Here is a 55,399-nt window from a genome sequence, read left to right as displayed (position 1 = left end):
GGGCTGGGGCTGCGCCGGCTCGCCCCGACCGTGCTGGCCGCGCAGGCCGATCCGGCCGGGCTCCTGGAAGGCCTGCGGGCGATGGGGTTCGCGCCGGCCGCCGAGTCCGCCGAGGGCGATGTGCTGATCACCCGCGCCCTGGCCCACCGCACCCCGCCGCGCACCGCGCCCGAGCCGGTCCCGGACGGCCCGCCGGTCCCCGACGACACCCTCCTCGCGGCCGCGCTGCGCGCCATCCGGGCCGGCGACCTCGCCTCCACCACCCCGCGCAAGCCCGGCGCGGCCCCGGCGGCCAACGGCGAGCTGCCCCGCACCGGTGCGGCCGAGACCCTCGCCACCATGCAGGCCGCCGTCCTCACCGGCGAGGCCCTGTGGATCGGCTACGTCAACGCCGAGGGCGCCGCCAGCCAGCGGGTCATCGCGCCGATCCGCGTCGAGGGCGGCTTCGTCACGGCGTACGACCACACCGCGGACGAGGTCCGCACGTATCCGCTGCACCGGATCACCGGGGTCGCGGAGCTCGCCGACGACGCGGGCTGACGACCGGCAGCTCCCGAGCCCCCTCTCACGACCGCTCCCGCCCCCCTCTCACGACCGCTCTGGCGACGGCTCGCGGGCCGTCACCCGTTCGGGTGCAGGCGGGCGTTCATGCACGCCACGCCGGGGATTTCCCACGCACGGGCGACCTTCCCGGGCGTGCCGCATCACGCCGTGCGCGTGGGGGCAGCCACCCGGTGTCCTGTGAGCTCCGCCGAAAGGAAGTCCGCGCATGCGCACTGTCCGCCGAGTCGCCGCCGTCCTCGCCACCGCCGCCCTGATGACGTTCGGGGGGCTCGCCACTCCGGCCTCCGCGGTGAGCATCGACGTCGCCGGTCTCGTCCTCGAGACACCGCAGATCTGATCCGCTCCCGCGCACCCATCGGGCCGGCCCAGGCGTCCCGGGCCGGCCCGTGGTGCGGGGTCCGTCGTCCGTCAGCCCGTGAAAGGCCCCTCCACCGTGGAAGGCCTCACCGCCCGTGAAGGCCTCACCGCCCGTGAAGGCTTCCCAGCCCGTGAAGGCTTCCCAGCCCGTGAAGGCCTCACAGCCCGTGAAGGCCTCCCAGCCCGTGAAGGCCTCCCAGCCCGTGAAGGCTTCCCAGCCCGTGAAGGCCTCACAGCCCGTGAAGGCCTCACAGCCCGTGAAGGCCTCACAGCCCGTGAAGGCCTCACAGCCCGTGAAGGCCTCACAGCCCGTGAAGGCCTCACCGCCCGTGAAAGGCACTGCCACTCTCATGCGTGAGAACCTGCCCGCCGCCGCTCTCTGTGCCGTCGCGCTCGTGGGGGCCCTCGCGCCCTCCGCCGCCGCGGCCCCCGCGCTGCCGCTGCCCCTGCCGGCCGCCGCCGTGGAGCCGCTGATCACCGAGGGGGTCACCGTCGAAGGGCCGCTGGTCCAGAACGTCAGTCTGCCCACGCTGAAGTAGCGCGGCGCGTCCGGTAGCTGTCGCCGTCCAGCCGCACGAGGTCGGCGTGATGGGCGAGCCGGTCCGTCAGCGCCGGGGCGGACGGGCCGAAGACCTCGTCCCAGCGGCCCAGCGGCCGGTCGCTGGTCACGATCAGCGAGGCCCGCTCGTAGCGGTGGGCGACGAGCTGGAAGAACAGGCCGGCCGTCGCCGGGTCGAGGGGCGTGTAGCCGACTTCGTCGACGATCAGGAGGGGGTGATCGTCGAGCGCTGTCAGCTCCGCGTCGAGCCGGCCGGCGGCCCGGGCGTCCGCGAGCCGGGCGGCCCACTCGGCAGCGGTCGCGAACAGCACCCGGTGCCCGGCGTGGCACGCGCGGACGCCCAGGGCCACGGCCAGGTGGGTCTTGCCGGTGCCGGGCGGGCCGACGAAGACGACGTTGCGCCGGGCGGTGACGAAGTCGGCCTTGCCGAGCCTCGCCACGGCCTCCCGGTCGAAGCCCCGGGGGTGCTGCTCGTCGAAGTCCTCCAGCAGCTTGCGCGCGGGGAACCCGGCGGCGCGGATCCGGGCCTCGGCGTCGGCGGCCGGGTCGGTCTGCCGTGGGAGGGCGGGCGCGACGGCCGGGGTCTCGGGATCCGGCTTCTCCTGCGGCCGCTCCTGCTCCTGTGGGCGGGCGGCCTGGGCCGCCGGTGTGGCGGGTGAACGGTCGGCGTGCGCGCGGTCCGTGTGGGCGACCATCGGCCCGGACATGTAGGCGAGGATCGCCGCCGACGCGATGAACGCCATGTGGATCACCGTCCCCCACAGCAGGGCGTGCTGGGAGGTGTGGTGGACGTCCACGAACATCTGGAGCAGGTGCACGGAGGAGATGCCCACGATCGCCGTGGCGAGCTTGACCTTCAGTACGTTGGAGTTGACGTGTGAGAGCCATTCGGGCTGGTCACGGTGGCCCTGGAGGCCGATGCGCGAGACGAACGTCTCGTAGCCGCCGACGATCACCATGATCAGCAGGTTGGCGATCATGACGACGTCGACCAGCTTGAGCACCGCGAGCATCACGTACGTCTCTGTGGCGTGCCCGCTCACGCACATCAGGATTAAGGTCCACAGCTCCTTGAAGAACTTGTAGACGTAGACGCCTTGGGCGGCCACCAGCCCGAAGTACAGCGGGGCTTGGAGCCAGCGGGTGGCGAACAGGGCGTATCCGAGTGTGGTGGTCGTCGGGTTCTGCACCTTCGCCATTCTTCGGGGCCGCGATGGAAAAACTGAATTCACACCACACGTTGGGATGAATAGGCATTCAGTACGATCGGACGCGCGGATCACACCACCCGCCCCGGTCGATCAGGCACACTGGACGTTTGGCCGAGGCGTCGCGCTGTCGAGCCGTCCGAGTCCTTTGGCCACAGAAAGGGTGCCGCGCGTGAATGGTCCGCTGATCGTCCAGTCCGACAAGACCCTGCTCCTGGAAGTCGACCACGAGCAGGCCGACGACTGCCGCCGGTCCATCGCCCCGTTCGCGGAACTGGAGCGGGCGCCGGAGCACATCCACACCTACCGCGTGACCCCGCTGGGCCTGTGGAACGCCCGCGCGGCGGGTCATGACGCCGAGCAGGTGGTGGACGCGCTCGTGCAGTACAGCCGCTACCCCGTGCCGCACGCGCTGCTCGTCGACATCGCCGAGACGATGGACCGCTACGGACGTCTCACGCTGTCCAAGCACCCGGCGCACGGGCTGGTGCTGACCACCACCGACCGCCCGGTGCTGGAGGAGATCCTCCGGTCGAAGCGGATCACGCCTCTGGTGGGCGCCCGCATCGACCCGGACACGGTCGTGGTGCACCCCTCCGAGCGCGGGCAGATCAAGCAGACGCTGCTGAAGCTGGGCTGGCCGGCCGAGGACCTCGCCGGGTACGTCGACGGCGAGGCGCACGAGATCGAGCTGGCCGAGGACGGCTGGGCGCTTCGGCCGTACCAGAAGCAGGCCGTGGAGAACTTCTGGCACGGCGGGTCGGGCGTCGTCGTCCTGCCCTGCGGCGCCGGGAAGACGCTGGTCGGGGCCGGGTCGATGGCCCAGGCGAAGTCGACCACCCTCATCCTCGTCACGAACACCGTCTCCGCCCGGCAGTGGAAGCACGAGCTGGTGAAGCGGACCTCGCTCACCGAGGAGGAGATCGGCGAGTACAGCGGGACGAAGAAGGAGATCCGGCCCGTCACGATCGCCACGTACCAGGTGCTGACGACCCGGCGGAAGGGCGTCTACCCGCACCTGGAGCTGTTCGACTCGCGGGACTGGGGGCTGATCGTCTACGACGAGGTGCACCTGCTGCCCGCGCCGGTCTTCAAGTTCACCGCCGACCTCCAGGCGCGCCGACGGCTCGGCCTGACCGCCACGCTGGTGCGTGAGGACGGCCGGGAGTCGGACGTGTTCTCCCTGATCGGCCCCAAGCGGTTCGACGCGCCGTGGAAGGAGATCGAGGCGCAGGGCTACATCGCGCCCGCCGACTGCGTCGAGGTCCGGGTCAATCTGACGGACTCCGAGCGGCTCGCGTACGCCACGGCCGAGACGGAGGAGAAGTACCGCTTCTGCGCGACGACCGCGACCAAGCGGAAGGTCACGGAGGCCATCGTCCGCCGCTTCGCCGGACAGCAGATCCTCGTCATCGGGCAGTACATCGACCAGCTCGACGAGCTCGGGGAACATCTGGGCGCGCCCGTGATCAAGGGCGAGACGTCGAACGCGCAGCGGGAGAAGCTCTTCGACGCCTTCCGGGAGGGCGAGATCAGCGTGCTCGTCGTGTCCAAGGTCGCGAACTTCTCGATCGACCTGCCGGAGGCGACGGTCGCCATCCAGGTCTCGGGCACCTTCGGCTCCCGGCAGGAGGAGGCCCAGCGTCTCGGCCGGGTCCTGCGCCCCAAGGCCGACGGCCACCAGGCGCACTTCTACTCGGTGGTCGCCCGGGACACGATCGACCAGGACTTCGCCGCCCACCGCCAGCGGTTCCTGGCGGAGCAGGGGTACGCGTACCGGATCATGGACGCGGACGAGCTGCTGGCGGAGAGCTGACGGTGGGGGCCGGTCCGCCCGCTCGCGGCGGACCGGCTCTTCTCACGCGCGGCGGGCCACGCCTTCTCACTTGCGGCGGACCACGCCGACTTCCTCTCCGTACTGACCGAGTACGACCACGTCGAAGGCGGCGCCCACGAAGACCTTGACGGCGCGCAGGGCATCGCCGAGGCGGTGGCTGTGACTGCCGGCCACGGCGGTGGCGCCGGGCGGGCGGCCCGGTGCCGGGGCGGGGTGGATGGTTGCTGCGCTCATGTCTCCATGGTGCGTTTTCGACCGTAAAGACTGCGTCGGTCTCCGGACCGAACTGTGCGGCGGTCCGCGTACGCCTGTGGGGCGACCCGGTCCCCTCAGGGGGGAGGGCCCTGTCCCCTAGGGGATGAGGGAGCGAGGAGGGCCGAGAAAACCGTTCGCGGCCGGTGCCCCCGCTCCTCTAAGATCTCCGCTCTTGCCCGCCTCCCTAACGGAGTGCCGCCGACCGGACGGAAACCGGCCGGCATCTCACCGCCCACTCTCAGCAGGTCCCTCCGGAGGCACCCCCTTGTCCACGCCCGTCGACGATCCGCTCTCGCGTGAGCGCTCCCACCTCTCCGCGTCCCGTTCCGCCCTGCGTGCCATGCGCGAGGACGTCGAGGCCCTCGACATCACCGACGTCACCGCGAACTGGGTCAACGCCGAGGTGCTGGCCCGGCAGATCGAGGAGCGCGTCAAGGCGCTCGCGGACCTCAGCGACACCCCGCTGTTCTTCGGCCGGCTCGACTACCTGCACGCGCCGGGCGCCGAGCAGGCCGAGGGGGCGGACGGGGAGCGCCCGCAGCCGGAGGCTGCTTATCAGACACTGCACATCGGTCGCCGGCACGTGCACGACCACGACGGCGACCCCATGGTCATCGACTGGCGCGCTCCGGTCTCGCAGCCGTTCTACCGGGCCTCCAAGAAGGACCCGATGGACGTCGCGCTGCGCCGCCGCTTCGGCTACACCCGCGGCGACATCACGGCCTACGAGGACGAGCACCTGTCGGACCCGGCCGAGGCCTCCCGGACCAGCAAGCTGCTCCAGCAGGAGATCGAACGGCCGCGTGTCGGCCCGATGCGGGACATCGTCGCGACGATCCAGCCCGAGCAGGACGAGATCGTCCGCTCCGGCCTGTCCGGCACGGTGTGCGTGCAAGGGGGCCCCGGCACCGGGAAGACCGCCGTCGGCCTGCACCGGGTCGCCTACCTCCTCTACGCCCACCGCGAGCGGCTCGCCCGCACCGGCACGCTGGTCATCGGGCCGAACCGGTCCTTCCTGCACTACATCGAGCAAGTGCTGCCCGCGCTGGGTGAGCTGGCCGTGCAGCAGGCGACCGTCGACGATCTCGTCGCCCACGTCGAGATCAAGGGCACGGACGACGCGACGGCCGCCGTCGTCAAGGGCGACGCGCGGCTGGCGCGGGTGCTGCGCCGGGCCCTCTACGCGCACGTCACGATGCCCACCGAGCCGGTCGTGGTCGTGCGCGGCTCCCGCCGCTGGCGGATCCCGGCGTACGCACTGGAGGAGCTCGTCCGCGAGTTGCTCGACCGGGACATCCGCTACGGCGCCGCCCGCGAGGCCCTGCCGCAGCGCATCGCGCACGCCGTGCTGGTGCAGATGGAGCGGTCGGGTGAGGCGCCGGACGACCGGGTGCAGGACGCGGTGGCCCGCAACAGCGCGGTCAAGGCGGCGGTGAAGGCGGTCTGGCCGGCGGTCGACCCGGCGAAGCTGGTGCTGCGGCTGCTGTCGGACGCGGAGTTCCTCGCGGTCCACGCCGAGGGGATCCTCGACGAGGACGAGCAGAAGGCGATCCTCTGGGCGAAGCCGGCGCGCAGCGTGAAGTCGGCCGCGTGGTCGGCGGCGGACGCCGTGCTGATCGACGAGGCCACGGATCTGATCCAGCGCACGCACTCCCTCGGGCACGTGGTCCTCGACGAGGCGCAGGACCTCTCCCCCATGCAGTACCGGGCGGTCGGCCGCCGCTGCACCACCGGCAGCGCGACGGTCCTCGGCGACCTGGCGCAGGGCACAACGCCGTGGGCGACCCGGGGCTGGCAGGAGGCGCTGACGCACCTGGGCAAGCCGGAGGCGCTGGTGGAGGAGCTGACGGCCGGTTTCCGTGTTCCGACGGACGTCATCACCTACGCCTCCCGGCTGCTCCCGCACATCGCCCCGGGCCTCACCCCGGTGGTGTCGATCCGCGAGAACCCCGGCCACTTCGAGGTCCGGCCGGTCTCCGGCCCGAAGGACGTGGTCGAGGCGTGCCGCGAGCTGCTGCGCCACGAGGGCTCGACGGGCCTGATCGCGGCGGACACCCGCGTCCCGGAGCTGGCCGAGGCCCTCGGGCAGGCCGGGATCCCGTACCTCGGCCCCGGCGAGGAGACAACCGTGGACACCCGCCTGACCCTGGTCCCGGCGTCCCTCGCGAAGGGCCTGGAGTACGACTACGTGGTCCTGGACGAACCCCGGGCGGTGGTCGACGGCGAACCGGACGAACGCACAGGCCTGCGACGTCTGTATGTGGCGCTGACGCGAGCTGTGTCGGGCCTGATCGTCACCCACGCGGCCGGGCTGCCGTCGCAGTTGGCGTGAACCACCCTTCACCGAAGCGTCGGGCCTGGTCCACGGGCATCACCGGCGGTGATGCCCGTGGACGTCGCTCATCGGCGCCGGGCAGTCGGCTCCGCGCTCAGGTCGCGACCAGGCCGCCGTCGGCGGTGAGCACCGCGCCGGTGATGTAGCCGGCCCTGTCGGAGGCCAGGAACACCACGGCGTCGGCGATCTCCTCGGGCTCGCCGGCGCGGCCGAGCGGTGTGGACTGGCTGAACGCCTCGAACATCTCGCCCACCGTGTCGACGGCCGTGTCGGTCCGGATCGGGCCGGGCGCCACGGAGTTGACGCGCACGCCCGCCGCGCCGAACTCGACGGCCCACGACCGGGTCAGCGCGTCCATCGCGGCCTTGGAGGCGTTGTAGACGGAGCCGACGGGGGTGCCGATCTGCGCGGCGACCGAGGACACGTTGACGATCGCGCCCTTCTTCCTGGTCACCATGGCGGGCGCGAGCGCGGCCGTCAGGAAGTAGGACGCACGCACGTTGATGTCGAAGACCTGCTGGTAACTGTCCAGTGACTGCTCGGGGGTCGACGAGAACGGGAAGATGCCCGCGTTGTTCACCAGGATGTCCACCTCGCCGACCTCCTCGGCGAGCTTGCGGACGTCGTCGATGTTCGCGACGTCCGCGACGACGAAGTGGCCCGTCCCGCCCGCCTGCTCGATCAGCTCGACGGTCTCCTTGCCGAGCTCGGCCCTGCGCCCCGTCACGTAGACGGTGGCACCCGCCTCCGCGAGCTTGACCGCGATCGCGCGGCCGATACCCGAGGTGGCGCCGGTGACGAGTGCCTTCTTGTCCTGCAGTTCGTTGGTTGCCATGTCTGCAAACGTGGCGGTGCCAGATCGTCAATGCATAATTTCCGGATATACGGCCTGGTCAGGCCGCGCGGACACCGAAATGAATCAGGCGGTCAGGGCCGCTGTGCGCCGGCCGAAGTAGAGGCGCACGAAGTGCGGCAGCCGGTAGCGGCCGAGTACGAGCGGCTCGATCAGGTGCACGCCCGTGAGCGACTCCAGCACCATCTCGATCTCGCCGGCGTCGGCCCCGGACATCTCCGCGGCATGGTGGCTGTCGATCACCTCGGCATCCTGGCGCGCGAAGCACATGAGCATGTGCCGTTCCGTATCGCTCAGCTGCTCCTCGGCCGCGATCAACGGGGCGAACATCGCGGCGCAGTCGGAGGGGATCACGCCGTCGAGCTTGCTCTCCCGCTCCATTTGCAGCAGGACCATCCCGATCGTCCAGTGCGGGCGCGAGCTGAGCTTGCCGCCCATCACCCTGATCGGGCCCGGCAGCCGCGAGAGGCGTTCCAGCAGCACCTCGGCCTGCCCCGGTTCCGCGTCCGCGCGCACCGGGCCGAGGACCTTGCGGAAGAAGTCCCGTGCCTCCCGCTCGGCCAGACCGGCGGTCTTCAGCCAGGTCACCCCCGGCAGCTCGTTCAACCGGCGGACGCTCGTGAGAATCATCGCCGAGCCGGGCGTGGCGAGATCGCGTACGGCCGCCGCGTCCTGCACGTCGTCGACCACGACGAGGTAGCGCTTGCCGCGTGCCTTCTCCCGCCACAGTGCGGCTTTGTCGCCGGCGGGGTTCTCCACGCCGACCGCGCGCAACAGCTCGCCGGCGACGTCCCCGCCCCTGACGAAGAGCTGCCCGTCCGGGAAGCGGCCCTTGACGAGGTGGCCGATCCGGGTGGCCAGCGCGGTCTTGCCGCTGCCCCGCATACCGGTGATGCCCACGGTGCCCGGCAACGTCCGCAGAGCCTGCGCGATCTCCTCGGCACGGCCGGTGAAGTCGGTCAGATCCGGCAGCAGTTGCTCCGGTCTGCGCGGCGGGATGAGGTCGCCGTTGAGGATCCGCGCGTGGACCTCGCGCAGCTCCGGCCCTGGTTCGAGGCCGAGTTCCTCGTTGAGGAGTGCGCGCGCCCGGTGGAAGTGGTCGAGTGCTTCGCCCTGCCTGCCCTCCAGGTAGAGCGCGCGCATCAGCAGAGCGCGCGGGCGTTCCCTGAGCGGGAAGGCGGCGACGTGCTTCTGCAGCTCCAGCACGTCGGGTTCACGTTCGAGGCAGTCCTCCCGCGCCTTGAGCCGGTAGTCGCCGAGCCGCACCCGTTGCGCGTCGAAGTAGGCACTCCGGAGGCCTTCCAAGGGCTCTCCGCGGCAGTCGTCGACGATCTCCGCGCGGACCGTGTACCCCCCGTCCCTGGACGTCAGGTTCAGCTCCGGAAGGGTCTTGCGGATCTTGTACACGTACGTCCGCAACGCCATCACCGCGCTCGGCGTCGGGTTGTCCCAGACCATGTTGACCAACTGGTCGTTGCTCAGCCGGATGCCGTTGTTCAGCAGCAACGCCGCCAGCACCGCCCGCTGCTGGCGCGGCCCCAGTTCGATCTCCTCGTCGTCGTCCCAGGCTCGTACCGGACCCATCAGTGAGAAGCGCAAGCTCATGCAACGGCACAACGCCGGGGCACGTCCCCTGCTTCCCCGCAGGGAGTCCACGACCCGGTGGTGGCGGACACCACCGCACGCGGGGTCGCAGTCACCCCGGGGTGAGGGCCGGGGACGTTCACACGGCGTCCAGGGCGGCCCGCCACCGCGCGACGGCATCCGCCGACACCGGTGCCTGCCAGCCCTCCGGCCGAGCCGCCCCGCCGATGTGGAAGCCGTCGATCCCGGCCGTCAGCAGCGTCGGCACGTGATCGAGCCGGAGCCCGCCCCCCACCAGGAGATGCTGCTCGTACCCCGGCTGTCCCTGCCAGGCCGCCTCCGCGAGCAGCACGCAAAGCCCGTCGTCGACCCCGTCCGCCGACCCGGCCGTCAGATACGTGTCCAACCCCGGCATCCCGTCCAGCTGTTTGCGCAGGGCGTCCCGGTCCGCGGCCCGGTCGATGGCCCGGTGGAAGGTCCAGGGGCAACCGTCCAGGACGGCCACCACCCGCTCCACGGCCGCCAGATCGACCACACCCCCGGCATCGAGGAACCCCAGCACGAACTCCTGCGCCCCGGCCTCCCGCAGCTCACCGGCCACCCGCACGAGCCGGTCGACGTCCCCGGCCGCGAACCCGTCCGCCGGACGGATCATCACCCGCAGGGAGATGTCGACCGCCCGCCGGACCCCGGCGACGGTGGCGGCCGACGGAGTGAGCCCGTCGGCCGCCATGTCGCTGACCAGCTCGAGGCGGTCCGCGCCTCCCGCCTGGGCGGCGACCGCGTCCTCGACGCCGAGGGCGATCACCTCCAGGACTGCACGTTTGCTCATGGGGCCCCTTCGTCGGCACGGCGTCGGCGTACGGACGCCTGACGGTTGCGACAGGTCTAGTCCAATCAAGACTACGCTGCCCGCTCCCGCCGGATCCCAAGCCCCCGGGCCCCTTCGCCCGCGTCAGCCGAAGATGTCCAGCTCCTTCGCCTCCACCCCGGCCAGCTCGAACGCCGGGGCCCCGTCGACCGGCCGCCCCGTGTACAGCCGTACGAGCGTCGGCCCGTCCCCGATGAAGCGGCCCGGGGGCCGCTCCCCGCCGCTCTCCCCCAGCCGCAGCGGTTCGTCCAGGTCGTCGAGGTCGGCGTGCAGCGCCACATGCCCCCGCTCGCGGGTGATCCGCGCGAGCAGGGCGAGCGCGTCCGGCAGCCCGGCCCCGCCGTACGCCCCCGGCTCCCCGAGGGCCTCGCGCACGTCACCGGCGTGCACCCACTCCCCGAGGGCGAGAGCGTCCAGCTTCCCGCCGGCCCCGGCGATCACGGGCCCGGCCGCGCCCATGCCCCGCTCCAGCTCGTCGACGACCTGCGCGTCGCTCCAGCCGGCCCGCTCGGCGATGTCCCGGTCGTTGCACTCGGGCGAGAACACGCCCTCCTCGAACCTGCCCTCCACCGCCCGCGTCAGCGCGGCCGAGCAGTGCGCCAGCACGTCCCGCACCGTCCAGCCCGGACACGCGGCGACGGGCCGCGCGAAGTCCTCCCCGGCCCGGTCCCGCAGCAGCGGGATCAGCGCCTCACGCTCGATCGTCAGCAGCCGCCCGGGCTGCTCGGGGTCCCGTACGTCAGGAACATCAGCAGGAGTCGTCATGACCCCACGCTAGGTGCCCGACCCCGCCCAGCGGGAGAATGCCCCCATGTCCGACCTCGACTCCCTGCGCACCCGCTTCGCCCGCACCCTGGAAGCGGCCCGGGGCCCGGCCGGCGGCCCGGACCCGGCGCCGTACGCCGACGCCCTGCTCACCCGCTGGCAGGAGCCGCAGCGCCGCTACCACACGGTCGAGCACCTCACGGCGGTCCTGGACCGCGTCGACGAACTGGAGCGGTACGCGCGCGACCCGGACGTGGTCCGGCTGGCCGCCTGGTTCCATGACGCGGTCTACCTGCCCGACCGCTCCGAGAACGAGGAGCGCTCGGCCCGCCTCGCCGAACGCGCCCTCGCGGAAGCCGGTGTCCCGGACGCGAAGACCGCCGAGGTGGCCCGCCTGGTCCGCCTCACCGTCACCCACGACCCGGCCGACGACGACCCCGACGGCCAGGTCCTGTGCGACGCCGACCTGGCGATCCTCGCCTCACCCCCGTCGGCGTACGCCGCCTACACCACGGCCGTCCGCGAGGAGTACCACTTCGTCCCCAGCGACGCCTTCCGCGAGGGCCGCGCCGCGATCCTGCGTCAACTCCTGTACCTCTCAAGCCTGTTCAGAACGCCGCACGGCGCAGCGGAGTGGGAGGCCACGGCCCGCTACAACCTCGCAGCCGAGCTGGAAATGCTGTCGCCCCCACCCCACGACGCCTCGTAGCCTGCCCCCTGTGTGGACAACGGGTGCGGAACAGGTGGAGCAGGCCGTCGCCGAGTGCGTGGGGCTGTTGGGGGCGGTCGCCGAGCGGGACTGGGAAGGGGTGCGGGCCGGGCGGCTGGAGTGGGACTGCCGGCGGACGGCGGTGCACATCGCCGAGGACCTCATCGCGTACGCGGGGCAGCTGGCGGGGCGGGAGCAGGACCGGTACGCGCCGTTCGAGCTGTCGATGGAGGAGGACTCGGGCAACGCGGACGTGCTGCGGGTGATCGGCACGACGGGTGCCCTGCTCGCGGCCGCGATCCGTACCGCCCCGCGGCACGTACGGGCCTTCCATCCGTATCCGTTCCGCAGCGCGGACCGTGAGGGGTTCGCCGCGATGGGCGTGGTCGAGGTGCTGCTGCACACGCACGACATCGCCGAGGGGCTGGGCGTGCCGTACGAACCGGCGCCCGAGCTGTGCGACTTCGTGCTCGGCCGGATCTTCCCGCACGTCCGGCCCGGCCCCACCCCGTGGCCGACCCTGCTGTGGGCCACCGGCCGCGGGGAGCTGGCCGGCCGCGCCCCGCTCACCGAGTGGCGCTGGAACAACAACCTGGTGATCGACGCCGAGCGGCTCACCCTCCAGGGCGTCACCCCGGCCGCGGCCACCGATCTGTCCACGGTCGGCGACGGCGGCCACGAGTGGATCGAGGGCGGCCCGATCGAGGGCACCCGGGTCGGCGCCGGGCTGGTGTACAAGCAGTACGAGGACGGGGTCCACCGCCCGGAGTGGGGCATGTACGTGCTGGTCCGGCGCGAGGACGAGCACGCGATCGGCGCCATGGGCTTCCACGGCGTCCCGGACGAGGCGGGCCGGGTCGAGGTCGGTTACGACCTGGTCGACGGCGCCCGTGGCCACGGCTACGCCACCGAGGCGCTGCGCGCGCTGTCGTCCTGGGCGCTGGGCCGGCCGGAGGTGCGGACCGTGGTCGCGAACGTCGAGCGGGACAACCTGCCCTCGCAGAACGTGCTCGCGCGGGCCGGTTTCACCCAGGTCGCCGAGGACCCCGAGCACCTGACCTACGAGCTGCGCGAACCCGGCGACGGATAGCGCCCCTTGGGCCGCCGCAGCCCCGCCGCGTACAGCAGCCGCACCACCTCGCGGCTGCTGACCTCCACGGCCCCGGCCCGCACCGCGTCGGCGTACCGCGGGTCGGGGATGTCGTAGTGGTCGCGTTCGAAGGCCCGGCGGGGGACGCCGAGGCCGGCGGCGAAGGTGTGCAGTTCCTCGTAGGAGACGTCGCTGACGAGGTGGGACCACAGGCGGCCGTGGCCGGGCCAGGTCGGCGGGTCGATGTAGATCGTCACACGGGCCTCACGAGGACGCCGGCCCGCCGATGGCCTCGCCCAGCGATCCCACGGCGGCGACCTTCACGCCCGCCTCGCTGCACACCCAGTGCGGGTCGGGCCCCAACTCCGGCTCCACATCGAGGGCGTGCGGCTCGCCCGCGCCGCACACCGGGCACAGCGGCCAGCGGCCGTACCGCTCCAGCAGGGAGTCCTGCACGTCCTGCGCGACCAGGCCGGCCACGTACCGGGCGCCCTCGGGCCACTGCTCGACCCACCATCGCCGCTGCTTGACGGACTCCTCGACCAGGGAGACGACATCCGCGTCGGCGACGCGGCCCGCGACGAGGTCGGCCAGCACGAGGGCGCGCGCGGCGTGCAGCGCCTGCTCCAGGGGGCTGATGGGATCCATGCACCCATTGTGCGCACTCTTGACCCCACCGCCGCCCCGAAAATATCTTTCAATCGTGACCCGAGACGTGAAGGAAATTTTCGCCCGCGAGCGTGGCGGTCCTTCGGGCGCGAGCGGCGCCCCGCCCGCCCCGGCCGCCCTCGCGGCCAAGGTCCGCACCCTGGGCCCGTCGATGACGCGTTCCATGCAGCGCGTCGCCGAGGCCGTCGCGGGCGACCCGGCCGGCTGCGCGGCCCTCACGGTCACCGGCCTCGCCGAACTCACCGGCACCAGCGAGGCGACCGTCGTACGCACCGCCCGCCTGCTGGGCTATCCGGGTTACCGGGACCTGCGCCTGGCCCTCGCCGGCCTCGCCGCGCAGCAGCAGTCGGGCCGCGCCCCCGCGATCACCACGGACATCGCGGTGGACGACCCGATCGCCGACGTGGTCGCCAAGCTCGCCTACGACGAGCAGCAGACCCTCGCCGACACCGCCGCCGGCCTCGACACCGTCCAACTGGGCGCGGCCGTCACCGCCCTGACCGCGGCCCGCCGCACCGATGTGTACGGCGTCGGGGCGTCCGGCCTGGTCGCCCAGGACCTCACGCAGAAGCTGCTGCGCATAGGGATGCTCGCGCATGCCCACAGCGACCCGCACCTCGCCGTCACCAACGCCGTGCAGCTGCGCGCGGGCGACGTCGCGATCGCCATCACGCACTCCGGGTCGACCGGGGACGTCATCGAGCCCCTGCGGGTCGCCTTCGAGCGCGGGGCGACGACGGTGGCGATCACCGGCCGCCCGAACGGCCCGGTCACGCAGTACGCCGATCACGTCCTCACCACGTCCACCGCACGCGAGAGCGAGCTGCGTCCGGCGGCCATGTCGTCCCGGACCGGCCAGCTTCTCGTGGTGGACTGCCTGTTCGTGGGGGTGGCGCAGCGGACGTACGAGAAGGCGGCGCCCGCGCTGTCGGCGTCGTACGAGGCGCTGGCCCACCGGCACCGCTCCTGAGGCAGCCGCCCCGCCCAGCACCGGAAAGACACGGAAAGAGCCGTTCATGACCTCCACCTCCCACCTCCGTGACCTCAGGACCGAGCTGGCGTCCCTGACCACCGAGGCCTTCCGGCCGGAGCTCGCGGACATCGACCGGCTGCCCACCCTCGACATCGCCCGGCTGATGAACGGCGAGGACGCCACCGTGGCCGGGGCGGTCGCGGCCCGGCTGCCGCAGATCGCCGCCGCGATCGACGCCGTCGCCGAGCGGATGACCCGGGGCGGGCGTCTGGTCTACGCGGGCGCGGGCACGGCGGGCCGGCTGGGCATCCTGGACGCCTCCGAGTGCCCGCCCACGTTCAACACCGACCCCTCCCGGGTCGTCGGCCTGATCGCGGGCGGCCCGGACGCCGTGGTCACCTCGGTCGAGGGCGCGGAGGACTCCCGGGACCTGGCGAGGGCCGACCTGGACGCCCTCGCCCCGGCCCCCGACGACACGGTGGTCGGCATCTCCGCCTCCGGCCGCACGCCGTACGCCATCGGCGCGGTCGAGTACGCCCGGGCCCGCGGCTGCCTCACCATCGGCCTCGCCTGCAACCCCGGCAGCCCGCTCGCGGCCGCCGCCGACCACGGCATCGAGATCGTCGTGGGCCCCGAACTGCTCACCGGCTCCACCCGCCTGAAGTCCGGAACGGCGCAGAAGCTCGTCCTCAACATGCTCTCGACCATCACGATGATCCGGCTGGGCAAGACCTACGGAAACCTGATGGTCGACGTCCGCGCCTCCAACGACAAGCTCCGCGCCCGCTCCCACCGCATCGTCGCCCTCGCCACCGGCGCCGGGGACAAGGAGATCGAGGAGGCCCTGACCGCCACGGACGGCGAGGTCAAGAACGCCATCCTGACGATCCTGGCCGACGTGGACGGCCCGACGGCCGCCCGACTGCTGGAGGAGTCGGGCGGGCACCTGCGGGCGGCCCTGGCGGCGAGCGGCTGAGCCGTCACGCCCCCACGACCACCCGCTGCTCCTCCGCGAGCCGCTCGGCCTGCTCCACCGTCGCCTTGTCCGCCAGGGCGTTGACCGCCGTACTGAAGCGCTCCATGAAGGTGGGGCGGTCCGGGCCGAGGACGTACTCCTTGAGGACCCGGCGCTCGGATGCCATCGGGTCGCGGCCCGGGGCGCGCACCGAGTCGAGGATCTCCGGCAGCCGGGTGCAGGCCCGGTCGAGGAGGTAGGCGCCCCCGGCGGTGGTGTACGCCGCCCGGAACTCGGCGTCGGGCAGGTCGCTGGCGTTGGTCAGGACGTACGGCTGGGCGAATGTTTGCACATCTACCGCCGGCTATTACTTCACCGTGACCTCATCTCCCGGTTGACCTGCCGCACGCGCGCCCGCAGCGCCTCCCCCACGGGCAGCGAGCGCAGTACGTCGGTGAGGTGCTCCGCCGTCCGTACGTTGCACCGCCCCAGATCGACCAGCGCGTACGGCTCGTCGCTCGCGCCGGTCACCGGGTCGACGCCCAGCGACGGCAGCACGACCCCGACTCCGGCGAGGGCGTCCCGCAGCGATTGCACGATCTCTTCGGTCGAACGCACTGTTCCTACCTCCACGCTGAGTTTGCGATTCACCACACAGCGTGGCCGTCACGTCCCTAACCTGGCCAGACACGGCGGTCCAACAACCCGATCCGTACGACAGGGAGTTGCCCATGCCCGGTTCCAGGGACCTCGACCCGTCCTCTTCCCCCAGGGCTCTCCTGGGCGCCGAGCTGCGCCATGCCCGCGAGAAGGTCGGCCTCAGCCAGGAGGAACTGGGGCAGCGGTTGTTCGTGAGCGGGTCGTTCATCGGGCAGTTGGAGGCGGGGACGCGGAGGTTGCAGCGGGAGTATGCGCGGCTGTTGGACGAGGTGTTGGGGACGGAGGATTTCTTCCAGCGGAACTGTGCGGCGGCGGCGAAGTCGAAGTATCGCGAACACTTCGCGGAAGCAGCAGAGGTGGAGACGCAAGCCGCGGCCATCAGGGAGTACACATCGATGCTGATTCCCGGGCTGCTCCAGACACCCGCCTACGCACGAGCCGTCAGCCGCGCTTACCAGCCCTCAGCGGCAGAAGAGGCCATCGAGGCGCTGGTGACAGGCCGGATGGAGCGGGCGCGGATCCTCCACGATCCAACAAAGCCTCTGTTGTGGACGGCTATTGACGAAGCCGCACTTCGCCGCGCGACGGGCGGGCCGGAGGTGATGGCGGGGGCGCTACGCCACCTCATCGGCCTGATCCGCCGGAACCGTGTCATCGTGCAGGTGCTGCCGTTCGACGCAGGGGCTCACCCGGGGATGCAGGGGTGCGTCAGGCTGATGGACTTCGACGACGCCCCTCCGCTCGCCTACCTGGAAGGGGTCGACACCGGACAGCTGGAGGACGACCCCGCCACCGTCGCGCGCTACAGGCTCTACTTCGAGCTCCTCACGGCTTCGGCGCTCTCGCCTGAGAAGTCTCTGGCCCTCCTCGAGGCGATGACGCAGGATTACGACCATGAGGAACACGCCTGAGTGGTACAAGTCCAGTTACAGCGGCGGCACCGGCGACAACTGCCTGGAAGTCACCCAGGCATTCCCTGATGTCATCCCCGTCCGCGACTCCAAGACCCCCCACGGCCCGAAGCTCGTGTTCCGGGCCACCGCCTGGTCCGCTTTCGTCGAGAACCTCAAGGACGAGACGGCCTGAGCTTCGGGATCCGAGCTTCGAGCTCTCTTTTCAAGGATTGGGTGGAGGGCCTCAACCCACCCTCCCACCCGGCAAGTTGACGCGACGCGTCCGGCTTGCCACGGACAGTCACATACCTCTAACGTTCCTGGACAAGCAACAGCCCCCGCCCGGTGCTACCAACACCTGCGGGGGCTTAACCATCGAGATCGAAACCAGGCGATCCCATGGCTGACGCCAACTTTAGTACTGCCATCCCGTCCGCGCACCCCATGGCGGGGCCGGGCTACGGCAAACGCACCACCCCCGGCCAACCCCCCGGCACGAACCACGACTTCGCCCATCTCCCACCCCGCGAAGCCGCCATCGCCGCCTACCTCGACCGGCTCCCCGACGGCGCCGACATCTCCGTAAAGACGCTGGCCAAGCAACTGCCCTACGGACAGTGCGCCCTCGGTACCGCCCTCAACCGCATCCAGCTGGCAGGGCATCTGCGCCGAGGCCGGGAGTGTGTGACGGCCGACGACGGCAGTTCCCGCTGGATCACCCGATCGTGGTGGTCCCGCACCGCCCGGGATGACGACTGGTGGACCGCCTTCACCCGCGGCGACGCACCCCGGCCGCAGGCGGCACGCCCCACCCGCTCCCGCGCCCACATCCTCCTGGCCGCCCTCGGCCGCACGGCACCCGTCCTCTCCCTCTCCGAGGCCGACTGCGCGACCCTCGCCCCACTCGTGACGCAGTGGTTCGCACGGGGCGCCTCGGAGGACGACGTACTGCGCGCCCTCGCAGCCGGCCTGCCGACGCCCGTCCACCACGCCGCAGCCCTGGTCCGAAACCGCCTGACCAGCAAACTTCCACCACCTCCACCCCCTCCACGCCCACCCCTACGGATCCTGGAGTGCGCGAACTGCGGCGCCCCGGGACGTCCGGAAACCCTGCCAGGGGGGCGTTGCAGCGCCTGCCGGGGCGAACGCGCACCCGCGCAACCCGCTGCACCCCTTTCCACCCCCACAGTCCACGACCACGCGGCCCAGATCCGCGCCGCGATGTCCCAACGACGACAAGAGAAGGCACACACATGACGGCTCCTGCGGTGCGACGCCACTCCCTGAGGGCACGATGGAAGGGAGGAGGCACCACCATGACGCCTGGTACCGCTGACCGCCCGCTGATGCCCATCGAGGACTTCGAGGATCTGGCCGAGGTGGCCCCGAAGGGCGTGCGACTCGAGTACGTCGACGGTCGCGTCCGGACGAAGGACGCGCTCAGCGTCGAGGACTTCGAAGAGCTGGAGCGCCGCGCCCCGGAGAGCGTGCGGCTGGAGTACATCAACGGAAAACCAGAGGTCAAGGCCATGCCTGACGGCAACCACCGCTCCATCTTCATGTGGCTGTTGCGCCAGTGCATGCAGCACCGTCCTGACCTGGATCTGGTACCCGAGTCAGGCGTCAAGGCAGAGGCCTACCGCAAGGGTCGCGCTCGCACGGACGGAACGCTCGGGCCGGTGGATCATTTTCGGGGCGACGGCGAGTGGTCCGACCCCGACGGTTCCCTCATGGCCGTGGAGATCACGTCCCGCGACCGAGACATCAACCAGCGCGACCGCATCGACAAGCCCCTCGGCTACGCCGAGGCCGGGATCCCCGTGTACCTCCTCATCGACCGCGACAACCAGACCCTCACGGTCTTCAGCGAGCCAGAAGGCGGCCGCTACCAGCAGATCTCCCCGCATCCCTGGGGCGCCGCCGTCGAGCTCCCGGCGCCCGTGAACATCACGTTGGACACCGAGAAGCTCAAGGACTACGCCGACTGACGACAATAGGAACCATGAACCACGCCCAGCTCACCGCCCTAGGCCGAGCCCTCCGTCTGCTCGGGGAGCACGGGGAGGCCCTGTCCGCCGACACCCCGGACGCCAAGCTGCACGAAGTCAAGGCCGACCTGAAGCGCGCCCTGGACCTGCTGGACGAGAGTGTCACGGGCGCCGCGCCCACTACCCGCTGCCCCGAGCACCCGAACGGCCCGGTCGACGAGGCCGCCCCCGATCTGTGCCTGCTGTGCGAGACGCGGCGCCGGGCGGCCCGCCGGGCGGAGTTCAACGGGCCCGCCCCCCAGCACCAGCCCGTCGAGCCCGCACCGTCCCGCTACGGCGTGCGCGGCGACCGTCCCCAGCCCCAGCAGCGCTGGCTGGCGGAGCTGTGGAACGGCCAGGCCTGGCAGCTGTGCGGCACCCCGCGCCGGGACCGCCGCGAGGCCGAACTCTTCATCAACGCCCAGCGCAAGGCTCCCCGGGCCGCCATGGCGTACCGGCTGGTCCACGAGTTCACCGACTACGAGGTGCTGCGGGTGTGGGGGACGCCGGTGCGGGTGGACATCGAGCCCATGGGCAACCTGTAGCGGCCCGGACTCACAGCAGCGGAAGCGGCAGGAACTCGTGCCCCTCCCACAGCCGCCGCGACCGCTCCTCCGGGTACGCCCGCACCTCCGGTTCCGCGTCCAGCACCTGCACCAGCCGCTCGGCGTCGTCGTACGCCGGCCAGCCCGGGTCGCCCGTCCTCGCGAAGGACGTCCAGGACGCGCGGAAGCGGGACGACAGCGCGAGGGCCTCGGCGGAGGGCTCCGCGCCGGCGAACAGCAGAAGCCCCAGGTCCGCCCCGTAGGTGCCGAACAGCAGCGGGATGTCCAGGCCGTGGCAGGCGCCGAGCGCGCCGCCGTTGCCGGGGGCCGTCCAGGTCAGTTCGTAGACGTGCGCCCTGCCGCCGCCCGCGCGCTGCGCCTCGGCCAGGTGCAGGGAGGGCATGTTGAACAGCCAGTCCGTCTGGACGCGTTCGTAGAGCTCGCTCGGGGAGGCCTCGGGGAAGGCGTCGCGGTACGCCCGTTCACCACCGGGGGCGAAGAGGCTCAGGGCCGAGGCCGCCCGCTCGTCGGATATCTGGCCGAGCTGTCCGGCCATGGCGATGAAGAGGCGGTATTCGTCGCGGTTGTGGCCGACGAGGAGGTCGACGTCCTTCGCCGATCCCGACCTCAGGGCCTGCCACGGGCTCGTCGGCAGGACCTCGCCGTCGACCACCGGGGAGAAGGGCGTGACCGTGGGCGCCGCCTGGCCCCAGCGGTCGATGCGCTGGAGCATCTTGGCGCTCAGCGTCTCACCCGCCGACGTGAGCCGGTGCGGGGTGATCGTCGCGAGGTCGGCGACCGTGGGGCGCAGACCCACCTCGGCGGCGAGGGCGGTGCCGATGTCCCGGGCGAGCGCGTCGGAGAAGAACGTCCCCGGCACGCTCTGGGCGATCGCCCGCCGGAACAGCCCGGCCGCGCGGGGCATGGAGAGCAGCGAGGCGACCGAGCCGGCGCCCGCCGACTCCCCGAAGACCGTGACCTGGTCGGGGTCGCCGCCGAACGCCTCGACGTTGTCCCGCACCCACTCCAGCGCGGCCACCTGGTCGAGCAGGCCGCGGTTGGCGGGCGCTCCCTCGATGTGCGCGAAACCCTCCATGCCCAGGCGGTAGTTGAGGGACACGACCACCAGGTCGCCGTCGGCGGCGATGTGCCGGGCGTCGTAGCCGGGGCTGCCGGAGTGGCCGAGCTTGTAGGCGCCGCCGTAGATCCACACCATGACCGGCCGGCGGGCCGCCGGGTCGGGCTCGGGCGTCCAGACGTTGACCGTGAGCCAGTCGTCGCCCTCGGGAAGATCGAACAGGCCCGGGCCGCCGAGGCTGCCGAGGTCCTGCGGGGGCGGCGGGCCGAAGGCGTGGGCGTCGCGTATGCCGTCCCAGGGCCGGGCGGGGCGCGGGGCCTGGAAGCGGGCCTCGCCCACCGGCGGCTCGGCGAACGGGATACCGCGGAAGACCGCGAGCCCCGCCTCCCGCCGGCCCCGGACCGCACCGGCGGTGGTGCGCACCACCGGTCCGGGCTGCCCCGCGGAACCGTCGTGCGGCGGGCGGGACTCGGTCGTCGTCATCTGGATCTCCTCACTCGGTGCCGGTGCACAGGCGCCCAGTCAGTGTCCTTGACTGACGCAAGCAGATCCAGGGCCTCAGGTGACGGAGGTCAGCTGAGGGACTTCAGCGACGCCGGGTTGTAGGGCGCCAGCTCCTCCAGGCGGCCGTCGAGCACCTTCCGGGCCCACTCGGGGTCCTGGAGCAGCGCGCGGCCGACGGCGACCATGTCGAACTCGTCGCGCTCGAAACGGTCCAGGAGGTTGTCGAGGTCGCCGACCTCGGCACCCTGGCCCTGGAAGGCCTTGATGAAGTCGCCGTTCAGGCCGACCGAGCCGACGGTGATGGTGGGCTTGCCGGTCAGCTTCTTGGTCCAGCCGGCCAGGTTGAGGTCCGAGTCGTCGAACTCGGGCAGCCAGTAGCGGCGGGTGGAGGCGTGGAAGGCGTCGACACCGGCCGCCGCGAGCGGGGTCAGGATGGCCTCCAGTTCCTCGGGCGTCTCGGCGAGGCGGGCGTCGTAGGCGTCCTGCTTCCACTGGGAGTAGCGGAAGATGACGGGGAAGTCGGCGGAGACGGTCTCGCGGACGGCCGCGACGATCTCCTCCGAGAGCTTGGCGCGGGCGACCCGGTCGCCGCCGTAGGCGTCGGTGCGGCGGTTGGTGCCCTCCCAGAGGAACTGGTCGAGCAGGTAGCCGTGGGCGCCGTGCAGTTCGACGCCGTCGAAGCCGATGCGCTCGGCGGCGGCGGCGGCCTCGGCGAACGAGCCGATGACGGCGTCGATGTCGGCCTGGGTCATGGCCTTGCCGGTGGGCTCCGTCGCGCCGATGCGCAGGCCGGAGGGGCCGACGGCGGGGGCGTCGGCGACGGGGGGCTCGCCCTGGTTGCGGACCATGCCGATGTGCCACAGCTGGGGCACGATCGTGCCGCCCGCGGCGTGCACCGCCTCGGCGACCTTCGCCCAGCCCGCGAGCTGCTCCTCGCCGTGGAAGCGCGGCACGCGGTCGCTCTGCCCGGCCGAGTCGTGGCCGACGTAGGTGCCCTCGGTGACGATCAGGCCGACTCCGGCGGCGGCGCGGCGCGCGTAGTACGAGACGACGTCGTCGCCGGGCACGCCGCCCGGGGAGAACATGCGGGTCATCGGCGCCATCGCGATCCGGTTCGGAACGGTCAGGCCGCCCAGCGATACGGGCCGGGACAGGATTTCGGCGGCGCGGGATGCGGAGGCGGCGACAGTCACGTGGGGGCTCCCTTGGGGGTACCGAATGGTATGTGCATACGCATAGGACGCATGGTTCAACCACCCGGCCCGGCCGCGGCATCCCGTCTGCGCTGTGATCCCGGACACGCGAGGGGTGCACTCCCGGACAGGCGAGAGGGCGTACCCCTGACAGGCCTGAGGGCGCACCCCGGACCCTCCCGACGGCGCACACCCGGACACGCCCGAGGGCGGCACCCCCGGACCCTCCCGACGGCGCACACCCGGACACGCCCGAGGGCGGCACCCCCTGTCGGAACAGGAAGTGCCGCCCTCGGTAAGACCGTTGATCAACCCTGGGGTCGATCAGAAGTCCATGTCACCGCCCGGCATGCCGCCGCCGGCGGGCGCGGCGGCCTTCTCCGGCTTGTCGGCGATGACGGCCTCGGTGGTGAGGAACAGCGCGGCGATGGAGGCGGCGTTCTGCAGGGCAGAGCGGGTCACCTTCGCCGGGTCGATGATGCCCTCGGCGATCATGTCGACGTACTCACCGGTCGCGGCGTTCAGGCCGTGGCCGACGGGCAGGTTGCGCACCTTCTCGACGATGACGCCACCCTCGAGGCCACCGTTGACGGCGATCTGCTTGAGCGGGGCCTCCAGGGCCAGCTTCACGGCGTTGGCGCCGGTCTGCTCGTCACCCTCCAGGTCCAGCTTCTCGAAGACCGAGGAGGCCTGCAGCAGGGCCACGCCACCACCCGCGACGATGCCCTCCTCGACGGCCGCCTTGGCGTTGCGCACGGCGTCCTCGATGCGGTGCTTGCGCTCCTTGAGCTCCACCTCGGTGGCGGCACCGGCCTTGATGACCGCGACACCGCCGGCGAGCTTCGCCAGGCGCTCCTGCAGCTTCTCGCGGTCGTAGTCCGAGTCGCTGTTCTCGATCTCGGCGCGGATCTGGTTGACCCGGCCGGCGACCTGGTCGGCGGAGCCGGCACCGTCGACGATGGTGGTCTCGTCCTTGGTGATGACGACCTTGCGGGCCTTGCCCAGCAGGTCGATCGTGGCGTTCTCCAGCTTGAGGCCGACCTCCTCGGAGATCACCTCGCCGCCGGTGAGGATGCCGATGTCCTGCAGCATCGCCTTGCGGCGGTCGCCGAAGCCCGGGGCCTTGACGGCGACGGACTTGAAGGTGCCGCGGATCTTGTTGACGACCAGGGTCGACAGGGCCTCGCCCTCGACGTCCTCGGCGATGATCAGCAGCGGCTTGCCGGACTGCATGACCTTCTCGAGGAGCGGCAGCAGGTCCTTGACGTTGCTGATCTTCGAGTTCGCGATCAGGATGTACGGGTCGTCGAGGACGGCCTCCATACGCTCCATGTCGGTGGCGAAGTACGCCGAGATGTAGCCCTTGTCGAAGCGCATACCCTCGGTGAGCTCCAGCTCCAGACCGAAGGTCTGGGACTCCTCGACGGTGATGACGCCTTCCTTGCCGACCTTGTCCATGGCCTCGGCGATGAGCTCGCCGATCTGGGTGTCGGCGGCGGAGATGGAGGCCGTGGAAGCGATCTGCTCCTTGGTCTCGACATCCTTCGCCTGCTCCAGCAGGGCGGCGGAGACGGCCTCGACGGCGCGCTCGATACCGCGCTTGAGGGCCATCGGGTTGGCGCCGGCGGCTACGTTGCGCAGACCCTCCTTGACCAGGGCCTGGGCGAGAACGGTCGCGGTGGTCGTACCGTCACCGGCGACGTCGTCCGTCTTCTTGGCGACTTCCTTGACCAGCTCGGCGCCGATCTTCTCGTACGGGTCCTCGAGCTCGATCTCCTTGGCGATGGAGACACCATCGTTGGTGATCGTGGGCGCACCCCACTTCTTCTCGAGGACGACGTTGCGGCCCTTGGGGCCGAGCGTCACCTTGACGGCGTCCGCGAGCTGGTTCATGCCGCGCTCGAGGCCGCGCCGCGCCTCCTCGTCGAACGCGATGATCTTGGCCATGTGAAGTGGTCCCTCCAGGACTGGGGGTGATTACTTCGGACCGCGCCCGCGCCCGCGACGGACGGCTCGCCAGCCTTGTGGTTCCTTCCCACCCGGCCTGCGGGCCTCACCGACCCGGTCCTTACGTTGTCACTCTCACCTTCAGAGTGCTAACGCAATGATTAGCACTCGACCCCCGAGAGTGCAAGGCGCGCTCGCGTAGCGAGTGCTCGTCGAGGCGTGGCGGTCGGGCGACGGGCGGGCGCAAGCGCCCCCCCCCCGGGGATCGGGCGGGGCCGTCAGCCGCCCGCGCACACCACCCCGCAGGCCGTTCGAACAGACCGAAGGGCCCGCACCCCGGGGGGTGCGGGCCCTTCAGAGAAGACCGGTCGCTTGAAGCGTTGGTCGTGGTGCGCGTTCAGGCAGCGACGCGAACCATGTCGGCCTGCGGCCCCTTCTGGCCCTGCGAGATCTCGAACTCGACCCGCTGACCCTCTTCAAGGGTGCGGTAGCCGTCCATCTGAATCGCGCTGTAGTGGACGAAAACATCCGCACCACCGTCGACCGCGATGAAGCCGTACCCCTTCTCCGCGTTGAACCACTTGACGGTGCCCTGAGCCATGCCTAACTCCCCTATTACTGGCCCTTGCACAGATCCACACTTCGCGGATCCGGGTCAGACCTCACCCCCCACGGTTGGGGGCGTGCGCCGGAACGCGTCGACCGCGGCTGAATGTATCTGTCCAACTGCCGTCTGCAACAGGTCAATCGGACGAGAATTCTGGACGCACCGGGTCCGGAATGTGGGGAGAATTCGTCTGAATTCAGGGCAAGTCGGGCCACACAAAGGGAACAAAAGCCGCAAAAGACGCGCACACTTTGGCTACATCTTGTCGGGCTCGCAGCGGGAATTCAGGGTTCCGATCAGGGGACCGGGATCGCGTTCCCCAACTGTACCGCGCTCAATCACACAGAATTGCCCCCTCCGCTTCTCTCACGGAGGGGGCAATCCGATAAACTCTCAGTGACCGTCGTTACCGAAGGTAACAAGCAAGCCGTTCGACCGGTTCAGCCGCCGGCGACGGCGGGAATGATCGACACACCGGCACCGTCCGGCGTGGCCGTCTCCAGACCCTGCTCGAACCGCACGTCGTCGTCGTTGACGTACACGTTGACGAACCGGCGCAGCTTGCCCTGGTCGTCCAGCACCCGGGCGGCGATCCCGGTGTGGTTCTTCTCCAGGTCGGCGATGACCTCGCCGAGGTTCGCACCCTCGGCGGCGACCTCGGCCTGCCCGCCGGTGTAGGTACGCAGGATGGTGGGGATCCGAACGGTGACGCTCATGACTTCAAAACCTCCGGTTTCGATGGAAGCTACGGCTGGGCCGCGCATCTGGGGGCGCGGGGCTGTGTCGATGCGCGGCTCCGCCGCGTGGGCGCGACCAGCCCCCACAGGCCCGCGGCGAACAACGACGCTCAGACGAGCCCGGCCTCACGGAACGACTCGAGGCTGGGACGAATGGTCGCGGTGAGCCCGGTCCCCGCCACCGCGTCCAGCGTCTTCAGACCGTCCCCGGTGTTGAGCACGACAGTGGTCTTGGTGGGGTCGAGCACCCCGCTCTCGATCAGCTTCTTCGTCACGCCCACCGTCACCCCACCGGCGGTCTCCGCGAAGATCCCCTCGGTCCGCGCAAGGATCTTGATCGCGTCGACGACCTGCTCGTCGTTCACGTCCTCCACCGCACCGCCGGTCCGCCGCGCGATGTCCAGCACGTAGGGCCCGTCCGCCGGGTTGCCGATGGCGAGGGACTTGGCGATGGTGTCCGGCTTCTGCGGGCGGACGACGTCGTGCCCGGCCTTGTAGGCGACGGACACCGGCGAGCAGCCCTCGGCCTGCGCACCGAAGATCTTGTACGGCTTGTCCTCGACCAGCCCGAGCTTGATCAGCTCCTGAAGACCCTTGTCGATCTTCGTCAGCTGCGAGCCGGAGGCGATCGGCACCACCAGCTGGTCCGGCAGCTGCCAGCCGAGCTGCTCGCAGATCTCGTACGCGAGGGTCTTGGAGCCCTCCGCGTAGTACGGCCGGAGGTTGACGTTGACGAAGCCCCAGCCCTCACCCGCCGGGTCGCCGATCAGCTCCGAACAGAAGCGGTTCACGTCGTCGTAGTTGCCCTCGATGCCGACGAGCTCGCCGCCGTAGACCGCGGCCATCACGACCTTGCCCTGCTCCAGGTCGTGCGGGATGAACACGCAGGAGCGGAAGCCGGCGCGGGCCGCGGCGGCGCCCACCGCACCGGCGAGGTTACCGGTGGAGGAGCAGGAGAGCGTGGTGAAGCCGAAGGCGCGGGCGGCCTCCAGGGCCTGGGCCACGACGCGGTCCTTGAAGGAGTGCGTCGGGTTGCCGGAGTCGTCCTTCACGAACAGCTTGCCCGCGTCGACGCCCAGCTCGCGCGCGAGGTTGTCGGCCTTGACGAGCTTGGTCCAGCCGGGGTTGATGTTCGGCTTGTCCGCGACGTCGGCCGGGACCGGCAGCAGCGGGGCGTAGCGCCAGATGTTCGCGGGTCCCGCTTCGATGCGCTTGCGGAGCTCTTCGGTTTCGTAGGCCGAGAAGTCGTAGGCGATCTCCAGCGGGCCGAAACACTCCTGGCACGCGAAGACCGGGCCGAGGGGCACGCGGTGACCGCACTCGCGGCAGCTCAGCGCGGCGGCGGGGCCGAGGTCTACGGTGGATTCAGTGGTGCTTGCAACAGTCTGCGCAGCCATGTGAGGCGAGGCCCTTTCTCCTCATCTTCCTCACGACGCATCTCGCCGTGAGACGGATTTGGCACCTTCCCGAGCCGGGAGCCTCGCGCCTGTGGTCGACCGTGACCTACGAGTACCGACTGGAGGGTTGCCGGGGCTTCATCGGGCCGTTTCCCTCTGCCCCTCTGGATGAGCTGTATGTGGTTGTAGGCGGCGGGTGACCCCGGACATGCGATGGTCATCCGCCTTGTTCAAGACTGTAACCGACGACCAGGACAGTTGAGATAGTCGTCCGAACCGCGAGATGACTGTACCCGTCAGCCGCTACCGCGGCGGGCAGTCCGTCCCGCCGAGAGTACGCAGAGGAGCCGCCGAGGTGCTGAAAGAAGTCGAGCGCTGGCTGAGCACCCGCTCCTGGTCAGCGAACGAACGCCCCCTCCACCAGATGCTCGCCGCGAAGCAGCGCACGGGCCAGACGGTCAGCGTGGTGCTGCCCGCGCTCAACGAGGAGGCGACGGTCGGGGACATCGCCTCCGTCATCCGCCACGACCTGATGCGGCAGGTGCCGCTCGTCGACGAGCTGGTCGTCGTCGACTCGGGCTCGAACGACCGCACGTCCGAGGTGGCCGCCGCCGCGGGCGCGCGGGTGGTGCACCGGGACGCGATACTCCCGCGCCTGCCCGCCGTGCCCGGCAAGGGTGAGGTGCTGTGGCGCTCCCTCCTCGTCACCCGCGGGGACATCGTCTGCTTCATCGACGCCGACCTCAGGGACTTCTCGTCCGACTTCGTCTCCGGGATCGTGGGCCCGCTGCTCACGGACCCGGACGTGGACCTGGTGAAGGCCATGTACGACCGTCCCCTCGCCGGCGCTGCGGGGCAGGGCGGCCGGGTCACCGAGCTGATGGCGCGCCCGCTGCTCAACATGCACTGGCCGCAGCTGGCCGGCTTCGTGCAGCCGCTCGGCGGCGAGTACGCGGCCCGCCGCTCCCTGCTGGAGCAGCTGCCGTTCCCCGTCGGGTACGGCGTGGAGCTGGGCATGCTGGTCGACGCCCTGCACCTGGCGGGCCTGGACGCCCTCGCCCAGGTGGACGTGGGGGTGCGCAAGCACCGGCACCAGGACGGGCAGGCGCTGGGCCGGATGGCCGCCGCGATCTACCGCACGGCCCAGCTGCGGCTGGCCCGCGGGCATCTGATCCGGCCGTCCCTGACGCAGTTCGAGCGGGGCGAGGACGGCTTCGAGCCGCTGACGTACTCCGTGGACACCGAGGAGCGTCCGCCGATGGTGGACATCGCCGAGTACCAGGCGCGGAGAGCGGCCTGACCGGGGCGGTTTTCGGCCGGACGCGGCAGATCCGCACGTTTGAGCGTTCATGGGGCGGGCTAGGTTGAGGCTTATGGCTTCGACGAACGGTGCTGCGCAGGTGCTGGTGGCCTCCAACCGGGGTCCCGTCTCGTACACGGTGGGCGAGGACGGTTCACTGGAGGCCAAACGGGGCGGCGGCGGGCTGGTCTCCGGGCTCTCCGCGATCGGCTCCGACGCGGACGCGCTGTGGGTGTGCTCGGCGCTGTCCGACGGCGACCGGGAGGCGGTCCGGCGCGGAATCGCCGGGGCGGGGCCGGAGGCCCCTCCGCAGAGGGGTGGCGGCGGGCGACGGGTGGGAGAGGACGGCGTGCGGATGCTCGACATCCCGGCCGACGTGCACGCCGACGCGTACAACGGCATCGCCAACTCGGTCCTGTGGTTCGTGCACCACATGCTCTACCAGACGCCCCTGGAGCCGGTCTTCGACGCGGAGTTCCGGCGGCAGTGGGCGTCCTACGAGGCGTACAACCGGGCGTTCGCTCAGGCGCTGGCCGAGGAGGCGGCGCCGGGCGCGGCGGTCGTGGTGCAGGACTACCACCTGACGCTGGTGCCGGGCATGCTCCGCGAGCTGCGGCCCGATCTGCGCATCGGGCACTTCTCGCACACACCGTGGGCGCCGCCCGAGTACTTCCGGATGCTGCCGGACGACGTGGCCGGGCAGGTGCTGCGCGGCATGCTCGGCGCGGACCGCCTCGGCTTCCTCACCGAGCGCTGGGCGCAGGCGTTCACCGAGTGCGCCGAGCGGTTCGCGGGCGGGCTCGGCGGCACCAGGGTCGGGGTGCACGGCCTCGGCGCCGACGCGGACTTCCTGCGCAAGCGGGCGCACGAGCCGGACGTCGAGGAGCGGATGGCCGCGCTGCGGCAGGAGATCGGCGAGGGCCGCCGCACCATCGTCCGGGTCGACCGCACCGAGCTGTCCAAGAACATCGTGCGCGGCCTGCTTGCCTACCGGCAGCTGCTCGACGACCACCCCGAGTGGCGCGAGCGCGTGGTGCACGTGGCGTTCGCCTACCCGTCGCGGCAGGACCTCGCGGTGTACCGGGACTACACGGCCGAGGTGCAGCGGCTCGCCGACGAGATCAACGCCGGGTACGGCACGCCCGGGTGGACCCCGGTCCTCCTCAACCTCAAGGACGACTTCGCCCGTTCGCTGGCCGCCTACCGGCTGGCCGACGTGGCCCTGGTCAACCCCATCCGCGACGGCATGAACCTCGTCGCCAAGGAGGTCCCGGTGATCTCCGACGCGGGCTGCGCGCTGGTGCTGTCGCGGGAGGCCGGGGCACACGAGGAGCTGGGCGAGGACGCGATCACGGTGAACCCCTACGACGTCACGGGCACGGCGGCGGCCCTGCACGAGGCCCTGTCGATGCGCCCGGAGGAACGCGCCGAACGCAGCAAGCGCCTGGCCGCGGCGGCGACGGCACTGCCACCGGCGCAGTGGTTCGTCGACCAGCTCGACGCGCTGAGGGGCTGAGGGCCGGATGAGCAGCCTTCCCACCCCCGCCACGCGGGCCGGGCAGGACGGCCTCGACGCCCTCCTCGCGCGGCCCGGCGAGGCACTGATCGGGCTCGACTTCGACGGGACGCTCGCGCCGATCGTGGCCGATCCGGAGCTGGCCCGGGCCCATCCCCGGGCGCTGTCCGCGCTGGCCGCCCTCGCGCCGAAGGTGGCCGCCGTGGCGGTGGTCACCGGCCGGCCGGCCGAGGTCGCGGTCCGCAACGGCGGCTTCGCTCACGTGCCGGGTCTGGAGCACCTCGTCGTCCTCGGGCACTACGGCGCCGAGCGGTGGGACGCCCGCAGCGGCAAGGTCACCGCGCCCGAGCCGCACCCCGGCGTCGCGGCCGTACGCGCCGAGCTGCCCGGGCTGCTCGACGGCAGCGGGACCTGGGTCGAGGAGAAGGGCCGGGCGGTGGCCGTGCACACCCGCCGGGCCGCCGACCCGCAGGCCGCCTTCGACGCCCTGCGCGAGCCGCTCACCGACCTGGCGGCCCGGCACGGCCTGATCGTCGAGCCCGGCCGCATGGTCCTCGAACTGCGCCCGCCGGGCATGGACAAGGGCGTCGCCCTGAGCGGGTTCGCCCGCGAGATCGACGCCGGTTCGGTGCTCTACGCCGGCGACGACCTGGGCGACCTGCCCGCCTACTCCGCAGTGGACACCCTGCGCACCACCGGCACCCCCGGCCTCTTGGTATGCAGCGGCAGCGACGAGGTGACCGAGCTCAGGCAGCGGGCGGACGTGGTGGTGGAGGGCCCGGAGGGGGTGGTGGAGCTGCTGGCCGCGCTGGCCGATCGAATCGGCTGAGGCGCGCGCCCCCTTGGGGGCGCGGGGAACTGCGCGATCACCCCCCGCACACCCGCACCCGACGAACAACCGAAAGCCCCGTCACCGCTCACCCCGTCGCGTCTCCCGGACCCGCCGCAGCCGATTCACCGTCACCGGATCATGCGCCAACGCCCGAGCGTCATCGAGCAGGGCGTTGAGCAGCTGGTAGTAGCGAACAGGCGCGAGGTCCAGCTCCTCACGTATCGCCCGTTCCTTCGCCCCGGGCCCAAAGAAGCCCCGGCGTTCGAGCGCGAGAATCTCCCGCTCCCTACGCCCCAGCCCCTGCTCACCCGTGTCCTCGTCCATGAACGGCACCGTAACGCCCCCCACCGACAGCACAGCGCAGCTACTCCGCGCTCTCCGCCCGGACCGCCGCCGCCTGGAGGTGGCCGAGCACGCCGGAGGGGCTGCCGCCGGGCGCGACGGCCTTGCCGATCTGCTGCTTGACCTGGGAGGCGACGTCGGCCCAGGACGTCTTGCCGACCGGGTAGAGCTCGGAGGCCAGCAGCTCCTCCAGGAACGGCCTGAGGTGCCGGTCCTCGTCGGAGGCGGCCATCGTGCCGGACGCGGAGGAGGTGACCGGCAGCAGGTCGTACTCGCGGGAGAAGGCCAGCACGTTCTTCTCGCTGTAGACGAAGTCGAGGAAGTCGCCCACCTGGTCGCGGTGGCCGTTCTTGCGGAACGCCGTCATCCAGTCGGTGACGCCGAGCGTGGACCTGCTCGGGCCCTCCTTGCCCGGCGTGGGCACCATCCCGTACTCGACGCCGTTCTTCGCGGCGATCTTCATCAGTGAGGGGTGGCCGTTGAGCATCCCGACCTGGCCCTTCGAGAAGGCGGCGAACGCCGCGGCCCGGTTCAGCTCGCCGGGCGCGACCGGCCCGGTCAGGTCCTTGCCGACCAGGTCCTCCTTCAGCCAGGAGAAGGTGTCGATGTTCTCCGGGGAGTCGAGGCCGTAGCTGTCGACGCCGTCGGTGTAGCCGCCCCCGCCGCTGAGCATCCACTGCATGGTCTCGGCCTGCGCCTCCTCGGGGCCGAGGGGCAGCGCGTACGGGTACTTCACGCCCTTCGCCTTGAGCGCCTCGGCGTCCGCGGCCAGGTCGTCCCAGGACTCGGGCGCACTGATACCGGCCTTGGCGAAGAGGGTCTTGTTGTAGAAGAGCACGCGGGTGGAGGCGGCGAACGGCAGCCCGTACTGCACGCCCTTCACCTGGCCCGCGGAGGCCAACTGCCCCACGAAGTCGGCCTGCGTGCGTATGGAGAGCAGGTCGTCGGCCTTGTAGAGCCGGTCCTGGGCGGCGTAGTCGGCGTACGCGCCGATCTGCGCCAGGTCCGGCGGGTCACCGGCGGCGACCATCTCCCTGACCTTGCGGTCGACGTCGTTCCAGGAATAGACGCTGACGTCGATCTTGACGTCGGGGTGGTCGGCCTCGTACTCCTCGACGAGCTTGTCCCAGTACTTCTCCGAGCTGTTGGCCGCGCTGTCGCCGTAGTCGGCGGCGACCAGCTTCAAGGTCACGTCGCCCGATCCGCCCGTGACGCCGCAGCCGCCGAGGACCGCCGTCATGCCCAGTGCGGACACCACCGCGATCGTTCCTGCCATCCGCCGACGCTGCACCGCTGCTCTTCCCCAACCCCGGCGTCACCGCCGCCGAAACATTTTCGATATCCGGAACAAGGTCTACACCACGTGAGTGGACTAGACCTCTTGCGGGTCCCCGGGTCACACTGTTCCCCGTGAGACATGTCATCGCCCTCGACGTGGGCGGCACCGGAATGAAGGCCGCGCTGGCCGGGCCGGGGGGCGAGGTACTGCACCGGGCCCGCCGGGCCACCGGACGCGCCCAGGGACCGGACACCGTCGTCGCGGGCATCCTCGACTTCGCCGCCGAGCTGCGCGCGTACGGCGCCGAGCGCTTCGGCACGCCCGCGTCCGCCGCGGGTGTGGCCGTCCCCGGCATCGTCGACGAGGCGCACGGCGTCGCCGTCTACGCGGCCAACCTCGGCTGGCGCGACGTCCCGCTGCGCGACCTGCTGGCGGAGCGGCTCGGCGCCCCGGTCGCCCTCGGCCACGACGTGCGCACCGGCGGCCTCGCCGAGGGACGGGTCGGCGCGGGCCGGGGGGCGGACCGGTTCCTGTTCGTGGCGCTGGGGACCGGCATCGCGGGCGCCATCGGCGTCGACGGCCGGGTCGAGGCGGGCGCACACGGCTTCGCGGGGGAGATCGGCCACATCGTCGTACGCCCCGGCGGGGCCCCCTGCCCGTGCGGGCAGCACGGCTGCCTGGAGCGCTTCGCCTCGGCGGCGGCCGTGAGCGAGGCCTGGGCCGCGGCCTCGGGCGACCCGGACGCCGACGCGGCGGACTGCGCGAAGGCGGTGGACTCCGGCGACCCGAAGGCAACGGCGGTCTGGCAGGAGGCCGTGGCCGCCCTGGCCGACGGCCTGGTCACGGCCCTGACGTTGCTGGATCCCCGCATTCTGATCATCGGGGGCGGGCTGGCGGAGGCGGGGGAAACCCTTTTCACGCCCTTGAGGGAAGCGATCCGCAGCCGCATCACCTTCCAGAAACAACCGACACTCGTCCCGGCGGCGCTGGGCGACAGTGCAGGTTGCCTCGGCGCGGGCCTGCTGGCCTGGGATCTTCTGGCATCGACCGACCGCATGGAGGTAACCCCCTGATGACCAACGCCTCAGGGGCGCGGGGAACTGCGCGACAAGCCCCCACGCACCCGCACCCCGCGACGGCCGGACACCCCGCGGTCCTCACCGGCGCGACCGTGGTACTCCCCACCGGATCCGTCGAAAACGGCCAGGTCGCCATCGACGGCACCCGAATCACCACCACCGCCCCGGAAAATGCCCAGGTCATCGACGTAACAGGCCACTACGTCATCCCCGGCTTCGTCGACCTGCACAACCACGGCGGCGGCGGAGCCTCCTTCACCTCCGGCTCGGTCGACGACATCCTCAAGGGCATCCACACCCACCGCCTGCACGGCACGACCACCCTGGTCGCCTCCACCGTCACCGGCGACATGGACTCCCTCACCCACCGCGCGGGCCTGCTGAGCGAACTCGCCGAGCAGGGCGAGATCGCCGGCGTCCACTTCGAGGGCCCGTTCATCTCCCCCTGCCGCAAGGGCGCCCACTCCGAGGCCCTCCTGCGCGACCCCCACCCCACGGGGGTCCGCAAGCTGATCGACGCGGCCCGGGGCTGGGCGAAGATGCTCACGCTGGCCACGGAACTGCCCGGCGGCCTGGACTCCGTACGCCTCCTCGCCGACCACGGCGTGATCGCGGCGATCGGCCACACGGACGCCACCTACGAGCAGACGGTGGAGGCCATCGACGCGGGCGCCACAGTCGCCACGCACCTCTTCAACGCGATGCCGCCGCTCGGCCACCGCTCCCCCGGCCCGATCACCGCGCTGCTGGAGGACGAGCGGATCACGGTCGAGCTGATCAACGACGGCACGCACCTCCACCCCGCCGCACTGCAACTGGCGTTCCATCACGCGGGCGCCGGCCGGGTCGCGTTCATCACGGACGCGATGGACGCGGCCGGTTTCGGCGACGGGCGCTACTGGCTGGGCCCCTTGGAGGTGGAGGTCGCGGACGGCGTGGCCCGGCTGGTGGAGGACGGCACGATCGCCGGCTCGACCCTCACCCAGGACCGTGCGTTCAAGCGGGCGGTCACGGTCGACGGCCTCTCCGTCGAGGACGCGGTGACGGCCCTGTCCGCGAACCCGGCCCGCCTGCTCGGCATGGCCGACACGATCGGCTCACTGGAGCCCGGGAAGTACGCCGACCTGCTGATCCTGGACTCCGCGTACGAGCTGAAGGGCGTCATGCGCCGGGGCGAATGGGTGGTCCCTCCCCAACTGACCTGATTCATCCCGCAGTCGAGAGACGGTGGCCGACTCCAGGACTGGGCCGACCGCCGTCTCTTTGGCATGATCAGGGAACGTTCACGGCAACAAGCGCGTCTGGGGGAGGTCGGCCCGGTGATCCTCACGGTCACGCTGAACACCGCTCTCGACATCACCTATCGCGTACGGTCCCTCCGGCCGCACGCCTCCCACCGCGTCTCCGAGGTGACGGAACGCCCCGGCGGCAAGGGCGTCAACGTGGCCCGGGTGCTCGCGGCCCTCGGGCACGAGGTGACGGTGACCGGGTTCACGGGCGGGGCGACGGGCCGGGTCGTGCAGGAGAAGCTCGCGGCGGTGCCGGGGGTGGTGGACGCGCTGGTCCCGGTCTCGGGAGCGACCCGCCGCACCGTCGCCGTGGTCGACGAGCGCACCGGCGACACGACGCAGCTCAACGAACCGGGCCCGATGATCACGCCCACGGAGTGGTCCGCCTTCCAGGAGGCCTACGAGGACCTGCTCCCCTCCGCCTCCGCGGTGGCCCTGTGCGGCAGCCTGCCGCCGGGCGTCCCGGTGGGCGCGTACGCGGGCCTGGTCCGCACGGCCCGCTCCTTCGCGGTCCCGGTCCTCCTGGACACCAGCGGCGAACCCCTGCGCCGGGGCGTCGCGGCCCGCCCCGACATCATCAAGCCGAACGCCGACGAACTGGCGGAACTCACCGGCTCCCACGACCCGCTCCGCGCGACCCAGGACGCCCGCCGCCGAGGCGCGGGCGCGGTCGTGGCGTCCCTCGGCCCGGAAGGCCTCCTGGCCCTCACCCGAGACGGCCGCTGGCGAGCCATCCCACCGACCCGGGCACGAGGCAACCCGACAGGCGCGGGCGACTCGGCGGTAGCAGGTCTGCTCTCAGGCTTGGTGGAGCACCTCCCCTGGCCGACCCGCCTGACCCGGGCGACGGCTCTCGCGGCGGCGACGGTGCAGGCACCGGTGGCCGGGGAGTTCGACCGGAGGCTGTACGAGGAGTTGCTGGCGGGGGTGACGGTTTCGGGAGAGGTCTGCGCGGCCTAGGCCGGGTCAGTCCTTGACCCGGCCCGCCTTCAGCCACAGCTGGTCCAGGAGGACGTTGCACTTGTCGCCGTCCTGGCAGGACAGCGAAATGGTGTTGGTGCCCTTGTTGAGGGTCGGCCAGGCGTAGGTCCTCGTCCAGCCCTTGGCGAAGTCGCCGTCCGAGGTGTGCGTGAAGTTGCCCAGGTTGAGCTTGTCACCGAACGGCTTGCCGTTGACGGTGAGGGTCATCTCCTGGTCCTCGTCCACCGTGCTGTAGCGGGCGAAGACGGTGTAGGCACCGGCCTTCGGGACACCGTTGACGGTCCAGGTGACGGAGGAGCCGACCTGGTTGAGGTTCCCGACGTAGATACCGCCGTCGGACTGGGCGCCCTTGACGTCCTGGGCGAGGGTCGCGGCGCCGCCGAGACGCAGCGCCTTGGCGTCGATCGTGGGCAGCTCCGCCGCGCTCTCCCCGTCCTTGCTCGCCGAAGGGCTCGGCTTCGAGTCCTGGGACTGGGTGGGGTTCGTGCCCACCTCGTCGGACGCGTCGTCCTTGTCCTTGTCGCCGCCCAGCATGGCCACGCCGATGCCGACGACGACCGCGGCGACCACCGCGATCGCGCCGATCAGCAGGCCCTTGTGGTTCGGGCCGCGGCCACCCCGGCCGCCACCGCCACCGGCCGGCATCTGCTGCTGGGCGGTGGTCGCACCGCCGGGCAGCGTCTCCGGGGCGGCGTAGTGCGCGTTCGGCTGTCTGTAGGTGCCCTGCTGCGGGACCTGGCCGTACGGCGCCGTCTGCGCGTTATGCGGCTGCTGGCCGTACTGGCGTGTGCCGACCGCTCGCACCCGGTTGACCGAGTTCGGGTAGCCGTAGCCGCCACCGGACGGCGGCTGGGCTCCGTTGGCCTGCCCGTCGGCGTAGAGATAGCCGAACGGGTCGTCGTCCTCGGGCGTGCTCGCGCCGTTGTTGCCGGGCGTCATCCCTTGGTCTCCTCAGTCAGGTGCGGTGCATGCGGTACTTGGGTGAGTAAGCGAGCCTACCCGCTCCCGGAGACCCAAACGGGTGACTCAGACCGCATCAACTCACTGACCTGGGCTTCACCCGGCGCGTCTGTGTTGTTTGGGACGAGATCGTTTCTCGACGTACATCCGCTCGTCAGCGGATTTCAACACTTCATCCGCGGTCATTCCACAGTGTGCCCATCCGATGCCGAAGCTGGCGCCCACCCGGACGGCCCGCCCCTCGGCGCGGATGGGCTGGATGATCTCGTTGCGGAGCCGGACCGCGAGGTCCTGCGCGTCGGCGCGGCCGAGTCCGTCGGCCAGGATGACGAATTCGTCACCCCCGAGCCGGGCGACCGTGTCACCGTCGCGGACGCCGCCGCTCAGCCGCCGGGCCACCTCGATGAGAACCGCGTCACCCGCGTTGTGCCCGAACCGGTCGTTGATCGACTTGAAGCCGTCGAGGTCGCAGAAGAGCACGGCGAGGCCCTTGGTGCCGTCGTCGTGGTTCCCGTCCGGGGCGACGGTGTGCACATGGTGGTCGTAGGCGTCGTACGGCTCGGCGCCCTGCCGGAAGTCGAAGCCGGGCCCGACCACGTCGAAGGCGGGATGGCCGTAGGCGGCGTCTACGGACTCCACGGCGGCGTGCGGGGATGACGCGCGTTGACAGAGCCGGGCGGACAGGCGGGAGCGCAGCTCCGCGGAGTTCGGCAGGCCGGTGAGCGAGTCGTGCGAGGCGCGGTGGGCGAGCTGGAGCTCGCGGCGCTTGCGCTCCTCGATGTCCTCGACGTGGGTGAGCAGGAAGCGGGGCCCGTCGGCGGCGTCCGCGACGACGCTGTTGCGCAGCGACACCCACACGTACGTGCCGTCGCGGCGGCCCAGGCGGAGCTCCGCGCGCCCGCCCTCCGCCGAGGTGCGCAGCAGGGTGCCTATGTCCTCGGGGTGGACCAGGTCGGAGAAGGAGTAGCGGCGCATCGCGGACGCGGGGCGGCCCAGCAGCCGGCACAGCGCGTCGTTCGTGCGCAGGATCCGGCCGTGCTGGTCACCGCCCATCTCGGCGATGGCCATGCCGGACGGCGCGTACTCGAAGGCCTGCCTGAAGCTTTCCTCGCTGGCCCGCAGCGCCTGCTGCTCGCGCTCCAGCCGGACGAGGGCGCGCTGCATGTTGGCGCGCAGCCGGGCGTTGCTGATCGCGATGGCGGCCTGGAAGGCGTACATCTGGAGCGCCTCGCGGCCCCAGGCGCCGGGCCGGCGGCCGTTGCGCGGCCGGTCCACGGAGAGCACGCCGATCAGCTCGCCGCAGGCCGCGTTGCCCTGCGGGCCGGGCGCGTACATCGGGGCGAAGAGCCGGTCGGCCGGGTGCCACTCGTCCTCGAAGCGGGGGGCGGGGCCGTCGGTGTACCACTGCGGGACGTCGTCGTCGTCGAGGACCCAGCCCTCGGTGTGCGGTATGAACACCAGGTCGCCCCAGTGTTCGCCCATGCCGAGGCGGCGTTCCCAGGACTCGCGCGAGCCGACCCGGCCGGTGATGAGGGCCTCGGCGGCGGGGTTCCCGGCGAAGGCGGCGACGACGAGGTCGCCGTCCGGCCGTACGAGGTTCACGCACGCCAGCTCGTACCCGAGGGCCGCGACGACGCCCTCCGCGACGGTCTGCAGTGTGTCCGCCAGGCTTCGGGCCGTGTTCATGTCGGCCATGACCTGGTGCAGTTGTCGCAGGGACGCAAGACGGACGTAGGGCTCCGACTCGGTCTCCATGCTCGCCCTCCCCCCGAGTACTCGCAGCGATTCAAGGGTTCTCGTCGGCGTATCGCCCTGGCAGCTTCCCCGCCACTGAATCACAGCGCGCTGCCCACTCGGTACACAGGGTCAACAATTCCTGCCCCTTGTGACTCAAGTCACAGGCAAACCTGAACAATTGAGAGGAGTTTCTGCGTTCTTCACGTGCTCTACCGAACGCAAACTTTGTCGGGTTGCGCACATGTATTTCCCTGGCGACCGCCGGGAGACCGTGGATGTCCTTCGCGATGCCCGTGGCGACGCCCGTCGCGATGTCCGTCGCGATGTCCGTCGCGATGTCCGTCGCCATGCCCGTCGCGATGTCCGTCGCGATGTCCGTCGCCATGCCCGTCGCGATGTCCGTCGCCATGCCCGTCGCGATGTCCGTCGCCATGCCCGTCGCGATGTCCGTCGCCATGCCCGTCGCCATGCCCGTCGCGATGTCCGTCGCGATGTCCGTCGCCATGCCCGTCGCGATGTCCGTCGCCATGCCCGGCGCGATGTCCGTCGCGAGTCCTAGGACCGCGATCGGGCGGGAGCCCGATGCGGGGCGCGCGGGACGGAGATTAGCGTCTCGGGTGTGCCGAACACTTCCGCTGCCACGTCCCCGATCATTCCGTCGCCCGCCTCCGGGCATGCTGAGGGGGTGAGCAACGACGAGTTCCGCGCCGCCATGTCCCGGCTGGCCTCGGGTGTGGTCCTGGTGACCGCGCAGGAGCCGCCGCTCGACCCGGACGACGCCACGGCGCCGGGCGGCGAGGACGCGGGCATGACGGCCACGGCCTTCATGTCGGTGTCCCTGGACCCGCCCCTGGTGCTGGTGAGTCTGCGCGAGGGCTCCCGCATGGACGAGCTGCTGGAGGAGCAGGACCTGTGGGCGGTCTCGGTCCTCTCCGAGAGCCAGCGGCACATCGCGGGCCGTTTCGCGATGAAGGGCCGCGTCAGCGACCGGCTGCTGTTCGCGGACATCCCGTACACGCGCGGCGAGTACACCGGCTCCCCGCTGGTCGGCGGCGCCCTGGCCGTCCTGGAGTGCCGCACCGAGCAGCGGGTGGCCGCCGGTGACCACACCCTGGTCATCGGCCGGGTCCTGACCGCCTCCGTCCCCAGCGCGGAGGGCGGCCCGCTGACGTACTTCCGCGGCAGGTACCGGCAGTTGGGCTGAGGAAACCGTTGGCCTGGCGCCGAGCCACCCGCCTAGGAGTGTCCTGAAGATCTTGGAATTGCGCCCGGCTTGCACCGGTTCGGGGCGATTGACATTTACCGGCAATCCGGGGTGATCCCGGCGGCCGGAGCAAGATCTTCATCGGTCTTCTAGGGTGCGGCCACGACCACGCCCGGAGTGCGCCCATGACGACGAACGGCCCGCGCCCATGACGACGACCGGCCCGCGCCTCGAAGAGATCACCCCCGCGAATCTCGACGCCGCCCTCGGCATCCACGTCCGCCCCGGCCAGGAACACGCGGTCGCCCCGGTCGTGAAGTCGCTCGCCGAGGCCTACGTCCGTCCCGGCGTCGCCTGGCCCCGCCTGATCGTCGACGGCGACCGCCCGGTCGGCTTCCTCATGGCATTTCTCGACATCGACTGGTTCGAGGACGGCGGCGTCCGCCGCTCGGGCCTGTGGCGGCTGAGCATCGCGGCCGAGGAGCAGGGCAAGGGGTACGGCCGCTTCGCCGTCGGGGCGGTGGCGGCCGAACTGCGCCGGCGCGGCGGCAAGGAGCTCTACGTCACCTGGCACCCGGGGCCGGACGCCCCGGAGCGGTTCTACCTGGGCCTGGGCTTCCGCCCGAACGGGGAGACCAGCGGAGACGAGACCGTAGGCGTGCCGGAGCTGGACCAGCGACGCCTCGGAGAGCCGTCAGCAGGCCCCTAGCCCCAGTTCCGCGGGGAGCGCCCCTGCTTCGTCTCCGAGCGCTGCTTCTTCTCCCGCAGGCGGCGCTCGTTGATGCCCCGGGGAATCCGGGTCGGCTTGCGGGGCTTGGGCGGGGGCGCGGTGGCCTCGGCCAGCAGCGCGGTGAGACGGACGGCGGCGGCCTCGCGGTTGCGCCACTGGGAGCGGTGCTCGGAGGACCGCACGGTGACGACCCCGTCGACCAGACGCCCGGCGAGCCGCTCCAGGGCCCGCTGCTTCCACACCGCGGGCAGTGCCTCGGTCTTCGCCAGGTCGAAGCTCAGCTCGACCTTCGAGTCGCTGGTGTTGACGTGCTGCCCGCCCGGCCCCGACGACCGCGAGAAACGCCACATGAGCTCGGCCTCGGGCAGGGAGACGGAGCCTCGGATGACGTGGGAACCGGACATGCCGTCCATGTTCCCGCTTCTGTCCCGTCCACGTCACCCGAATAACCGCGAGTAAAGAAAGTAAAGGAGTTGGAACCTCGCGTACCCCATCCACGTTCATGGGGGTAGCTGTAGCTTCTTTGCCGTACGTAAACGAGGGAAGGGACTCCCAACAATGGCTGTAAGCCTGTCCAAGGGTGGCAACGTCTCGCTCACCAAGGAGGCTCCGGGCCTGACCGCCGTCACCGTGGGCCTCGGCTGGGACGTCCGCACCACCACCGGCACGGACTTCGACCTCGACGCCTCCGCGATCGCGGTCAACACGCAGGGCAAGGTCTACTCGGACGCCCACTTCGTCTTCTTCAACAACAAGCAGACGCCGGACAACACGATCGTCCACACCGGCGACAACCGCACGGGCGAGGGCGCCGGCGACGACGAGGCGATCAACGTCAACCTCGCCGCCCTCCCGGCCGACATCGACAAGATCGTCTTCCCGGTCTCGATCTACGACGCGGAGAACCGCTCGCAGAACTTCGGCCAGGTACGCAACGCCTACATCCGCATCGTCAACCAGGCCGGCGGCGCGGAGATCGCCCGCTACGACCTGTCGGAGGACGCGGCGACGGAGACGGCCATGGTCTTCGGCGAGCTCTACCGCAACGGCGCGGAGTGGAAGTTCCGCGCGGTCGGCCAGGGCTACGCCTCGGGCCTGGTCGGCATCGCCCAGGACTTCGGCGTCAACGTCTGACGAACGCCTGAGCGTTTCACGGGAAGCCCCCCGGACCGGACGACCGGCCCGGGGGGCTTCGCCTCAGGGGGCGCGGGGAACTACGCGACAAGCCACATTCCACCCGCACCGGACAAAACCCCGAGCCCCTACGGCGCATCGAAGCCCCTGGCCGACAACCCGAAGGCCCTGGCCTTCGGGACCGCCCTCGGCTACGAGGTCGTCGACCATCGTGAGGACGAGCAGATGGGGCGCCCCTGCGCGGTCCTGCGCAAGGAACTGACCGGGCCGTGAGGCCTCAGGGCTGCTCCGGCTTCCCCTCCCCGTACAGCCAGTCGGCCCAGATCCCCTCCAGGTCCGCCCCGGGCGCCCGCTTCTCCACGTAGGCCGTGAAGTCGGCGGTGTCGGCGTTGCCGTGCCGGTACCTGGCCGCCCACCCCCGCAGGATCGAGAAGAACCGTTCGTCCCCTACGGCCTGCCGCACCTTCTGCAGCACCATGGCCCCCCGCCAGTACACAGGCGGGTCCGAGATCTGCGCGGCGCTCGGCGGGTCCGCCGGCGGGAACTCCCAGATCTCCTCCCCGGCCTCCTCCGTGTCGAAGTGGGCCCCGGAGTACACCGCGTCGAACGTCTGCTGCGCGCTGTCCCCGCCGTGGTCCTCCTCCCACAGCCACTCCGCGTAGGTCGCGAACCCCTCGTTGAGCCACATGTCCCGCCAGCTCTCGGGCGTGACGGAGTCGCCGTACCACTGGTGGGCGAGCTCATGGACGAGCAGCGTGATGTCGGGGGCGCCGGGGAAGACCGGCCGGGTCTGGGTCTCCAGGGCGTAGCCGACGGAGGCCGCGCTGTCGACGATCGCACCGGTGGAGGAGAAGGGGTACGGCCCGAACCTCCGCTCCGACCACCGCAGCACCTCCGGGATCCGCCCGAGCACCGGCCGGCTCGCCGCCGCCTCGGCCGGGTCGACGGCCGTGTACAGGGGCAGGTCCCCGGCTCTGGAGCGGCTGATGCCGAAGCGGCCGATCGCGAGGGTGGCGAGGTAGCTCGCCATCGGTTCCCCGCTGTGCCACACGAACGTCGTACGGCCCCGCGCGGTCCGCTCGCTGCGCAACTCCCCGTTGGAAACGGCCTGCAGCCCCTTGGGCACGGTCACCGCGAGGTCGTAGGCCGCCTTGTCGGAGGGGTGGTGGTTGCCGGGGAACCACGCCATCGACCCCGTCGGCTCGCCGAGCGCGAGCACCCCGTCCGTGGTGCGCAGCCAGCCCTCCTGGGAGCCGTCCGGGTCGGTGACGGTCTCGGGCGTTCCGGAGTAGCGGACGGTCACGCGGAACGTCTCGTCCCGGTCGAGGTCGCCGTGCGGCCGGACGGTGAGCTCCTGCCCGGCGCGGTTCCAGCGGGCCGCCTCGCCGCCGACGGTGATCTGCTCGACCTCCATGCCGAGCAGGTCGAGGTTGAAGGCGGAGAGGTCCTTCTCCGCGCGGGCGGTGAGGGTGGCCGTGCCGGTGAGGTGGCGGGCGCCGGGGTCGTAGGCGAGGTGCAGGCCGTAGTGGGTGACGTCGTAGCCGCCGTTGCCGGCCTTCGGGAAGTAGGGGTCGCGGACGCCGGAGCCGCCCGGGGTGCCGTGCACGCCGCCGCCGCACGCGCTGAGGACGAGCGCGCAGGCCAGCAGGGAGGCGGCGGGCAACGCGGGGACAAGACGTACAGATCGGGCCACGCTCGTGATCCTACGATCGCGTGACACCATCACCTCCGTGCTCGACATCGGCTACGCCCTCTCCAACCGCTTCCCCGACCCGCCGCAGACGGACTACCGCCGCGCGGACGTCCGGGCGCTGCGGCACGACCTGTTCTGCGGTGACGTCTACCTGGCGGACACCAAGACGGATCACGAGGTGTCCACAGCCTGGGGATGGGTGCCGGTGCTCGACTTCGCGTGGGCGCTGTGCGACATCGTGGAGCGTATCGACCGGGATCCGGCGGGGTCGCGGGCGTCCCGGCCGCAGCGGGCGGAACTGGACTTCACCGAGTCGACGGACCGGATGCTGTTCGAGCGCCGCTTCGGCTGGGTGGACATCGAGGCGGACTGGATGCGCGCGGAGGAGCCCGCGCTCACCGTCTCCCACAGCGAACTGCGCCGCGAGTCACGGGACTTCCTGCACGACCTGATCGCCGACCTCACCGACCTCCACGACGACCTCGCGGAGAACCCGGCGATCTGGACCCTCCAGGCCCGCTTTCCCAGACTCCCCTGACCGGCCCCGGCGACCCGCGATGACACCATCACCTGTGATCGGTACCTGACACGGGGAGAAGGACCATGACGCAGGGGCGCGTGGCCTACGGGATGAACTACAAGGTCAGTCCACCGGCCGTCGTCAGCGGTGAAGGACCGGGTCAGGGCACGTCCGTCCGGCTCTTCCGTGACCCCGACGGTCCCGTTTCGGACCGGCTCCCTTCGCTGCGGGCCTTCCGTCTGCGCGCCGAGGACTGGACGCCGCTCGCCCGCGTGGTCACCGAGCGGGCTCTTAGCTCACGGCTGAGTGGGCGCCCAGCGGTGTACCAGGTGCTGGATCACCACGGTGCGCCCCTCGGGCGGATCACTCTGCGGCGCCGCCGTGCCTTCCGCTGGGGTCGCAAGCGCTGGACGGTGGAACCGGTCGCCGGCCCCGTGCTGCGGGGGCACGAGGGCCTTCTGGTGTCGTGGTTGCTGTGGTGGCCGTTGGGGTTGCCGGTCTATCCGCTGTTCCTGGTCCTGGCACTCATGGCGGAGATCGACGACGGATTCCGCCCGCCGCGACGCATCATCTGGCGCGACACCTCACGCCGTGTCCACGTCGTCTTCCGCGCGGTGGCCGAGGACTACCAGGTGCTGACACAGGACCTGGATCCGCGCCTGGTCAACGCCCTCATCGGGCTGCACCAGTCCTCCGACTGCCCGGAGCAGGCGGGATCGGAGGGCTGGTACGGAAGGTGAGGGACGCCGTCAGCCCTCCACCCTGATCCCCCACTGCGCGGCCAGCACCGGTGCCAGGTCCAGCAGTTGCGCCGTGCTGATCACCGCCCCCGACAGCCGGTCCAGCCCGCGGGTGATCTCCAGGGACGCGGCGCCGCGCAGGTCGACGTCCGTGAGGGTCGCCGCGTGCAGGTCGGCGCCCTTCAAGGCGCAGTCGACGAACTCCACGCGCTCCAGGCGGGCGCCGCCGAAGTCCGGCTCGACCAGGACGCAGCCCTCGAAGACGACGTCCCTGAGCCGGGCCGTGCGCAGGTTCAGATAGTCGATCTTGCCGCCGCGGATCAGCACCCGCTCCAGCACCGCCCCGTGCAACTGCGGCCCGCCGAGCCGGGCGTCGGTCAGCTCCACGTCGCGCAGGGTCGCCTCGGCGAGGTCGGTCCCGACGCCGCGGACGCCGGTGAGGGTGGAGTCCAGAACGCGGGCGTGCCGCAGCCGGGTCTCGTCCAGCGCACAGCCCGTCAGGGCGCAGTCCATGAAACGGGCGCCCGACCCGTCCTGCCCGGAGAAGCCGGCCTCCCGGAAGTCCAGCCCGTCGTAGTCCCCATCCGGCTCCAGCCCGCCGCCCTCGTACGGCTCCAGCTCCGGAAGCCGCACCTCCGGTCGCCGCGCGCCCTTCACACCCGTACCGCCCGCCGCTCTCCTCGCCATGCCCCCATGCTGCACCCCGCCACTGACAACCGGCCCTGACCTGCACGGCCACCTCAGATGTCACATTCCGGGGCCGTCATCGGGTCGTACTCACAGAAGGCGACCCCGACCCGAGGGAGATCCCCAGCCATGCACCGCATCACCGTCATCGGCGGCGGCCTCGCCGGACTGACCGCGGCCATCACCGCCGCCGAGGCGGGCGCCAAGGTCACCATCCACGAAGCCCATCACACCCTGGGCGGCCGGGCGCGCACCGCCGACGGCCCCTACCGCACCAACGAGGGCCCGCACGCCCTCTACAACGGCGGCCCGCACTGGGCCTGGCTCAAGCAGCGCGACCTCATCGGCCCGCTCGCCCCGCTCCCGCCCCTGGAGGCCGCCCGGCTCCGGCTGCGGCACCAGGGCGTGCTGCGCCGCACCCCACCCTTCGCGATGTTGAAGCTGCTACGCCGGACGGGCCGTCAGGCGCCCGTGGACGCCGACTTTTTGACCTGGGCGACGGACGTCGCGGGCGAGGAAGGGGCCCGGGCCGCCGCCCACTACTCGGCGGTCGCCCTGTTCCATCACGACCCCGGGTCGCTGTCGGCCGCGTTCGTGCAGGAGCGGCTGCGCCGCGCCACCAAGCTGCCACCCGAGGCGCACTACCCGCGCGGCGGCTGGGTGAGCCTCGTCGACCGGATGGCCGCCCGTGCCTGGAACCTGGGCGTCCGGATGGAGACGCTGTCCCGTGCCGACACACTCCCCGCGGACACGCCCGTCGTCGTCGCCACCTCCCTGGACGCCGCCCGCCGCCTGCTCGGCGACGACTCCCTGACCTGGCCGAGCGGCCGTACCGCCCTCGTCGACCTGGCCGTACGCACCCGGCGCGGGGACGCCTTCGTCGTATCCGACCTGGACGCGCCCGGCTGGCTGGAGCGGTTCACCGCCCAGGACCGCAGCCTCGCCCCGGCCGGCGAGCAGTTGATCCAGGGTCAGATCCCCCTCGCCCCGCACGAGTCCAAGGCCGACGGCACCGCCCGTGCCGAGCAGTTGCTCGACCTGGGCTTCCCCGGCTGGCGCGAGCGCGTGACCTGGCGGCGCGAGTCGGTGGCGAGCGGCCGTACGGGCGCGGTCGATCCGCCCGGCACCAGCTGGCGCGACCGGCCGGCCGTGGACCGGGGCGACGGGGTCTACCTCGCCGGCGACCAGGTCGCGGCCCCCGGCGTGTTGTCGGAGGTGTCGTTCAACAGCGCCCTGACGGCGGTCTCGCTGGCCCTCGGACGGCGCGAGCTTGACCTCAAGCAAGCTTGAGGTTGAAAGCTGTTCGCATCGCACGCCCGACCGGAAGACACCGAACGCCCGACCAGAGGAGTCGCCATGCACGCCATCCGGCTGCACGTCTTCGGCCCGCCCGAGAACCTCACCCACGAGCAGGTCGAGGACCCCCGGCCGGGCCCCGGCCAGGTCCGCATCGCCGTACGGGCGGCGGGGGTCCACCTCCTCGACGCCGCCCTGCGCGAGGGCATGCGGGGCGGCCCGGCGGCCGAGCCGACGCCGCTGCCCACCATCCCCGGCCGCGAGGTCGCCGGGGTGGTCGAGTCCCTGGGCGAGGGCGTCACCGGCGACTGGCTCGGCAAGCGGGTCGTCGCCCACCTCGGCTTCGTCCCCGGCGGATACGCCGAACTGGCCGTCACCGAGGTGGAGCGCCTGCACGAGATCCCCGGCAACCTGGACTTCGCCGAGGCCGTCGCCATGATCGGCACGGGCCGTACGGCGATGGGCATCCTCCAGTTCGCCGAGCTCGGCCCGGACTCGGTGGTGATCGTCCCGGCCGCCGCCGGAGGCATCGGCACCCTTCTCGTGCAGTACGCCAAGAACGCCGGCGCGACCGTCGTGGGCCTCGCGGGCGGGCCGGAGAAGACCGCGCGCGTCGAGGCGGGCGGCGCCGATCTCGCCGTCGACTACAAGGACCCCGCCTGGCCCGCGAAGGTGCGTGCGCATCTCGGAGGCCGGGCCGCGACCGTCGTCTTCGACGGCGTCGGCGGCGACATCGCCCGCGAGGCCGTCGGCCTCCTCGGCCCCGGCGGCAGGCACATCGTCTTCGGCTGGTCCGGCGAGGGCATCCGGGACGGCGAGCCCTACCTCGTCGACGGCGTCTCCGAGCAGGTCCTCGGCCCGGTGATGCTGGGGAAGGCCGGCGGTCCCGAACCCGTCCGCACCCTCGAACTGCGCGCCCTCGCCGAGGCCGCCGCCGGCCGGCTCACCCCGGCCGTACAGCGCTTCCCGCTCGCCGAGGCCGCGGCCGCGCACCGCGCGCTGGAGACCCGCGGCACGGTCGGAAAGGTGGTTCTGGAGCCATGACCCGACGCCCCGCCAGCGGCGACGAATCCGCGGATGCAGGCCGCCCGGATCCATGGTCTTCTGACGAGATGAGTGTCACCCGGACAGGCGAACAGGGCCCTGCTGTGGACACCGACCCACGCCGCTGGTGGGGCCTGGTCGTCATCGCCCTGGCCCAGCTCATGGTCGTGCTCGACGCGACCATCGTGAACATCGCCCTCCCCTCCGCCCAGCGCGACCTCGGCATGTCCGACGGCAACCGTCAGTGGGTGATCACCGCCTACACCCTCGCCTTCGGCGGACTGCTCCTGCTGGGCGGCCGGATCGCCGACCTGGTGGGCCGCAAACGGACCTTCGTCATCGGGCTGGTCGGCTTCGCCGCCGCCTCCGCGCTCGGCGGCGCCGCCACCAACGCCGGGATGCTCTTCGGCGCCCGCGCGCTCCAGGGCGCCTTCGCCGCCGTCCTGGCCCCCTCCGCGCTGTCCCTGCTGACCACGACGTTCACCGACCCCAAGGAGCGCGGCAAGGCCTTCGGCATCTACGGCGCCCTGGCCGGCAGCGGCGCCGCGATCGGCTTCATGGTCGGCGGACTGCTCACCGAGTACCTGGACTGGCGCTGGTGCCTCTACGTCAACGTGCCCATCGCGATCGTCGCCGTGCTCGGCGCCCTCGCCCTGCTCCACGACCGCCCCGGCCACGCCGGTGCCCGCCTCGACGTCCCCGGCGTCGTGCTCGGCTGCGGCGGCCTCGTCGCGATCGTCTACGGCTTCAGCGAGGCCGAGTCCCGGGGCTGGAGCGACCCGATGGTGCTGTCGCTGTTCGCCGCCGGGATCGTGCTGCTCGCGGTGTTCGTGTGGTGGCAGTCCCGGGCGCCCAGCCCGCTGCTGCCGCTGCACATCATCCGCGACCGCAACCGCGCCGGCTGCTTCCTGACCATGGCGCTGGCCGTGATCGGCATGTTCGGCCTGTTCCTGTTCATGACGTACTACCTCCAGGCCGTCCTCGCGTACTCCCCCGTCAAGACGGGCCTGGCCTTCCTGCCCCTCACGGCCGCGATCATCGTCGGCTCGACCCAGATCTCCGCCCGGCTCCTGCAGCGCGTGCCGCCCCGCATGCTGATGGTCCCCGGCATGGTCCTGGCCGCGACCGGCATGGTGCTCCTCACCCAGATCACGACGCACTCCTCCTACGCCTCCGAGATCCTGCCCGCGCTGCTGCTGCTCGGCCTCGGCATGGGCCTGACGTTCATGCCGGTCTTCGCCACCGCCACCGCGGGCGTCGCCCCGCAGGACTCGGGCGTGACCTCCGCGACGGTCAACACCTCGCAGCAGGTCGGCGGCTCCATCGGCACGGCCCTCCTCAACACCATCGCGACGACCAGCACCGCCACGTACGTCACCACGCACCTCACCGACCCGTCCGACCGCACCCGGGTGATGCGGGAGGGCGTCGTCCACGGCTACACCGTCGCCATCTGGTGGGCCGCCGGCATCATGCTGCTGGCCGGGCTCATCGCGGGCCTGATGGTGACGAAGAAGGCCCCGAAGCACGGCACCCCGACGGCCACGCCGATGCCGGAACCGGCGGCTTGAGGGGCGGGGAGGCGCGGAGTCGGGGAATCGGGGAGGCGGGGAGGCGGGGCGAAACTCGAATGCCCCACCCCGCGCGCCCCACTACCGTTCCGGGAGTGATCGACATTCCCCGGGAACTAGCGGAATCACAGGCGAAGTTCAACGGCGAGGCGGGCCGCGCCTTCATCGCCGGGCTGCCGGAGCGGACGGCCCGCTTCCTCGACCACTGGGACCTGAAGCCCGACGGCCCCCCGATGCACGGCGTCTCCGCCCTGGTCGTCCCGGTCGTCCGGACCGCCGACGGCACCCCGGCGGTCCTCAAGCTCCAGATCCTCGACGAGGAGAGCGAGGGCGAACCGGTCGCGCTGCGCGTCTGGAACGGCGACGGAGCCGTCCGCCTCCTCGACCTCGACGAGCCCACCGGCACCATGCTGCTGGAGCGCCTCGACGAGACCCGCATGCTGTCCCACCTGCCGGACCCCCGCCAGGCCGTGGTCACCATCGCCGAGCTTCTGGCCCACCTCACGTCCTTCCCGGCCCCGCCCGGCATGCGCCGCATCGGCGACATCGCGCAGGGCATGCTCGACCGGACCCCCTGGGCCCTCGACCGCATCCCCGACCCCGCGGCCCGCCGCCTGGTCGCCGACTGCGCGGCCGCCGTACGCGAGGTCGTGGACGACCCGGGCGACCGCCTCCTCCACTGGGACCTCCACGACGAGAACGTCCTGGCCGGCCCCCGCGCCCCCTGGCTGGCGATCGACCCCAAGCCCCTGGCCGGCGACCCCGGCTTCGAACTGTGGCCGGCCCTCGACAACCGCTACGACCCCGACGACATCCTCTGGCGCTTCGACGCCATGACCGACATCCTCGCCCTGGACCGCCCCCGAGCCCACGCCTGGACCCTGGGCCGCCTCCTCCAGAACACCCTGTGGGACATCGAGGACGCCCGCCCCGTCGACGACGCCCAATTGGAAATCGCCCGACGACTCCGCGGCCACGTGCACTGAACGGCATAACCCCAGGTCGGACCACATCCGACCTGGGGTTTCACAGAGCCCCCTGTCGGATTCGAACCGACGACCTACGCATTACAAGGGCTCGCGGGGTCGTGGCGGCTGGTGCCGCATCATCACATTGGATCCCGTTTCCCCTGATCAGCGGCTTGCGGGCTCGCCGGTGCCTGCTGCTGAATCCGCAGGCTGCCGCACTGTCCGCTCACGCATCGCTCACGCATCGCGCGTTGGGTGACCAGCGGTTTCCCCGAGGACTGCAGTCGCCAAGGCGCCAGAGCCTCACCGCGCGTGAGCCAGCCGTCTCGATGGCCAATCCCCGACGCCAAGCTTGGAGGCGCCCCTGTGCCTGCACTATCCCAGGCCGCCGGAGTAGAGCTTGATCGGTTGCGGATGCCGCTACGACCTCGCAACACGATCATGGCGAGACACCATCTAGCTTTGCCAGGTGCCGTCCCTCGCTGTTACTGCCACCTCGTACTCATCGGCGCCTTCCGCTCTCGTCTACGCAGCACTCCTGGATGCAGAATCCTGGCCGTCGTGGACGTCCTACTACGAGGTCCAGTGGGAGTTGCCCGCGGGGGTCGAGCGACCGGCACGCATAGATGACCTCCGCACCATCCGTTCCCGCCTTGGGCGGGTGTGCTGCCGTGAGCGAATTGTCGAGTTGGTTCCCAACCAGCGGCTCAGCTACGAACAGGACGCCGGGCTGTTCGCGTCTCATCGGGGGTCTGTGGACCTGGATCGAGCACCCCACGGCGGCACCAACATCACCTGGTCAGCAACCTACCGGCACGCACTCCCGCTTCTGGGCATGCTCAGAAGACAGCGCCTTCAGGTTTTGGTCCACGATCTCGCGTCATATACCAACTCAATCGTAAGCCGGCACTCCTAGAAGCTGTGCCAGGTTCATGATGCTCCCATCGGATGGCAAAACGTTTGAACTAGTGGAGCAGGGCGAAGGTCCGCTCAAGGACGTAGCGGAGCAACGGAGTTCCCTTCCCGTCGCAGATCAGGTGGTGTTTGCTGCCCGTCTTCCGGCGGTCGACCAGCGAGCCCGGTAGCGGCACCCCCTTACCGTTACTAGCTCTTCGCATTCCCCCGCGTCCGAGCGCAACGGTTGTCATTCTGTGCGAGCCGAGCGAGTCCAATACTCGCGAATTAGAGTGAACTTCTCTTCGAAAGCAGCATCATCCGGCCGACCACTAAATGCGCCAGGTATTGCAAGCGACCGCCCACGCATGCGAACGATACGCAAGTCCCACCACTCTCCACTTCGTGTTTGATGGCGCCGCTTCTCGATATTGACAATTTCACCCCAAGGGATCGATCGGCGGCTAATGAAAGTGCGAAATACGATCCGATCTGATGTAAGGAGAGTTCGACCGTATCCCCGGTTAATCATATAGATGACCGAAAGCAGCCAGCAAATAGAGACGGAAAACACCCACCAGAATCGTTCGTCCGTCTCTGTCAGTGCCACCGCCACCCCCAAGCCACCAAAGATTGCCGTCAAGTAGCCAGTCCACCACCAATTCTTGCGTCGGGCGGCAGCGTCGAGAGCAATCCAGGTGTTATGCATGCGCGGATTCTACAGTCGCTGGATTCAAGCTGGAAGGGCGGCTTCACAGGCCGCAGCAGCCTCGTGAGCAGAGCGTTGGCGACGAAGGGACGTCGCAAACGCTCACCGTCACGGCGCTCAAGGGGGCACAACGTTCCTGCGCCTTTTCCGCCTCAGCCACCCGTCGAGCAGGGGCCTGCCGGTTCGGCAGGCCCCCATGCCCACGGGCGCCAGCGTTGATGCCGCGCGCCTGCCACAAATCACTCGCACCAGAAGCACCTTGACTTGCGGCATTTCACAGCGAAGTTCAGTAGTCGTCCCTTCCTGATGATTTCAGGTATCCCCCAGTAAGGGTTCCGATGGCGGTGACACCAATAGAGCTTGCATCAGAGACGCGGGCTATACCGCGGGCCCCTCCTGCAATTGCGGCGTCAACTACTTGCCGCCCGAACGATCCTGACGAATTGCGGAGCAGCGAGGACGCCGACTTACTGAGAGCCACGGCTCCACCCGCGAGGCCAAAGCTAGCCACACCCAGCGTGCAGCTGCCCCATTGGCTGGACATACATGCGTCAGCTGTTGTGGCAGCAGCTAGAGCGAGACCAGCAACCGTTGCCGCGGTAGCGATCCAACCCACCGGAGAAGCGAACGCAATTACGCCCAGCGCAACGCCAGCCCACCCTAGCGCCTTACTGTGGTCCTGCATAAAGTCGTGGGCTGCACCGACACCCTTCTTCACCGTGTTCTTGATGCTTCCCCAGAAACCGTCGTCCTTCTTGGGCTCGGGACCGGGATTGGGCGGCGGCGGGAGGGTCTTGAGCCAGCCCTTCGGAGCCGGCGTCGAGGGCAGGGTGATGTTGCGGCGGCCCGGGATGCCTCCGAGGCCGGTGGGCTTCATGCCCTTGACGAGCGTGGGGCGCTTTCCGCAGCGGCAGGCCCGGCGCGGGCCCTCATCGCTGCTGCCGGCGGCCTTCTTACTGCTGACCGGAATGCCGCCCCGGCACGTGATGCCATACTTCTGCGGCTCGTTGCACTCGGGGATGCCGAGGCCGGAGGGGTCGGCGACGGTCGCCGGGTTCTGGACGGCGTAGCTGTAACCGTTGAGGGTCTGGCCCACACCCGTCTGCAGCAGCGGGTCGACGCTGATGAACTGTCCGATCCCGGGATCGTACTGGCGCGCGTCGACGTGAGTGAGTCCCGTGCCGGTGTCGGTGGTCTTGCCGAGGAAACCCTTGTCGTCGGGCCACGCAGACCCGGTGACGCTGCCCCTGGGCGCGCCGAACGGGGTCATATAGCGCCGGGAGTATGCCTGGTCCGTGGCATCGATGGCGAGGGTGCCGGTGCCGTGCTGGTCGGCGACCAGGTAGCTCAGCTCGTTGCTGCCACTCTCGTTGGAGCGGACGGCCACCGTCACGCCGCCCGCGCCGTAGTGGCGCTGGCCCCAGGTGCTGCCGCCGGCCCGCAGGTGCAGTTCGGTCGCCCCCGCGTACAGGACACGTTCTCCGCCCTCGGTGGCACGGATCAGGAGGGTGCCGTCGGCTCCGTACAGGTAGTCCGTCTTCTTGCCGTCCTCAGTGAGAGTCGCCAGCCTGCCCTCGTCAGACCATGCGAGGTCCTGGGTGGCGGCGCCGTCGGGGCGGCTGGTGGTGTTTCCGGTGTTGTCGACCGCGAAGGCCCGCTCGGGTGCGGCGCAGTCGGCCTTGGTGCTGGTGCCGGTCAGGGCGTGCGGCTGGTTCTCCTTCTCGTAGCAGTAGGTCGTGGTGGTGGCGCCGGTGGCGGTGTGCTTGGTCTCCGTCGTGCGCTGGCCGGCGTCGTTGTAGGTGTAGCTGGACCAGTACGGGGCCCGGCCGCTCAGGCTGCTCGCGTTGCGGTTGTCGGAGCAGTTCTGTGAGGCAGGTGTCCACGCCTCGGTCAGGCGTCGGTGGCCGTCGTAGGCGAAGCATTGTGTCTCCGCGGAGGCGGTGCCGCCGAGGGTGCTGGTGTCGGCGATGGAGGTGACGTTGCCCGAATGGTCGTAGGCGTAGAGGAGGTCCCGAAGATTGGCAAGGAACTCGGCACCTCCTGCCCCAAGCGCAACAGCAGGAACCACTGCACCTACTCCATCCGCCAGGAACTCTCGCCGCGCGAGGACGGCAGCCGACGCTCCTTCGCCCGTGGCGGGTACAGCAGCCTCAAAGCGGCCCAGGCCGACCTCGACCACGTCCGCGCCCTCCTCGGGCTGGCCGAGTCGGACGACCCCGAGGGCACCGACCTCATCGCCGAGATGCTGGCCGAGGTCAGCCGCGACCGGTCGCCTCTGCCCGAGGTCGAGGAGACGCGGCGGCGTCTCAACGTCGGCCAGGACCTCATCGGCAGCCTTACCGTCGCCGAATGGCTCGACCGGTGGCTGGCCGGCAAGCGCATACGCAAGTCCGGCCTCAACCGCTACGAGACCGACATCCGCGTCCACCTGAAGCCGCGCATCGGGAACCGGCGTCTGGATCGGCTGCGCGTCAGCCACCTCAGCGAGATGTTCACGGACATCCGCGACGCCAACGCCCAAACCTTGGAGGACAACGCCCAGCGCCGAGCCGCGATCGACGACCTGGCGACCGTCCCGTGGAAGGGCGTGGAGAACCGTACGCGCCGCAAGGCGATGAAGGCCGCGATCGACGAGATGCCGCCCTTCCGCCGCATCACCGGTCCCGCTACTCGCCAGCACGTCAAGGCCACCCTCCGCGCGGCCCTGAACGACGCGATCGGGCAGCAGATCATCACGTTCAACCCTGCCGCCCACGTGGAGATCGATCCCGTACGCAAGCCGAAGGCGCTCGTGTGGACCGACGAGCGGGTCACCAAGTGGGAACAGACGGGCGAGAAGCCGTCGCCCGTGATGGTCTGGACGCCGCAGCAGACCGGCGCCTTCCTGGACTTCGTCGCCGAGGATTGGCTGTACGCCATGTGGCACCTGATCGCCTTCCGCGGCCTGCGCCGTGGCGAGGCGTGCGGGCAGCCCTGGTCGGAGACGAACCTCGACACCCACTTCCTCACCGTCTCCTCCCAACTCGTGCAGGACGGCTGGGAAGTCGAGGCATCCGACCCCAAGACCGACAGCGGTTCCCGCGTGGTCGCCCTGGACGGCGACACCGTCGACGTCCTGAAGCGCCACCGAGAACGGCAGGACAAGGCACGCGAGGACTGGGGCACGGCCTGGGTCGAGACCGGCCACGTCTTCACGCAGGAAGACGGCTCCTGGCTCCACCCGGGCAAGGTCACCGACCTCTTCGAACGCCTCGTCGCCGCGTCCGGCCTCCCGCCGATCCGCCTGCACGACCTGCGCCACGGCGCTGCCACCCTCATGCTGGCCGCCGACCTCGACATCAAGATCGTTTCGGACACCCTCGGGCACAGCGACACCCGCATCACGCGGGACATCTACCAGAGCGTCCTGCCGCAGGTCGGCAAGAACGCCGCCGAGGCGACCGCGAAGCTCGTCCCTCTCCAGCGCAAGACCGAGGCCGAGAAGGCGGCACGCAAGGCCGCGAAGAAGGAGCAGGCGAAGAAGGTGGCGGCCGAGAGCGCCGGCAAGCCGAAGGACAAGGCGAAAGGCCAGGCCAAGGTGGGCAAGAAGGCCAAGCGCCGGAGGCCCAAGAAGTAGGTTCCCGAGCGGCTCCGCTCACGCATCGCTCACGCACTCAGAGTCGCGGCACCCAAGCCGTCTGACGCGCCATGCCCCGGAGGCCAGAAAACCCCAGGTCACGGGC

At 71.0% G+C, this 55,399-nt stretch carries 55 protein-coding genes, 2 pseudogenes and 1 riboswitch (1 of these 58 cut by a window edge); of the genes and pseudogenes, 31 read left to right on the top strand and 26 right to left on the bottom strand.

What is annotated here, in order from left to right; translation table 11 throughout:
• The 3 genes from HDC93_RS04025 to HDC93_RS04020 all read left to right on the top strand — a co-directional run.
• A protein-coding gene (locus HDC93_RS04025) for a helicase C-terminal domain-containing protein (protein ID WP_185007237.1) crosses the window boundary here: on the top strand, nt 1-540 show its 3' end. 2,001 nt of this gene lie to the left of the window's left edge; only the last 540 of its 2,541 coding nucleotides appear in the window; its start codon lies off the left edge, out of view; the stop codon is at nt 538-540.
• 229 nt (nt 541-769) lie between these two features.
• Nucleotides 770-901, top strand: a complete 132-nt coding sequence (locus tag HDC93_RS38110) for a hypothetical protein (RefSeq protein WP_260419399.1) — start codon at nt 770-772, stop codon at nt 899-901.
• A 370-nt stretch (nt 902-1,271) separates the two neighbouring features.
• On the top strand, nt 1,272-1,460 hold the full coding sequence (locus tag HDC93_RS04020) for a hypothetical protein (protein WP_185007235.1): 189 nt from the start codon (nt 1,272-1,274) through the stop codon (nt 1,458-1,460).
• Here the strand turns inward: HDC93_RS04020 and istB are convergent.
• Nucleotides 1,438-2,679: an IS21-like element helper ATPase IstB gene (istB, locus tag HDC93_RS04015; RefSeq protein ID WP_185007233.1), complete on the bottom strand. Its 1,242-nt coding sequence runs from the start codon at nt 2,677-2,679 to the stop codon at nt 1,438-1,440. The two genes, HDC93_RS04020 and istB, sit on opposite strands and share 23 nt — an antisense overlap.
• A 181-nt stretch (nt 2,680-2,860) precedes the next feature.
• On the opposite strand from istB, the gene HDC93_RS04010 reads away from it, so the two are divergent.
• Nucleotides 2,861-4,504 carry a DNA repair helicase XPB gene (locus tag HDC93_RS04010; RefSeq protein ID WP_185007231.1) on the top strand — a complete coding sequence of 548 codons (1,644 nt, stop codon included), beginning with the start codon at nt 2,861-2,863 and terminating at the stop codon, nt 4,502-4,504.
• 66 nt (nt 4,505-4,570) lie between these two features.
• On the opposite strand, the gene HDC93_RS04005 is transcribed toward HDC93_RS04010, so the two are convergent.
• Nucleotides 4,571-4,759, bottom strand: a complete 189-nt coding sequence (locus HDC93_RS04005; protein ID WP_031111032.1) for a hypothetical protein — start codon at nt 4,757-4,759, stop codon at nt 4,571-4,573.
• Nucleotides 4,760-5,045: 286 nt separating this feature from the next.
• On the opposite strand from HDC93_RS04005, the gene HDC93_RS04000 reads away from it, so the two are divergent.
• Nucleotides 5,046-7,112 carry a UvrD-helicase domain-containing protein gene (locus HDC93_RS04000; RefSeq protein WP_185007229.1) on the top strand — a complete coding sequence of 689 codons (2,067 nt, stop codon included), beginning with the start codon at nt 5,046-5,048 and terminating at the stop codon, nt 7,110-7,112.
• Between the two features lie 97 nt (nt 7,113-7,209).
• Here HDC93_RS04000 and HDC93_RS03995 read toward each other — a convergent pair whose 3' ends face one another.
• The 4 genes from HDC93_RS03995 to HDC93_RS03980 form a co-directional block, all read right to left on the bottom strand.
• Nucleotides 7,210-7,950 (bottom strand): SDR family NAD(P)-dependent oxidoreductase, encoded by a 741-nt coding sequence (locus HDC93_RS03995; RefSeq protein WP_185007227.1) that lies wholly within the window; start codon nt 7,948-7,950, stop codon nt 7,210-7,212.
• Between the two features lie 84 nt (nt 7,951-8,034).
• The gene (locus HDC93_RS03990; RefSeq protein ID WP_185007225.1) at nt 8,035-9,552 is read right to left on the bottom strand and encodes a BTAD domain-containing putative transcriptional regulator; all 1,518 of its coding nucleotides are present in this window, start codon (nt 9,550-9,552) and stop codon (nt 8,035-8,037) included.
• Between the two features lie 139 nt (nt 9,553-9,691).
• Nucleotides 9,692-10,384 carry a copper homeostasis protein CutC gene (locus HDC93_RS03985; RefSeq protein WP_185007223.1) on the bottom strand — a complete coding sequence of 231 codons (693 nt, stop codon included), beginning with the start codon at nt 10,382-10,384 and terminating at the stop codon, nt 9,692-9,694.
• 123 nt (nt 10,385-10,507) lie between these two features.
• Nucleotides 10,508-11,188, bottom strand: a complete 681-nt coding sequence (locus HDC93_RS03980) for a maleylpyruvate isomerase family mycothiol-dependent enzyme (RefSeq protein ID WP_185007221.1) — start codon at nt 11,186-11,188, stop codon at nt 10,508-10,510.
• 46 nt (nt 11,189-11,234) lie between these two features.
• On the opposite strand from HDC93_RS03980, the gene HDC93_RS03975 reads away from it, so the two are divergent.
• Together HDC93_RS03975 and HDC93_RS03970 are read left to right on the top strand one after the other, a co-directional pair.
• Nucleotides 11,235-11,897, top strand: coding sequence for a hypothetical protein (locus HDC93_RS03975; protein WP_185007219.1), 663 nt, complete (start codon nt 11,235-11,237; stop codon nt 11,895-11,897).
• Nucleotides 11,898-11,931: 34 nt separating this feature from the next.
• A complete protein-coding gene (locus HDC93_RS03970; RefSeq protein ID WP_185007909.1) occupies nt 11,932-12,987 on the top strand; it encodes a GNAT family N-acetyltransferase in 1,056 nt (351 codons plus the stop codon).
• On the opposite strand, the gene HDC93_RS03965 is transcribed toward HDC93_RS03970, so the two are convergent.
• Nucleotides 12,957-13,244 (bottom strand): DUF4031 domain-containing protein, encoded by a 288-nt coding sequence (locus HDC93_RS03965; RefSeq protein WP_185007217.1) that lies wholly within the window; start codon nt 13,242-13,244, stop codon nt 12,957-12,959. The genes HDC93_RS03970 and HDC93_RS03965 overlap by 31 nt on opposite strands.
• A 7-nt stretch (nt 13,245-13,251) precedes the next feature.
• On the bottom strand, nt 13,252-13,635 hold the full coding sequence (locus tag HDC93_RS03960) for a hypothetical protein (RefSeq protein WP_031103587.1): 384 nt from the start codon (nt 13,633-13,635) through the stop codon (nt 13,252-13,254).
• A gap of 55 nt (nt 13,636-13,690) precedes the next feature.
• On the opposite strand from HDC93_RS03960, the gene HDC93_RS03955 reads away from it, so the two are divergent.
• A complete protein-coding gene (locus HDC93_RS03955; RefSeq protein ID WP_185007215.1) occupies nt 13,691-14,626 on the top strand; it encodes a MurR/RpiR family transcriptional regulator in 936 nt (311 codons plus the stop codon).
• 46 nt (nt 14,627-14,672) lie between these two features.
• Nucleotides 14,673-15,605, top strand: a complete 933-nt coding sequence (gene murQ, locus HDC93_RS03950; protein ID WP_185007213.1) for an N-acetylmuramic acid 6-phosphate etherase — start codon at nt 14,673-14,675, stop codon at nt 15,603-15,605.
• A 4-nt stretch (nt 15,606-15,609) separates the two neighbouring features.
• On the opposite strand, the gene HDC93_RS03945 is transcribed toward murQ, so the two are convergent.
• Both HDC93_RS03945 and HDC93_RS03940 read right to left on the bottom strand, forming a co-directional pair.
• Nucleotides 15,610-15,936 carry a hypothetical protein gene (locus tag HDC93_RS03945; protein ID WP_260419398.1) on the bottom strand — a complete coding sequence of 109 codons (327 nt, stop codon included), beginning with the start codon at nt 15,934-15,936 and terminating at the stop codon, nt 15,610-15,612.
• A gap of 74 nt (nt 15,937-16,010) precedes the next feature.
• Nucleotides 16,011-16,202, bottom strand: a pseudogene (locus HDC93_RS03940) (hypothetical protein); the annotation flags it as partial.
• 113 nt (nt 16,203-16,315) lie between these two features.
• Here HDC93_RS03940 and HDC93_RS03935 point away from each other — a divergent pair.
• From HDC93_RS03935 to HDC93_RS03915, 5 genes are all read left to right on the top strand, one after another.
• Entirely contained in the window at nt 16,316-17,155 is an 840-nt protein-coding gene (locus tag HDC93_RS03935) for a helix-turn-helix transcriptional regulator (RefSeq protein WP_185007209.1), read from the top strand.
• Complete coding sequence (locus tag HDC93_RS03930; protein ID WP_185007207.1) at nt 17,139-17,330, top strand: DUF397 domain-containing protein; 192 nt, start codon at nt 17,139-17,141, stop codon at nt 17,328-17,330. Before HDC93_RS03935 ends, HDC93_RS03930 begins: the two co-directional genes overlap by 17 nt.
• Before the next feature lie 251 nt (nt 17,331-17,581).
• Entirely contained in the window at nt 17,582-18,394 is an 813-nt protein-coding gene (locus tag HDC93_RS03925) for a hypothetical protein (RefSeq protein WP_185007205.1), read from the top strand.
• A 59-nt stretch (nt 18,395-18,453) separates the two neighbouring features.
• Nucleotides 18,454-19,125 carry a Uma2 family endonuclease gene (locus tag HDC93_RS03920; RefSeq protein ID WP_260419397.1) on the top strand — a complete coding sequence of 224 codons (672 nt, stop codon included), beginning with the start codon at nt 18,454-18,456 and terminating at the stop codon, nt 19,123-19,125.
• 14 nt (nt 19,126-19,139) lie between these two features.
• Nucleotides 19,140-19,709 carry a hypothetical protein gene (locus tag HDC93_RS03915; RefSeq protein WP_097217359.1) on the top strand — a complete coding sequence of 190 codons (570 nt, stop codon included), beginning with the start codon at nt 19,140-19,142 and terminating at the stop codon, nt 19,707-19,709.
• 10 nt (nt 19,710-19,719) lie between these two features.
• On the opposite strand, the gene HDC93_RS03910 is transcribed toward HDC93_RS03915, so the two are convergent.
• The 6 genes from HDC93_RS03910 to thrC form a co-directional block, all read right to left on the bottom strand.
• On the bottom strand, nt 19,720-21,270 hold the full coding sequence (locus HDC93_RS03910; protein ID WP_185007203.1) for a carboxylesterase/lipase family protein: 1,551 nt from the start codon (nt 21,268-21,270) through the stop codon (nt 19,720-19,722).
• Nucleotides 21,271-21,359: 89 nt separating this feature from the next.
• Nucleotides 21,360-22,484, bottom strand: coding sequence for an NADH:flavin oxidoreductase (locus tag HDC93_RS03905; protein WP_185007200.1), 1,125 nt, complete (start codon nt 22,482-22,484; stop codon nt 21,360-21,362).
• Nucleotides 22,485-22,808: 324 nt separating this feature from the next.
• Complete coding sequence (groL, locus tag HDC93_RS03900) at nt 22,809-24,431, bottom strand: chaperonin GroEL (protein WP_031103577.1); 1,623 nt, start codon at nt 24,429-24,431, stop codon at nt 22,809-22,811.
• 397 nt (nt 24,432-24,828) lie between these two features.
• Nucleotides 24,829-25,032: a cold-shock protein gene (locus HDC93_RS03895; protein WP_003949956.1), complete on the bottom strand. Its 204-nt coding sequence runs from the start codon at nt 25,030-25,032 to the stop codon at nt 24,829-24,831.
• A 446-nt stretch (nt 25,033-25,478) separates the two neighbouring features.
• Nucleotides 25,479-25,754: a MoaD/ThiS family protein gene (locus HDC93_RS03890; protein WP_003991133.1), complete on the bottom strand. Its 276-nt coding sequence runs from the start codon at nt 25,752-25,754 to the stop codon at nt 25,479-25,481.
• Nucleotides 25,755-25,885: 131 nt separating this feature from the next.
• On the bottom strand, nt 25,886-27,172 hold the full coding sequence (thrC, locus tag HDC93_RS03885; protein ID WP_185007198.1) for a threonine synthase: 1,287 nt from the start codon (nt 27,170-27,172) through the stop codon (nt 25,886-25,888).
• Between the two features lie 18 nt (nt 27,173-27,190).
• Nucleotides 27,191-27,347, bottom strand: a riboswitch (SAM riboswitch).
• A gap of 180 nt (nt 27,348-27,527) precedes the next feature.
• Between thrC and HDC93_RS03880 the strand changes: the two genes are divergently transcribed.
• The 3 genes from HDC93_RS03880 (at nt 27,528) to otsB (ending at nt 30,817) form a co-directional block, all read left to right on the top strand.
• Nucleotides 27,528-28,472 carry a glucosyl-3-phosphoglycerate synthase gene (locus HDC93_RS03880; RefSeq protein WP_185007904.1) on the top strand — a complete coding sequence of 315 codons (945 nt, stop codon included), beginning with the start codon at nt 27,528-27,530 and terminating at the stop codon, nt 28,470-28,472.
• A gap of 73 nt (nt 28,473-28,545) precedes the next feature.
• Nucleotides 28,546-29,988 carry a trehalose-6-phosphate synthase gene (locus HDC93_RS03875; protein ID WP_185007196.1) on the top strand — a complete coding sequence of 481 codons (1,443 nt, stop codon included), beginning with the start codon at nt 28,546-28,548 and terminating at the stop codon, nt 29,986-29,988.
• Between the two features lie 7 nt (nt 29,989-29,995).
• Nucleotides 29,996-30,817 (top strand): trehalose-phosphatase, encoded by an 822-nt coding sequence (gene otsB, locus HDC93_RS03870; protein WP_185007194.1) that lies wholly within the window; start codon nt 29,996-29,998, stop codon nt 30,815-30,817.
• Between the two features lie 81 nt (nt 30,818-30,898).
• Here the strand turns inward: otsB and HDC93_RS03865 are convergent, their stop codons facing one another.
• On the bottom strand, nt 30,899-31,144 hold the full coding sequence (locus HDC93_RS03865) for a DUF3263 domain-containing protein (protein ID WP_185007192.1): 246 nt from the start codon (nt 31,142-31,144) through the stop codon (nt 30,899-30,901).
• A 40-nt stretch (nt 31,145-31,184) separates the two neighbouring features.
• On the bottom strand, nt 31,185-32,438 hold the full coding sequence (locus HDC93_RS03860) for an extracellular solute-binding protein (RefSeq protein ID WP_185007190.1): 1,254 nt from the start codon (nt 32,436-32,438) through the stop codon (nt 31,185-31,187).
• A 134-nt stretch (nt 32,439-32,572) separates the two neighbouring features.
• Here HDC93_RS03860 and HDC93_RS03855 point away from each other — a divergent pair, with 134 nt between their 5' ends.
• The 3 genes from HDC93_RS03855 to HDC93_RS03845 all read left to right on the top strand — a co-directional run bounded on the left by HDC93_RS03855 (nt 32,573) and on the right by HDC93_RS03845 (nt 35,769).
• Nucleotides 32,573-33,514 (top strand): ROK family protein, encoded by a 942-nt coding sequence (locus tag HDC93_RS03855; protein ID WP_185007188.1) that lies wholly within the window; start codon nt 32,573-32,575, stop codon nt 33,512-33,514.
• The gene (nagA, locus tag HDC93_RS03850; protein WP_221516223.1) at nt 33,514-34,725 is read left to right on the top strand and encodes an N-acetylglucosamine-6-phosphate deacetylase; all 1,212 of its coding nucleotides are present in this window, start codon (nt 33,514-33,516) and stop codon (nt 34,723-34,725) included. The genes HDC93_RS03855 and nagA overlap by 1 nt, the downstream gene beginning before the upstream one ends.
• Nucleotides 34,726-34,839: 114 nt before the next feature.
• Nucleotides 34,840-35,769 (top strand): 1-phosphofructokinase family hexose kinase, encoded by a 930-nt coding sequence (locus HDC93_RS03845; RefSeq protein ID WP_185007186.1) that lies wholly within the window; start codon nt 34,840-34,842, stop codon nt 35,767-35,769.
• A 6-nt stretch (nt 35,770-35,775) separates the two neighbouring features.
• Here HDC93_RS03845 and HDC93_RS03840 read toward each other — a convergent pair whose 3' ends face one another.
• The 3 genes from HDC93_RS03840 to HDC93_RS03830 form a co-directional block, all read right to left on the bottom strand.
• Nucleotides 35,776-36,729, bottom strand: a complete 954-nt coding sequence (locus HDC93_RS03840; RefSeq protein ID WP_185007184.1) for a carbohydrate-binding protein — start codon at nt 36,727-36,729, stop codon at nt 35,776-35,778.
• A 117-nt stretch (nt 36,730-36,846) separates the two neighbouring features.
• On the bottom strand, nt 36,847-38,505 hold the full coding sequence (gene cdgB, locus HDC93_RS03835; protein ID WP_185007183.1) for a diguanylate cyclase CdgB: 1,659 nt from the start codon (nt 38,503-38,505) through the stop codon (nt 36,847-36,849).
• Nucleotides 38,506-38,536: 31 nt separating this feature from the next.
• Complete coding sequence (locus HDC93_RS03830; protein ID WP_185007181.1) at nt 38,537-39,016, bottom strand: hypothetical protein; 480 nt, start codon at nt 39,014-39,016, stop codon at nt 38,537-38,539.
• 90 nt (nt 39,017-39,106) lie between these two features.
• Between HDC93_RS03830 and HDC93_RS03825 the strand changes: the two genes are divergently transcribed.
• Entirely contained in the window at nt 39,107-39,691 is a 585-nt protein-coding gene (locus HDC93_RS03825) for a flavin reductase family protein (RefSeq protein WP_185007179.1), read from the top strand.
• A gap of 208 nt (nt 39,692-39,899) precedes the next feature.
• Nucleotides 39,900-40,400 (top strand): GNAT family N-acetyltransferase, encoded by a 501-nt coding sequence (locus tag HDC93_RS03820; protein WP_185007177.1) that lies wholly within the window; start codon nt 39,900-39,902, stop codon nt 40,398-40,400.
• Here the strand turns inward: HDC93_RS03820 and arfB are convergent.
• On the bottom strand, nt 40,397-40,834 hold the full coding sequence (gene arfB / locus HDC93_RS03815; RefSeq protein ID WP_185007175.1) for an alternative ribosome rescue aminoacyl-tRNA hydrolase ArfB: 438 nt from the start codon (nt 40,832-40,834) through the stop codon (nt 40,397-40,399). The genes HDC93_RS03820 and arfB overlap by 4 nt on opposite strands.
• 145 nt (nt 40,835-40,979) lie before the next feature.
• Here arfB and HDC93_RS03810 point away from each other — a divergent pair, with 145 nt between their 5' ends.
• Nucleotides 40,980-41,555: a TerD family protein gene (locus tag HDC93_RS03810; RefSeq protein ID WP_030829245.1), complete on the top strand. Its 576-nt coding sequence runs from the start codon at nt 40,980-40,982 to the stop codon at nt 41,553-41,555.
• Nucleotides 41,556-41,832: 277 nt separating this feature from the next.
• On the opposite strand, the gene HDC93_RS03805 is transcribed toward HDC93_RS03810, so the two are convergent.
• The gene (locus HDC93_RS03805) at nt 41,833-43,278 is read right to left on the bottom strand and encodes a M1 family metallopeptidase (protein WP_260419425.1); all 1,446 of its coding nucleotides are present in this window, start codon (nt 43,276-43,278) and stop codon (nt 41,833-41,835) included.
• Between the two features lie 7 nt (nt 43,279-43,285).
• Between HDC93_RS03805 and HDC93_RS03800 the strand changes: the two genes are divergently transcribed.
• Complete coding sequence (locus tag HDC93_RS03800) at nt 43,286-43,786, top strand: hypothetical protein (protein ID WP_185007171.1); 501 nt, start codon at nt 43,286-43,288, stop codon at nt 43,784-43,786.
• 65 nt (nt 43,787-43,851) lie between these two features.
• The gene (locus HDC93_RS03795) at nt 43,852-44,508 is read left to right on the top strand and encodes a hypothetical protein (protein WP_185007169.1); all 657 of its coding nucleotides are present in this window, start codon (nt 43,852-43,854) and stop codon (nt 44,506-44,508) included.
• A gap of 9 nt (nt 44,509-44,517) precedes the next feature.
• Here HDC93_RS03795 and HDC93_RS03790 read toward each other — a convergent pair whose 3' ends face one another.
• Complete coding sequence (locus HDC93_RS03790) at nt 44,518-45,195, bottom strand: pentapeptide repeat-containing protein (protein ID WP_185007167.1); 678 nt, start codon at nt 45,193-45,195, stop codon at nt 44,518-44,520.
• 129 nt (nt 45,196-45,324) lie between these two features.
• Here HDC93_RS03790 and HDC93_RS03785 point away from each other — a divergent pair, with 129 nt between their 5' ends.
• The 5 genes from HDC93_RS03785 (at nt 45,325) to HDC93_RS03765 (ending at nt 50,990) form a co-directional block, all read left to right on the top strand.
• Nucleotides 45,325-46,485: an NAD(P)-binding protein gene (locus HDC93_RS03785; protein ID WP_185007165.1), complete on the top strand. Its 1,161-nt coding sequence runs from the start codon at nt 45,325-45,327 to the stop codon at nt 46,483-46,485.
• A gap of 66 nt (nt 46,486-46,551) precedes the next feature.
• The gene (locus tag HDC93_RS03780) at nt 46,552-47,535 is read left to right on the top strand and encodes a zinc-binding dehydrogenase (protein ID WP_185007163.1); all 984 of its coding nucleotides are present in this window, start codon (nt 46,552-46,554) and stop codon (nt 47,533-47,535) included.
• Nucleotides 47,536-47,603: 68 nt separating this feature from the next.
• Nucleotides 47,604-49,106, top strand: coding sequence for an MFS transporter (locus tag HDC93_RS03775; protein WP_185007161.1), 1,503 nt, complete (start codon nt 47,604-47,606; stop codon nt 49,104-49,106).
• A 59-nt stretch (nt 49,107-49,165) separates the two neighbouring features.
• A complete protein-coding gene (locus tag HDC93_RS03770; RefSeq protein WP_221516221.1) occupies nt 49,166-50,092 on the top strand; it encodes an aminoglycoside phosphotransferase family protein in 927 nt (308 codons plus the stop codon).
• A gap of 451 nt (nt 50,093-50,543) precedes the next feature.
• Complete coding sequence (locus HDC93_RS03765; protein ID WP_185007157.1) at nt 50,544-50,990, top strand: SRPBCC family protein; 447 nt, start codon at nt 50,544-50,546, stop codon at nt 50,988-50,990.
• Nucleotides 50,991-51,218: 228 nt separating this feature from the next.
• On the opposite strand, the gene HDC93_RS03760 is transcribed toward HDC93_RS03765, so the two are convergent.
• Nucleotides 51,219-51,677, bottom strand: coding sequence for a hypothetical protein (locus tag HDC93_RS03760; protein ID WP_185007155.1), 459 nt, complete (start codon nt 51,675-51,677; stop codon nt 51,219-51,221).
• A 1,018-nt stretch (nt 51,678-52,695) separates the two neighbouring features.
• Nucleotides 52,696-53,694, bottom strand: a pseudogene (locus HDC93_RS03755) (RHS repeat-associated core domain-containing protein); the annotation flags it as partial.
• On the opposite strand from HDC93_RS03755, the gene HDC93_RS03750 reads away from it, so the two are divergent.
• Entirely contained in the window at nt 53,665-55,293 is a 1,629-nt protein-coding gene (locus HDC93_RS03750) for a site-specific integrase (RefSeq protein ID WP_185007153.1), read from the top strand. The pseudogene HDC93_RS03755 and the gene HDC93_RS03750 overlap by 30 nt on opposite strands.
• The last annotated feature ends 106 nt before the right edge of the window (nt 55,294-55,399 follow it).

Origin of the sequence: Streptomyces sp. AK010 (genome assembly GCF_014207295.1) — a bacterium.
Classification (GTDB): Bacteria; Actinomycetota; Actinomycetes; order Streptomycetales; family Streptomycetaceae; genus Streptomyces; species Streptomyces massasporeus.
This window is presented reverse-complemented; position numbering and strand designations above follow the sequence as displayed.

Coding starts and splice junctions, on each gene's coding strand:
- HDC93_RS38110 (WP_260419399.1), top strand. CDS start 770: ATGCGCACTGTCCGCCGAGTCGCCGCCGTCCTCGCCACCGCCGCCCTG.
- HDC93_RS04020 (WP_185007235.1), top strand. CDS start 1,272: ATGCGTGAGAACCTGCCCGCCGCCGCTCTCTGTGCCGTCGCGCTCGTG.
- istB (WP_185007233.1), bottom strand. CDS start 2,679: ATGGCGAAGGTGCAGAACCCGACGACCACCACACTCGGATACGCCCTG.
- HDC93_RS04005 (WP_031111032.1), bottom strand. CDS start 4,759: ATGAGCGCAGCAACCATCCACCCCGCCCCGGCACCGGGCCGCCCGCCC.
- HDC93_RS03995 (WP_185007227.1), bottom strand. CDS start 7,950: ATGGCAACCAACGAACTGCAGGACAAGAAGGCACTCGTCACCGGCGCC.
- HDC93_RS03990 (WP_185007225.1), bottom strand. CDS start 9,552: ATGGGTCCGGTACGAGCCTGGGACGACGACGAGGAGATCGAACTGGGG.
- HDC93_RS03985 (WP_185007223.1), bottom strand. CDS start 10,384: ATGAGCAAACGTGCAGTCCTGGAGGTGATCGCCCTCGGCGTCGAGGAC.
- HDC93_RS03980 (WP_185007221.1), bottom strand. CDS start 11,188: ATGACGACTCCTGCTGATGTTCCTGACGTACGGGACCCCGAGCAGCCC.
- HDC93_RS03975 (WP_185007219.1), top strand. CDS start 11,235: ATGTCCGACCTCGACTCCCTGCGCACCCGCTTCGCCCGCACCCTGGAA.
- HDC93_RS03960 (WP_031103587.1), bottom strand. CDS start 13,635: ATGGATCCCATCAGCCCCCTGGAGCAGGCGCTGCACGCCGCGCGCGCC.
- murQ (WP_185007213.1), top strand. CDS start 14,673: ATGACCTCCACCTCCCACCTCCGTGACCTCAGGACCGAGCTGGCGTCC.
- HDC93_RS03935 (WP_185007209.1), top strand. CDS start 16,316: ATGCCCGGTTCCAGGGACCTCGACCCGTCCTCTTCCCCCAGGGCTCTC.
- HDC93_RS03930 (WP_185007207.1), top strand. CDS start 17,139: ATGAGGAACACGCCTGAGTGGTACAAGTCCAGTTACAGCGGCGGCACC.
- HDC93_RS03925 (WP_185007205.1), top strand. CDS start 17,582: ATGGCGGGGCCGGGCTACGGCAAACGCACCACCCCCGGCCAACCCCCC.
- HDC93_RS03920 (WP_260419397.1), top strand. CDS start 18,454: ATGACGCCTGGTACCGCTGACCGCCCGCTGATGCCCATCGAGGACTTC.
- HDC93_RS03915 (WP_097217359.1), top strand. CDS start 19,140: ATGAACCACGCCCAGCTCACCGCCCTAGGCCGAGCCCTCCGTCTGCTC.
- HDC93_RS03910 (WP_185007203.1), bottom strand. CDS start 21,270: ATGACGACGACCGAGTCCCGCCCGCCGCACGACGGTTCCGCGGGGCAG.
- groL (WP_031103577.1), bottom strand. CDS start 24,431: ATGGCCAAGATCATCGCGTTCGACGAGGAGGCGCGGCGCGGCCTCGAG.
- HDC93_RS03895 (WP_003949956.1), bottom strand. CDS start 25,032: ATGGCTCAGGGCACCGTCAAGTGGTTCAACGCGGAGAAGGGGTACGGC.
- HDC93_RS03890 (WP_003991133.1), bottom strand. CDS start 25,754: ATGAGCGTCACCGTTCGGATCCCCACCATCCTGCGTACCTACACCGGC.
- thrC (WP_185007198.1), bottom strand. CDS start 27,172: ATGGCTGCGCAGACTGTTGCAAGCACCACTGAATCCACCGTAGACCTC.
- HDC93_RS03875 (WP_185007196.1), top strand. CDS start 28,546: ATGGCTTCGACGAACGGTGCTGCGCAGGTGCTGGTGGCCTCCAACCGG.
- otsB (WP_185007194.1), top strand. CDS start 29,996: ATGAGCAGCCTTCCCACCCCCGCCACGCGGGCCGGGCAGGACGGCCTC.
- HDC93_RS03865 (WP_185007192.1), bottom strand. CDS start 31,144: ATGGACGAGGACACGGGTGAGCAGGGGCTGGGGCGTAGGGAGCGGGAG.
- HDC93_RS03860 (WP_185007190.1), bottom strand. CDS start 32,438: ATGGCAGGAACGATCGCGGTGGTGTCCGCACTGGGCATGACGGCGGTC.
- nagA (WP_221516223.1), top strand. CDS start 33,514: ATGACCAACGCCTCAGGGGCGCGGGGAACTGCGCGACAAGCCCCCACG.
- HDC93_RS03840 (WP_185007184.1), bottom strand. CDS start 36,729: ATGACGCCCGGCAACAACGGCGCGAGCACGCCCGAGGACGACGACCCG.
- cdgB (WP_185007183.1), bottom strand. CDS start 38,505: ATGGAGACCGAGTCGGAGCCCTACGTCCGTCTTGCGTCCCTGCGACAA.
- HDC93_RS03830 (WP_185007181.1), bottom strand. CDS start 39,016: ATGGCGACGGACATCGCGACGGGCATGGCGACGGACATCGCGACGGAC.
- HDC93_RS03820 (WP_185007177.1), top strand. CDS start 39,900: ATGACGACGACCGGCCCGCGCCTCGAAGAGATCACCCCCGCGAATCTC.
- arfB (WP_185007175.1), bottom strand. CDS start 40,834: ATGGACGGCATGTCCGGTTCCCACGTCATCCGAGGCTCCGTCTCCCTG.
- HDC93_RS03810 (WP_030829245.1), top strand. CDS start 40,980: ATGGCTGTAAGCCTGTCCAAGGGTGGCAACGTCTCGCTCACCAAGGAG.
- HDC93_RS03805 (WP_260419425.1), bottom strand. CDS start 43,278: ATGGTGTCACGCGATCGTAGGATCACGAGCGTGGCCCGATCTGTACGT.
- HDC93_RS03795 (WP_185007169.1), top strand. CDS start 43,852: ATGACGCAGGGGCGCGTGGCCTACGGGATGAACTACAAGGTCAGTCCA.
- HDC93_RS03790 (WP_185007167.1), bottom strand. CDS start 45,195: ATGGCGAGGAGAGCGGCGGGCGGTACGGGTGTGAAGGGCGCGCGGCGA.
- HDC93_RS03785 (WP_185007165.1), top strand. CDS start 45,325: ATGCACCGCATCACCGTCATCGGCGGCGGCCTCGCCGGACTGACCGCG.
- HDC93_RS03780 (WP_185007163.1), top strand. CDS start 46,552: ATGCACGCCATCCGGCTGCACGTCTTCGGCCCGCCCGAGAACCTCACC.
- HDC93_RS03775 (WP_185007161.1), top strand. CDS start 47,604: ATGAGTGTCACCCGGACAGGCGAACAGGGCCCTGCTGTGGACACCGAC.
- HDC93_RS03770 (WP_221516221.1), top strand. CDS start 49,166: ATGCCCCACCCCGCGCGCCCCACTACCGTTCCGGGAGTGATCGACATT.
- HDC93_RS03760 (WP_185007155.1), bottom strand. CDS start 51,677: ATGCATAACACCTGGATTGCTCTCGACGCTGCCGCCCGACGCAAGAAT.
- HDC93_RS03750 (WP_185007153.1), top strand. CDS start 53,665: ATGGTCGTAGGCGTAGAGGAGGTCCCGAAGATTGGCAAGGAACTCGGC.